This window comes from Cupriavidus sp. HMR-1, from assembly GCF_000319775.1.
Taxonomy (GTDB): domain Bacteria; phylum Pseudomonadota; class Gammaproteobacteria; order Burkholderiales; family Burkholderiaceae; genus Cupriavidus; species Cupriavidus metallidurans.
In genome coordinates, this window is record NZ_ANKP01000024.1 from 1 (window position 1) to 57,671 (window position 57,671).

50 protein-coding genes and 1 tRNA gene (1 of these 51 running past the window's edge) are annotated in these 57,671 nt (G+C 64.7%); 34 read left to right on the forward strand and 17 right to left on the reverse strand.

What is annotated here, in order from left to right; all coding sequences use genetic code 11:
• Positions 1-1,043: glycerol kinase GlpK (glpK, locus tag D769_RS01905; protein WP_008641547.1), on the reverse strand; the 1,043-nt coding region annotated here is incomplete at its 3' end.
• Positions 1,044-1,067: 24 nt separating this feature from the next.
• Between glpK and D769_RS01910 the strand changes: the two genes are divergently transcribed.
• On the forward strand, positions 1,068-1,919 hold the full coding sequence (locus D769_RS01910) for an NUDIX hydrolase family protein (protein WP_008641548.1): 852 nt from the start codon (positions 1,068-1,070) through the stop codon (positions 1,917-1,919).
• Positions 1,920-1,966: 47 nt separating this feature from the next.
• Positions 1,967-2,833, forward strand: a complete 867-nt coding sequence (purU, locus tag D769_RS01915; RefSeq protein ID WP_008641549.1) for a formyltetrahydrofolate deformylase — start codon at positions 1,967-1,969, stop codon at positions 2,831-2,833.
• A gap of 169 nt (positions 2,834-3,002) precedes the next feature.
• Here the strand turns inward: purU and D769_RS01920 are convergent, their stop codons facing one another.
• Positions 3,003-3,773: a DeoR family transcriptional regulator gene (locus tag D769_RS01920; RefSeq protein ID WP_008641550.1), complete on the reverse strand. Its 771-nt coding sequence runs from the start codon at positions 3,771-3,773 to the stop codon at positions 3,003-3,005.
• 162 nt (positions 3,774-3,935) lie between these two features.
• Here D769_RS01920 and D769_RS01925 point away from each other — a divergent pair, with 162 nt between their 5' ends.
• The 7 genes from D769_RS01925 (at position 3,936) to D769_RS01955 (ending at position 11,439) form a co-directional block, all read left to right on the forward strand.
• Positions 3,936-5,060 (forward strand): ABC transporter ATP-binding protein, encoded by a 1,125-nt coding sequence (locus D769_RS01925; RefSeq protein WP_008641551.1) that lies wholly within the window; start codon positions 3,936-3,938, stop codon positions 5,058-5,060.
• A 1-nt stretch (position 5,061) separates the two neighbouring features.
• Positions 5,062-6,162 (forward strand): ABC transporter ATP-binding protein, encoded by a 1,101-nt coding sequence (locus tag D769_RS01930; RefSeq protein ID WP_008641552.1) that lies wholly within the window; start codon positions 5,062-5,064, stop codon positions 6,160-6,162.
• Positions 6,159-7,043 carry a sugar ABC transporter permease gene (locus D769_RS01935; protein ID WP_008641553.1) on the forward strand — a complete coding sequence of 295 codons (885 nt, stop codon included), beginning with the start codon at positions 6,159-6,161 and terminating at the stop codon, positions 7,041-7,043. Before D769_RS01930 ends, D769_RS01935 begins: the two co-directional genes overlap by 4 nt.
• The gene (locus D769_RS01940; RefSeq protein WP_008641554.1) at positions 7,036-7,866 is read left to right on the forward strand and encodes a carbohydrate ABC transporter permease; all 831 of its coding nucleotides are present in this window, start codon (positions 7,036-7,038) and stop codon (positions 7,864-7,866) included. Before D769_RS01935 ends, D769_RS01940 begins: the two co-directional genes overlap by 8 nt.
• Before the next feature lie 11 nt (positions 7,867-7,877).
• Complete coding sequence (locus tag D769_RS01945; protein ID WP_008641555.1) at positions 7,878-8,186, forward strand: DUF2160 domain-containing protein; 309 nt, start codon at positions 7,878-7,880, stop codon at positions 8,184-8,186.
• A 123-nt stretch (positions 8,187-8,309) separates the two neighbouring features.
• Positions 8,310-10,040: an ABC transporter substrate-binding protein gene (locus tag D769_RS01950; protein ID WP_008641556.1), complete on the forward strand. Its 1,731-nt coding sequence runs from the start codon at positions 8,310-8,312 to the stop codon at positions 10,038-10,040.
• A gap of 181 nt (positions 10,041-10,221) precedes the next feature.
• Entirely contained in the window at positions 10,222-11,439 is a 1,218-nt protein-coding gene (locus D769_RS01955; protein ID WP_008641563.1) for an ATP-binding protein, read from the forward strand.
• A gap of 27 nt (positions 11,440-11,466) precedes the next feature.
• Here the strand turns inward: D769_RS01955 and D769_RS01960 are convergent, their stop codons facing one another.
• Together D769_RS01960 and D769_RS01965 are read right to left on the reverse strand one after the other, a co-directional pair.
• Complete coding sequence (locus D769_RS01960; protein WP_152414911.1) at positions 11,467-13,455, reverse strand: diguanylate cyclase; 1,989 nt, start codon at positions 13,453-13,455, stop codon at positions 11,467-11,469.
• Between the two features lie 231 nt (positions 13,456-13,686).
• Positions 13,687-14,547, reverse strand: a complete 861-nt coding sequence (locus D769_RS01965; RefSeq protein ID WP_008641566.1) for a LysR family transcriptional regulator — start codon at positions 14,545-14,547, stop codon at positions 13,687-13,689.
• A gap of 85 nt (positions 14,548-14,632) precedes the next feature.
• On the opposite strand from D769_RS01965, the gene D769_RS01970 reads away from it, so the two are divergent.
• Complete coding sequence (locus D769_RS01970; protein WP_008641567.1) at positions 14,633-15,241, forward strand: cysteine hydrolase family protein; 609 nt, start codon at positions 14,633-14,635, stop codon at positions 15,239-15,241.
• A gap of 189 nt (positions 15,242-15,430) precedes the next feature.
• Complete coding sequence (gene waaC / locus D769_RS01975) at positions 15,431-16,453, forward strand: lipopolysaccharide heptosyltransferase I (protein WP_035882357.1); 1,023 nt, start codon at positions 15,431-15,433, stop codon at positions 16,451-16,453.
• Here waaC and D769_RS01980 read toward each other — a convergent pair.
• The 6 genes from D769_RS01980 to D769_RS02005 form a co-directional block, all read right to left on the reverse strand.
• Positions 16,408-17,097: a hypothetical protein gene (locus D769_RS01980; RefSeq protein WP_008641579.1), complete on the reverse strand. Its 690-nt coding sequence runs from the start codon at positions 17,095-17,097 to the stop codon at positions 16,408-16,410. The two genes, waaC and D769_RS01980, sit on opposite strands and share 46 nt — an antisense overlap.
• 142 nt (positions 17,098-17,239) lie before the next feature.
• Positions 17,240-18,433, reverse strand: coding sequence for a cytochrome c (locus D769_RS01985; RefSeq protein WP_008641581.1), 1,194 nt, complete (start codon positions 18,431-18,433; stop codon positions 17,240-17,242).
• Between the two features lie 15 nt (positions 18,434-18,448).
• Complete coding sequence (locus tag D769_RS01990) at positions 18,449-19,237, reverse strand: ABC transporter ATP-binding protein (protein ID WP_008641582.1); 789 nt, start codon at positions 19,235-19,237, stop codon at positions 18,449-18,451.
• The gene (locus tag D769_RS01995) at positions 19,231-20,274 is read right to left on the reverse strand and encodes an ABC transporter permease subunit (protein WP_008641584.1); all 1,044 of its coding nucleotides are present in this window, start codon (positions 20,272-20,274) and stop codon (positions 19,231-19,233) included. Before D769_RS01995 ends, D769_RS01990 begins: the two co-directional genes overlap by 7 nt.
• A gap of 4 nt (positions 20,275-20,278) precedes the next feature.
• The gene (locus tag D769_RS02000) at positions 20,279-21,304 is read right to left on the reverse strand and encodes an ABC transporter substrate-binding protein (protein ID WP_008641586.1); all 1,026 of its coding nucleotides are present in this window, start codon (positions 21,302-21,304) and stop codon (positions 20,279-20,281) included.
• A gap of 35 nt (positions 21,305-21,339) precedes the next feature.
• Positions 21,340-22,431 carry an LLM class flavin-dependent oxidoreductase gene (locus D769_RS02005; RefSeq protein ID WP_008641588.1) on the reverse strand — a complete coding sequence of 364 codons (1,092 nt, stop codon included), beginning with the start codon at positions 22,429-22,431 and terminating at the stop codon, positions 21,340-21,342.
• Between the two features lie 194 nt (positions 22,432-22,625).
• On the opposite strand from D769_RS02005, the gene D769_RS02010 reads away from it, so the two are divergent.
• The 5 genes from D769_RS02010 (at position 22,626) to bluB (ending at position 27,718) form a co-directional block, all read left to right on the forward strand.
• Positions 22,626-23,834: an acyl-CoA dehydrogenase family protein gene (locus D769_RS02010; RefSeq protein WP_035882287.1), complete on the forward strand. Its 1,209-nt coding sequence runs from the start codon at positions 22,626-22,628 to the stop codon at positions 23,832-23,834.
• 102 nt (positions 23,835-23,936) lie between these two features.
• Positions 23,937-24,557 (forward strand): cysteine dioxygenase type I, encoded by a 621-nt coding sequence (locus D769_RS02015; RefSeq protein WP_008641596.1) that lies wholly within the window; start codon positions 23,937-23,939, stop codon positions 24,555-24,557.
• Positions 24,554-26,152, forward strand: coding sequence for a rhodanese-related sulfurtransferase (locus D769_RS02020; RefSeq protein WP_008641607.1), 1,599 nt, complete (start codon positions 24,554-24,556; stop codon positions 26,150-26,152). The genes D769_RS02015 and D769_RS02020 overlap by 4 nt, the downstream gene beginning before the upstream one ends.
• Positions 26,153-26,316: 164 nt before the next feature.
• Positions 26,317-26,913, forward strand: coding sequence for a ParB-like protein (locus D769_RS02025; RefSeq protein ID WP_008641610.1), 597 nt, complete (start codon positions 26,317-26,319; stop codon positions 26,911-26,913).
• Positions 26,914-27,016: 103 nt separating this feature from the next.
• A complete protein-coding gene (bluB, locus tag D769_RS02030) occupies positions 27,017-27,718 on the forward strand; it encodes a 5,6-dimethylbenzimidazole synthase (protein WP_008641612.1) in 702 nt (233 codons plus the stop codon).
• Positions 27,719-27,841: 123 nt separating this feature from the next.
• Here the strand turns inward: bluB and D769_RS02035 are convergent, their stop codons facing one another.
• The 6 genes from D769_RS02035 to D769_RS02060 form a co-directional block, all read right to left on the reverse strand.
• Positions 27,842-28,729: a universal stress protein gene (locus tag D769_RS02035; protein ID WP_008641614.1), complete on the reverse strand. Its 888-nt coding sequence runs from the start codon at positions 28,727-28,729 to the stop codon at positions 27,842-27,844.
• Positions 28,730-28,759: 30 nt separating this feature from the next.
• A complete protein-coding gene (locus tag D769_RS02040) occupies positions 28,760-31,498 on the reverse strand; it encodes a cation-transporting P-type ATPase (protein WP_008641616.1) in 2,739 nt (912 codons plus the stop codon).
• A gap of 616 nt (positions 31,499-32,114) precedes the next feature.
• Positions 32,115-32,189 (reverse strand) — tRNA-Val (locus tag D769_RS02045).
• Positions 32,190-32,313: 124 nt separating this feature from the next.
• Complete coding sequence (gene dnaQ, locus D769_RS02050; protein ID WP_008641619.1) at positions 32,314-33,039, reverse strand: DNA polymerase III subunit epsilon; 726 nt, start codon at positions 33,037-33,039, stop codon at positions 32,314-32,316.
• Between the two features lie 22 nt (positions 33,040-33,061).
• Entirely contained in the window at positions 33,062-33,499 is a 438-nt protein-coding gene (gene rnhA / locus D769_RS02055; RefSeq protein ID WP_008641621.1) for a ribonuclease HI, read from the reverse strand.
• 18 nt (positions 33,500-33,517) lie between these two features.
• Entirely contained in the window at positions 33,518-34,312 is a 795-nt protein-coding gene (locus tag D769_RS02060) for a methyltransferase domain-containing protein (RefSeq protein WP_011516914.1), read from the reverse strand.
• A gap of 12 nt (positions 34,313-34,324) precedes the next feature.
• On the opposite strand from D769_RS02060, the gene gloB reads away from it, so the two are divergent.
• From gloB to D769_RS02140, 16 genes are all read left to right on the forward strand, one after another.
• Complete coding sequence (gene gloB / locus D769_RS02065; protein WP_008641624.1) at positions 34,325-35,125, forward strand: hydroxyacylglutathione hydrolase; 801 nt, start codon at positions 34,325-34,327, stop codon at positions 35,123-35,125.
• A gap of 137 nt (positions 35,126-35,262) precedes the next feature.
• Positions 35,263-36,972 carry a transglycosylase SLT domain-containing protein gene (locus D769_RS02070; RefSeq protein WP_008641625.1) on the forward strand — a complete coding sequence of 570 codons (1,710 nt, stop codon included), beginning with the start codon at positions 35,263-35,265 and terminating at the stop codon, positions 36,970-36,972.
• Between the two features lie 172 nt (positions 36,973-37,144).
• A complete protein-coding gene (locus tag D769_RS02075; RefSeq protein ID WP_206536991.1) occupies positions 37,145-38,104 on the forward strand; it encodes a glycerophosphodiester phosphodiesterase family protein in 960 nt (319 codons plus the stop codon).
• An 83-nt stretch (positions 38,105-38,187) separates the two neighbouring features.
• Positions 38,188-40,077 carry a propionate--CoA ligase gene (locus tag D769_RS02080; protein WP_008641627.1) on the forward strand — a complete coding sequence of 630 codons (1,890 nt, stop codon included), beginning with the start codon at positions 38,188-38,190 and terminating at the stop codon, positions 40,075-40,077.
• A gap of 148 nt (positions 40,078-40,225) precedes the next feature.
• A complete protein-coding gene (locus D769_RS02085; protein WP_008641635.1) occupies positions 40,226-42,601 on the forward strand; it encodes a bifunctional salicylyl-CoA 5-hydroxylase/oxidoreductase in 2,376 nt (791 codons plus the stop codon).
• 2 nt (positions 42,602-42,603) lie between these two features.
• On the forward strand, positions 42,604-43,398 hold the full coding sequence (locus D769_RS02090; protein ID WP_008641636.1) for an SDR family NAD(P)-dependent oxidoreductase: 795 nt from the start codon (positions 42,604-42,606) through the stop codon (positions 43,396-43,398).
• A gap of 30 nt (positions 43,399-43,428) precedes the next feature.
• Positions 43,429-44,280, forward strand: a complete 852-nt coding sequence (locus tag D769_RS02095; RefSeq protein ID WP_008641637.1) for an enoyl-CoA hydratase family protein — start codon at positions 43,429-43,431, stop codon at positions 44,278-44,280.
• A gap of 9 nt (positions 44,281-44,289) precedes the next feature.
• A complete protein-coding gene (locus D769_RS02100) occupies positions 44,290-45,456 on the forward strand; it encodes an acyl-CoA dehydrogenase family protein (RefSeq protein ID WP_008641638.1) in 1,167 nt (388 codons plus the stop codon).
• Positions 45,457-45,477: 21 nt separating this feature from the next.
• A complete protein-coding gene (locus D769_RS02105; RefSeq protein WP_008641639.1) occupies positions 45,478-47,139 on the forward strand; it encodes an AMP-binding protein in 1,662 nt (553 codons plus the stop codon).
• Positions 47,140-47,141: 2 nt separating this feature from the next.
• A complete protein-coding gene (locus D769_RS02110; protein WP_008641640.1) occupies positions 47,142-47,561 on the forward strand; it encodes an acyl-CoA thioesterase in 420 nt (139 codons plus the stop codon).
• A gap of 38 nt (positions 47,562-47,599) precedes the next feature.
• Positions 47,600-48,010 carry a RidA family protein gene (locus D769_RS02115; RefSeq protein WP_193750024.1) on the forward strand — a complete coding sequence of 137 codons (411 nt, stop codon included), beginning with the start codon at positions 47,600-47,602 and terminating at the stop codon, positions 48,008-48,010.
• A 320-nt stretch (positions 48,011-48,330) separates the two neighbouring features.
• Positions 48,331-49,479 (forward strand): glutamine-hydrolyzing carbamoyl-phosphate synthase small subunit, encoded by a 1,149-nt coding sequence (gene carA / locus D769_RS02120; protein WP_008641642.1) that lies wholly within the window; start codon positions 48,331-48,333, stop codon positions 49,477-49,479.
• Positions 49,480-49,513: 34 nt separating this feature from the next.
• The gene (leuE, locus tag D769_RS02125; RefSeq protein ID WP_008641643.1) at positions 49,514-50,185 is read left to right on the forward strand and encodes a leucine efflux protein LeuE; all 672 of its coding nucleotides are present in this window, start codon (positions 49,514-49,516) and stop codon (positions 50,183-50,185) included.
• A 70-nt stretch (positions 50,186-50,255) separates the two neighbouring features.
• Positions 50,256-53,504 carry a carbamoyl-phosphate synthase large subunit gene (carB, locus tag D769_RS02130; protein ID WP_008641645.1) on the forward strand — a complete coding sequence of 1,083 codons (3,249 nt, stop codon included), beginning with the start codon at positions 50,256-50,258 and terminating at the stop codon, positions 53,502-53,504.
• Between the two features lie 237 nt (positions 53,505-53,741).
• Complete coding sequence (greA, locus tag D769_RS02135; RefSeq protein ID WP_008641647.1) at positions 53,742-54,218, forward strand: transcription elongation factor GreA; 477 nt, start codon at positions 53,742-53,744, stop codon at positions 54,216-54,218.
• 15 nt (positions 54,219-54,233) lie between these two features.
• Positions 54,234-54,725, forward strand: coding sequence for a DUF4149 domain-containing protein (locus tag D769_RS02140; protein ID WP_008641649.1), 492 nt, complete (start codon positions 54,234-54,236; stop codon positions 54,723-54,725).
• 65 nt (positions 54,726-54,790) lie between these two features.
• Here D769_RS02140 and D769_RS02145 read toward each other — a convergent pair whose 3' ends face one another.
• Positions 54,791-55,300, reverse strand: a complete 510-nt coding sequence (locus D769_RS02145) for a YhbY family RNA-binding protein (RefSeq protein ID WP_008641651.1) — start codon at positions 55,298-55,300, stop codon at positions 54,791-54,793.
• A gap of 156 nt (positions 55,301-55,456) precedes the next feature.
• Between D769_RS02145 and D769_RS02150 the strand changes: the two genes are divergently transcribed.
• Positions 55,457-56,122 (forward strand): RlmE family RNA methyltransferase, encoded by a 666-nt coding sequence (locus tag D769_RS02150; RefSeq protein WP_008641653.1) that lies wholly within the window; start codon positions 55,457-55,459, stop codon positions 56,120-56,122.
• Between the two features lie 201 nt (positions 56,123-56,323).
• Positions 56,324-57,671: the 5' portion of an ATP-dependent zinc metalloprotease FtsH gene (ftsH, locus tag D769_RS02155; RefSeq protein ID WP_008641654.1), read on the forward strand. 554 nt of this gene lie beyond the right edge of the window; only the first 1,348 of its 1,902 coding nucleotides appear in the window; its start codon is at positions 56,324-56,326; the stop codon falls past the right edge of the window.

Consider the following 57,671-nt stretch of genomic DNA (forward strand, 5'->3'; position numbering starts at 1 on the left):
CCGGTGGCGGTGCACTGGCGGGCCAGCGGCTCCACCTCGGGGGCGCTGTGGATCAGTTTGAGACCGTCGCGCAGCCACTGGATCGTCGCGCCGCCCATGAATACGCCGCCTTCCAGGCAGTACTGGGTATTGCCGCCGATCTGCCAGCCGATGGTCGTGATCAGCCGGTTGCGCGATGTCACGGGCTTTTCGCCGGTGTTCATCAGGATGAAGCATCCGGTGCCATAGGTGTTCTTGGCCATGCCCGGCCGCAGGCACGCCTGGCCAAACGTGGCGGCCTGCTGGTCGCCGGCGATGCCGGCAATCGGAATCTCCACGCCGAACAGCCGTGCCGACGCGCGCGCGACCTCGCCGCTTGACGGCGCCACTTCCGGCAGCAGGTTGCGTGGAATATCCAGCAGGCCCAGGAGCTCATCGTCCCAGCGGAAATCGTGGATGTTGAACAACATCGTGCGCGAAGCATTGGAAACGTCGGTGACGTGCCGCGCGCCATCGGTCAACTGCCAGATCAGCCAGCTATCGACGGTGCCGAAGGCCAGCTCGCCGCGCTCGGCGCGTGCGCGGGCGCCCTCGTAGTTGTCGAGCATCCAGCGCAGTTTGGTGCCGGAGAAATAGGCGTCGACGATCAGTCCGGTCTTGCGCTGGAATGTCTCCGCGTGGCCCGCTGCCTGCAGGTCCTCGCACATCGGCGCGGTGCGGCGGTCTTGCCAGACCAGCGCGCGCCCCACCGGCTCGCCGGTCTTGCGATCCCACAGCACCGTGGTTTCGCGCTGGTTCGTGATGCCGATGGCGGCAATCTGCGTGCCGCTGACGCCCGCGTCGCCCAGTACCTCGTGCGCCACGGCCAGTTGCGACTGCCAGATCTCGTAGGGGTCGTGCTCGACGTGGCCGGGATGCGGATAATATTGCCGAAACTCACGCTGGGCGATGCGTACGACATTGCCCAGGTGATCGAACAGGATGGCGCGCGAACTACTGGTGCCCTGATCCAGGGCCAGCACGTACTGCGGCTGATGAGAGGTCGTGGATGTCATGCGTTCCATCCGGATGTGTTGAATTGAATAGCCATGGCCGAAACAGCTTCCCGCCCCGCCGATCCAGCCGATATCGTTAGCGTAGTCACTGCCGGCGTTGCCGCGCGCAGTCCCTTTGATCCCGCTGCCCACCTACGCCTGATGGTCGATGGGCGGCACGTGGGCTGGCTGCCGCGCAAGCACGCAGGCATCCTCGCCGGGTTTGATGGTGTGCTGGGCCAGCCTGACGGGCAGGGCGCCATCACGCTGCTGCCCGGATGTACCACGGTGCCCGCGCGCAATGCGGCGCTGTCGATGCTGGCCACCCAACTGGCCGATGCCGGCCATGTGCGCGGCTGGCGCAATGAGCTGTTCGCGGTGACGCCGGCGCTGGAAGCCGAGCCGCTGGCCGTGATCGAGCGTGCGGCAGCCCGCTTCCTGGGGCTGCTGACGTTCGCGTCGCACATGAACGGGATCGTGGCCGGCCAGCGGGCGCTATGGATATCGCGCCGCAGCCCGCGCAAGGCGGTGGACCCGGGCATGTGGGACAACCTCGTAGCCGGTGGCATGCCGGCCGGCAGTGATCCGCTGGAAACACTGGTGCGCGAATGCGACGAGGAATCGGGGATTCCGCCCACTCTGGCTACCCAGGCCGAGGCCCACGGGGTGATCGATGTGCTACGTGAAATCCCCGAAGGCGTGCAGTGGGAGCGTGTGTATGTATATGACCTCGTGCTGCCCGCCGACTTCGTTCCCCATAACCGCGACGGCGAAGTGGCCGAGCACCGCCATATCGATCCGGAGGCATTGCTTGCTATCATGGCGGATTGCGCCATGACCGTCGATGCCACGCTGGTGACGCTGGATGCCCTCTGCCGACGCGGCTGGGCCGGTGTCCAGCCCTGAATCGAGGCTTTCACGGTTCCGGCCCGCTCAATTCCGAATCGCATACGATGAGTTCCACCGGATTTATCCTCACGCTTTCCTGCCCGGACCAGCCGGGCATCGTTCACGCCGTATCCGGCCTGCTGTTCCAGCACGGCTGCAATATCGTTGACTCCGACCAGTACGGTGACGCCTTCGCCGGCCGATTCTTCATGCGCGTGCATTTCAGCGCCGCGCCGGGCGGCCCGGATCTGGCCGAGCTTCGTGCCGCGTTTGCCCCCGTGGGCGACCAGTTCGGCATGCAGTGGGAGGTCCACGACGCGACCGTGAAGCCGCGCGTGATGATCATGGTGTCGAAGATTGGCCACTGCCTGAACGACCTGCTGTTCCGCGCCAAGGTTGGCGGTCTGCCGGTGGAGATCGCGGCGATCGTCTCGAACCATCGTGACTTCTATCAGCTCGCCGCGTCCTACGACGTGCCGTTCTTCCATCTGCCGCTGATGAACGCATCGGCGGAGCAGAAGGCCGCGCAGGAAGCCCGCGTGTTCGAAGTCGTGCGCGAGCAGAATATCGACCTGGTCGTGCTGGCCCGCTACATGCAGGTGCTGTCCGATGACCTGTGCCGCAAGCTCCAGGGCCGCGCGATCAACATCCACCATTCGTTCCTGCCGAGCTTCAAGGGCGCCAAGCCTTACTACCAGGCGCATGACCGCGGCGTGAAGCTGATTGGCGCGACGGCCCACTACGTGACCGCCGACCTCGACGAAGGCCCGATCATCGAACAGGAGATCGAGCGCGTGGACCACAGCATGGATCCGGAGCAACTGACCGCCGTGGGTCGCGACGTCGAATGCGTGGCGCTGGCCCGCGCCGTCAAGTGGCATGCGGAACATCGGATTCTGCTGAACGGCCACAAGACGGTGGTGTTCAAGTAAGGACCGAAAACCGCAATGGTTTTCTCCCCTCTCCCGAACGGGGGAGAGGGGCGGTGAAGAGGGCATGCGGTTCAATTTGCGACCCGTCCTGGCTGCTACTACCCCAACGCCTTCTCCCAGAACCCCTTTCCCACAAGCGTGAGAAGGGAGCGCGAGACGTGAGCCCACCTCACTCCTGATCCGCGACCACACATTCCACCCCGCTTTCCTGCAGCATCGTGTCGAAAGGCGCGGGTAACGGCTCGTCCGTGAATAGCCGGTCGATGCTCGCGAGCGGCGCCAGTTCCACCATGGCTCGCCGGTTGAACTTGCTGGCGTCGGCCGCCAGCCAGATTTCGCGCGAGTGTTCCATGATCGTGCGAGACACCTTGACCTCGCGAAAATCATAGTCGCGCAGCGAGCCGTCGGCCTCGATGCCCGAGATGCCGATCAGGCCGATATCCACCTTGAATTGCCGGATAAATTCCACCGTGGCCTCGCCAACGATGCCGCGGTCGCGCGAACGCAGCACGCCACCGGCGACGATGACCTCGCAGTCGGGGTTGTCGGCCAGAATATTGGCCACATTCAGGTTGTTCGTAATCACCCGCAAGCCCCGGTGATGGATCAGCGCGCGCGCCACTTCCTCCACCGTGGTGCCGATGTTGAGAATCAGCGAGCAGCCTTCCGGTACGGCGGCCGCCACCGCGCGTGCGATGCGCGCCTTGCCCTCCGCGTTCAGCACCTGGCGTTGCCGGTAGGCAATGTTCTCGGTGGTCGATCCCTCTACCCGTACCCCGCCATGAAACCGGGCCAGCATGCCGTTCTCGGCCAGCAGGTTGACGTCCCGGCGCACCGTTTGCAGGGTCACGCCGAACTTGCGCGCGAGTTCGTCAATAGAGGCAAAGCCCTGCGTGCGGACTTCCTCGAGGAGTGCGGTCTGGCGTGGATTGAGCGTCATGTCCGGCATTCTAGTTCAAACAGAAACGAAAACAAATGATGCGGCGCAGTATTGTTTTGTGTTCGTTTTTGAGCTAAAACGAGCGGGTTGCTATGAAAAGTGCGCTTCAGCCGCAGGTTTTCGAAGTGGCTGAGCTGTCACAAGAAGAATATTGGAGACTGGATGCAGCTCAGCCTGGAAGGCATTGCGCAGCACGTGGGATCGCAAGCCTATCTTTACCCGATGTCGCTGGCCCCCGTGCCTGGCGCCGTCACGATCCTGCTGGGAACGACCCAGGCGGGCAAGACATCGCTGATGCGGGTCATGGCGGGGCTGGACAAGCCCACCGCGGGCCGCGTGCTGGTAGACGGCGCCGACGTGACCGGCGTGCCGGTGCGGGAACGCAACGTGTCGATGGTCTATCAGCAGTTCATCAACTACCCGTCGCTGCGCGTCTTCGACAACATTGCATCGCCGTTGCGGCTGCGCCGGGATCGCCAGGCCGACGTCGACGCGCGTGTTCGCTCGCTGGCGGGGCGCCTGCACATCGAGCATCTGCTCGACCGGTATCCCTCGGAGCTATCTGGTGGCCAGCAGCAGCGTGTGGCCCTGGCCCGCGCGCTGGCCAAGAATGCGCCGCTGATGCTGCTCGATGAGCCGCTGGTCAACCTCGACTACAAGCTGCGCGAGGAACTGCGCGAGGAACTGACGCAACTCTTCGCGCAGGGCGATGCCACCGTGATTTACGCCACTACCGAGCCGGCCGAAGCGCTGCTGCTCGGTGGCCATACCGCAGTGCTCGATGCTGGTGAGTTGCTCCAATATGGCCCGACGCCGGAGGTGTTCCACTATCCGGCGTCACTGCGCGTGGCGCGCGCCTTCAGCGATCCACCGATGAACCTTCTCGAAGGTGTGCTGGCGCATGGCCGCGTCGTGCTGGCCGGCAACATTTCAATCCCGATGCCAGACGTGGCTCATGCCGATGGGCCGGTAACGGTGGGCGTGCGTGCTGGCGCGCTCCGGCTTGATGCCGTGCCACAGGCCGTGGCTGTGCCGGGAAGGGTGGCGCTGGCCGAACTGTCGGGTTCGGATACGTTCGTGCATGTCGATACACCCGCCGGCAATCTGGTGGCCCAGCTTACTGGTGTGCGCGATCTCGAATTGGGCGCGCAGTTGTCGCTCCATATCGAGCCAGCGCAGATCTACCTGTTCAACGCGGACGGCGATCGCATACACGCGCCGCGCCGTCCAGGCATGTCGCCGGCATCGGCGGGCCCGGTCGCCGCGATCACCGAGTCGGGAGCCTGATATGGCACGTATCGATCTCGACCTCGCGCACGCCTATGTCGCCAATCCGCAGAAGGATGAGGACTACGCGCTGCTGCCACTACATTTCACGTTCGAGGATGGCGGTGCCTACGCGCTGCTGGGCCCGTCAGGCTGCGGCAAGACTACGTTGCTGAACTGTATCTCTGGTCTGCTGCGTCCCTCGCAAGGCACGATCAGCTTCGATGGCAAGGACGTGACTGGCGATTCGCCGCAGGCTCGCAATATCGCCCAGGTATTCCAGTTCCCGGTGATCTACGACACGATGACGGTCGGCGAGAACCTCGCGTTCCCACTGCGCAATCGCGGTGTACCGGCCGCGCAGGTCAAGGAGCGGGTGGGGCGCGTGGCCGAAATGCTCGACCTTTCGGCGTCGCTGGACCGCCGCGCCAGCGGGCTGGCTGCCGACGCGAAGCAGAAGATCTCGCTGGGTCGTGGTCTGGTGCGGCAGGACGTATCGGCGATCCTGTTCGACGAGCCGCTGACCGTGATTGACCCGCACCTGAAATGGCAACTCCGTCGCAAGCTCAAGGAGATCCACCACGAGTTTCGCCTGACGCTGATCTACGTGACCCATGACCAGACCGAGGCACTGACCTTTGCCGATCAGGTTGTGGTCATGTCGCGTGGAAAGGCTGTGCAGGTGGGCTCGGCCGATGCATTGTTCGAGCGGCCCGCGCACACCTTCGTGGGGCACTTCATCGGCTCGCCCGGCATGAATTTCCTGCAGGGCCAATGGCGCGATGGCGGCATCGAGATGGCGGGGCGGCGCTACGCGCCCGACCTGTCGCCAGATGTGGCAGCGAGGCTGCAGGCTGCCGGCACCTTCAAGGTCGGCGTGCGTCCGGAGTACCTGAAGCTGGCAGCCGGCAACGATCCGCAAGCGCTGCCCGTGCGCGTGGAGCGCGCGCAGGATATCGGCACGTACTGGCTGGTGTCCTCGACGGTAGACCACGGCGAAGCCGCGACCCTGCGCGCGCGGCTGGGAACCGAGGCCGCGCATCTGCGCGCTGGCGATACCGCGTGGTTGTCAGTGTTCAACCGGCATACCTGCTTCTACGTCAACGAGGAACTGGTCCAATGAAGCCCGTCAACCAGAAGGCCTGGCTGCTGGTGCTGCCAGTGGTGTTGTGCGTGGCGTTCTCGGCCATCCTGCCATTGATGACGATCGTCAATTACTCGGTGCAGGACATCATCTCGCCTGATCGGCGGGTGTTCGTCGGCACCGAATGGTTCCGCACCGTGCTGCGAGACGAGGAACTGCATGGCGCGCTGTTCCGTCAGCTTGGTTTCTCGCTGGCCGTGCTGTGCGTGGAGATTCCGCTCGGCATCCTGCTGGCGCTGTCAATGCCGGCCAAGGGCTGGAAGGCATCAGCGACGCTGGTCATCATCGCACTGTCGCTGCTGATTCCCTGGAACGTGGTCGGCACGATCTGGCAGATCTTCGGCCGTACCGATATCGGCCTGCTCGGGGCCGCGCTCGACGGGCTAGGCTTCGCCTACAACTACACCGGTAGCGCGTTCGACGCCTGGGTTACCGTGCTCGTCATGGACGTGTGGCACTGGACACCCCTGGTGGCATTGCTCTGCTACGCGGGGCTGCGGGCCATCCCGGATGCCTACTACCAGGCGGCGCAGATCGACGGCGCATCGCGCTTCGCGGTGTTTCGCTTCATCCAGTTGCCGAAGCTGCGCGGTGTGCTGATGATCGCGGTGCTGCTGCGTTTCATGGACAGCTTCATGATCTACACGGAGCCTTTCGTGCTGACCGGCGGTGGCCCGGGCAACGCCACCACGTTCCTGTCGCAATACCTGACGCAGAAGGCGGTGGGCCAGTTTGATCTGGGGCCGGCCGCGGCGTTCTCGATCATCTACTTCCTGATCATCCTGCTGACCTGCTTCATCCTCTACAACTGGATGCAACGCGCCGGCACGGCGGGCGCCGAGGAGATTCCAAATGGCTGAGCACGTGCTTCCGGGCCAGCGCGCCAGCTGGTGGCGGCCCGTATTCCTGACTACCTACCTGTTGTTCGCGATCGTGCCGATCTACTGGATGGTGAACATGTCGTTCAAGACCAACGAGGAGATCGTCTCGACACTCTCGCTCTGGCCGGCATCGTTCACGCTCGAGCACTACGTGACGATCTTCACCGACGCGTCGTGGTACTCGGGCTACATCAACTCGATGATCTACGTGGTCCTGAATACGGTGATATCGATCGGCGTGGCGCTCCCGGCCGCCTACGCGTTCTCGCGCTACCAGTTCATCGGCGACAAGCACGTGTTCTTCTGGCTGCTGACCAACCGCATGACGCCGCCCGCTGTGTTCCTGCTGCCGTTCTTCCAGCTCTACACGACGATCGGGCTGATGGATACACACCTTGGCGTGGCGCTGGCGCACCTTGTGTTCAACGTGCCGCTTGCGGTGTGGATCCTGGAGGGTTTCATGTCGGGCGTGCCACGCGAGATTGACGAAACAGCCTACGTTGACGGCTACTCGTTCCCGCGTTTCTTCCTGACGATCTTCCTGCCGCTGATCAAGGCCGGCGTGGGCGTGGCGGCGTTCTTCTGCTTCATGTTCAGCTGGGTGGAACTGCTGCTGGCGCGGACGCTGACGTCCGTCAACGCCAAGCCGATCGTTGCGACGATGACGCGCACGGTGTCGGCGTCCGGCATGGACTGGGGCGTGCTGGCCGCGGCCGGCGTGCTGACCATCGTGCCGGGCGCCATCGTGATCTGGTTTGTGCGGCACTACATCGCGAAAGGCTTCGCGATGGGCCGCGTTTAAGGGAGGCACCGATGCTGAGCTGGATGGTATGGACCACGCCCGTGGCCGTGTTCTTTGCCGCGGTGGTGGTGATGCTGATCGGCATGACGATCTGGGAAACCCGTACGCCGACGGTGATGCGCAAGGGCTTCCTGCCGATCGCCACCACGCGTGGCGACCGCCTGTTCATCGGGCTGATGTGCGCGGCGTGGGTCAACCTTGCATGGGTAGGGCTGGGTGAAAAGATCCAGAGCTGGCTGCAACTGGCCGAAGAACCATCGATATGGATCAGCGCGGGCGTCTCTGCTCTGGTGCTGCTGCTGATCATGCGCCGGGGCTAGTGTTCCGGCGCAACGCGGATTTTGCTGATGTGGGCTGCGAGATCTTGTCCCTTCCCCAGGGCCGCAACCCAATTACAGAGAGCCGGGGAAGGGGTTCATGAGGAGACACAGATGAAAGAGCGCGTGAAGTTGGGGATGTCGGCCCTGGCCTTTGCGGCCGCGCTGGCTTGCGGTCATGCGGCCTGGGCCGACGAGGCCTCCGCGAAGAAGTGGGTAGACAACGAGTTCCAGCCGTCGTCGCTGTCCAAGGACAAGCAGATGGCGGAAATGAAGTGGTTCATGGACGCCGCCGCCAAGCTCAAGGCGAAGGGTGTCACCCAGATCAACGTGGTGTCCGAAACCATTACCACGCACGAGTACGAATCCAAGACGCTGGCCAAGGCCTTCGAGGAAATCACCGGCATCAAGGTCAACCACGACATCATCCAGGAAGGCGATGTCGTGGAAAAGCTGCAGACGTCGATGCAGTCCGGCAAGTCGATCTACGATGGCTGGATCTCTGACTCGGATCTGATCGGCACGCACTATCGCTATGGCGCGATCCTGCCGCTGTCCGACTACATGACCGGCGTGGGCAAGGAGTACACGAACCCCGGCATCGACATCAAGGACTTCATCGGGACGAAGTTCACCACGGCGCCGGACGGCAAGCTCTACCAGCTGCCGGACCAGCAGTTCGCCAACCTGTACTGGTTCCGCGCCGACTGGTTCGCGCGCAAGGACCTGCAGGAGAAGTTCAAGGCCAAGTATGGCTATGACCTGGGCGTGCCGACCAACTGGTCCGCCTACGAGGACATCGCCAACTTCTTCACCAACGACGTGAAGGAACTGGACGGCAAGAAGGTGTTCGGCCACATGGACTATGGGAAGAAGGATCCGTCGCTCGGCTGGCGCTTCACCGATGCGTGGCTGTCGATGGCCGGATCGGCCGACAAGGGGCTGCCCAACGGTATGCCGGTGGACGAGTGGGGCATTCGCGTGGCCGAGGACAAGTGCACGCCGGTTGGCGCGTCGGTCTCGCGTGGCGGCGCCACGAACAGCCCGGCCGCGGTGTACGCGCTGACCAAGTACATCGACTGGATGAAGAAGTACGCGCCGCCGCAGGCCATGGGCATGACCTTCTCCGAGGCGGGCCCGGTGCCTGCCCAGGGCCAGGTGGCGCAGCAGATCTTCTGGTACACGGCGTTCACGGCCGACATGACCAAGAAGGGCCTGCCGGTGGTCAATGCCGATGGCTCGCCGAAGTGGCGCATGGCGCCGTCGCCGTACGGCCCGTACTGGAAGCAGGGGATGCAGAACGGCTATCAGGACGTCGGCTCGTGGACCTTCTTCAAGAACACCGATCCGAACCGTCTGGCTGCCGCCTGGCTCTACGCGCAGTTCGTGACGTCCAAGACGGTGTCGCTGAAGAAATCGCTGACCGGCCTGACCTTCATCCGCGACAGCGATATTCACCACGAGTACCTGACCAAGAACGCGGACAAGTATGGTGGCCTGATCGAGTTCTACCGCAGCCCGGCCCGCGTGGCCTGGACGCCGACTGGCAACAACGTGCCTGACTATCCGAAGCTGGCGCAACTGTGGTGGAAGAACGTGGCCACTGCGGTGACGGGCGAAAAGACGCCTCAGGTGGCGATGGATACCCTGGCCGAGGAGATGGACAACGTGATGGGCCGCCTGCAGCGTGCCGGCATGGCGAATTGCGCGCCGAAGCTCAATCCGAAGAGCGATCCGTCGAAGTGGCTGTCGTCGGAGCATGCGCCGTGGAAGAAGCTGGACAATGAAAAACCAAAGGGCGAAACCATCGCCTATGACAAGCTGCTGCAGGCGTGGAAGGAAGGGCGCGTGCGCTGATTGTTGCTGAACGGGGTGTTCGGCTTGTAGGGAGGAACGGCGGCGCTGTTGCGTCGCCGTTTCGTTTTGTGCCGGATCTGTGCCAGTTTGGAACTTCCGCGTTGCACTCCGATATTCGACACCCTAAAGCCTCCCATGGCTATCTAGAATCGCTCGCAGTTGGATCCCATGGACAGAGGCAATGATGAACAACGTATCCGAAAGCATTTTCAGACGGCGGCAGCTCGCGGCCGAACTCGCCGACGAGCTGATGGGCGATTCACGGACGGGCATGGCGTGGTCGGGGTTGTTCCTGTCGGCGCCACGCCGCACGGGCAAGTCCACGTTTCTGCGGGAGGACCTTCAGCCGGCACTCGAGCGTCGTGGCGCACTGGTTCTGGTGGCGGATCTATGGAAAAACAACGATGTCGATCCTGGCGACGTGATCGTCGACGTCGTGCGCCGGGCACTGGCCGCGCATGAGGGAGTCGTTGCCAGAGCGGCGCGCGCCGTGGGGCTGGACCGGTTCGGATTCGGAGGCTTTTCTTTCTCCATAGACCGGGTGGGGCTCGGCAAGGGCATTGCCCTGTCCGATGCGCTGGCCGAACTGTCGGACAAGGTCCAGCGGCCCATTGCGCTGGTCATCGACGAAGCTCAGCAGTGCATGGCCACCCGGCGCGGCAACAACGCGATGTTCGCGCTCAAGGCGGCACGCGATGAACTGAACTTCGCCCATCACGGCCTGCGCATCATCGCCACGGGCTCCGATCACGTCAAGCTGCGCATGCTGCTTGGCTCGCGCGAGGCATTCTTCTGCGCGACGGAACGGATCTTTCCGGTGCTGGGGCGTGACTACATCGATTGGTTCCGGTCGCGGCACGGCTTTTCCGACGTACTGAACGCCGATGTCATGACGCATCTGTTCGCGCGTGCGGCGTATCGTCCCGAGCTATTCGAGTCCGCGGCGGTTGCGGCGGGCGGGGACGGCCTTGTCGGGGGCGATGCGGCAGCGGTGCTCGAACGGCGGATCGACGAACAGATGCGCGCTGTTCATGCGCCGGCCATGCGAACGCTGGAAGAACTGCCGCCGCTCGATGACGCGATCATCCGCGTCATGGCGACGAGCAAACAGATGTTCGCCGGATTCAGCGCGCCAACGATGCAAACCTATCGGCGAGTCATGAACGCCCTGTCAGGCGAGCCATCGTCGCGTCTCGACTATGCCGAGGTGGAGCGGGCGCTGGAAAGACTGGTGGTCCTGCGACTTGTCTGGCGCTCCGCATTGGGCCTGCATGTTCTCGAAGACCCAACGCTCGCCGAGGCGATGCGCCGGGCAGGGCTGCTTGACGTGGTCAGGCGCGTCTCTGGCAGAAAGCTGACCCTTGTTTCCGGAGCGGAGCACGACTTATCGGTTGCCTGAGGCGGGGCTGCGAATGGGGCGCGTCAGCTACGCGTGCGGAGCGATATCTGCGGCCTTGTTGGGGCCGGTCGCCGAGTAGCAGGCTTTGCCATGCCGCTTGGCGTCGTACAGGGCCATATCCGCCCGTATGAACAGTTCGCTGACGGATGCGCTCTGGCCTGATTGGTGGAGCGCGCTGCCGACGCTGCACGTCGAGACGAGTGTCTGGCCATCGATCGTGAACGGGCGTAGCGCCGCATGAACGACCGCATGTCCGATGCGTTCGACGATACTCGGCGTGGTGATGTGTTCGAGGATGATGGCGAACTCGTCGCCGCCAATTCGGGCCACAGCATCGCCGCTACGTACACAGGTGCGCAGTCGTTCGGCGAAAGCGACGAGCAGGCGGTCGCCGACCGGATGGCCGTAGCTGTCGTTGACCGCCTTGAAATCGTCGAGGTCCACCAGCAGCAACGCGGCGCCGTGATCTGCCGAGTCTGCTCGCGCCATGGCTTCCTGCAGTCGCCGGTCGAAGCCCTTGCGATTCAGCAGGCCGGTCAGGTGATCGGACAGCGTCTGGGCTTCAAGCGTGCGCAGCTTCAGGCGTTCGCCGGTCACATCGCGGGCGAACATGTGCAGGCCGGTGAGAACGTCCTGCGTATCGTTCCACGCTGGCTGGTAGGTGATCTCCCGAGCGGTGCCGTCGGACGTTTCTCGCGTGAAGGTCACGACTTCGCCAGTGCTTGCACGCTCGAGGTAGGGCTTGTTGGCGACGTAGTCTGGTGTGCCCCAGAGTTCTCGCACAGAAAGGCCCGTGATCTGGTCGGCCGGCAGACCATAGTGTCGCGCATAGGCCTGATTGACGAACGCGAACCGCTCGCTGGCATCGATGAAAGCGACGAACTCGGGAACATGATTGGCGATGGCCACGAAGCGCTTCTCGCTCGCTGCGGCGCTGTCGTTGGCGGCCTTGAGCGCCGCCTCGCGCTCGGAGAGTTGCTGCATGACCTCGCAGAAGGCGCCGGCAAGCTCGCCGATTTCGTCCTCGCGGTCGACGGGCAGGTCCGCCACAGCGGATGGGCGCGTGGCCAGTTGCCTGACGGCGCGATGCAGGTGTTCGAGCGGGGCCAACAGGAAACGGATCGTCATCCACATCAGCGCGGCCGCAAAGATCAGGGAAACGAAGCCGATGACGATGGCATGTTGGCGGGCTTCGAGCAGCGGCCCGTAGGCTTCCTTGGCGGGCAGGACCGATATCACCTCCCACCCGTTTGATGCCAGCAGGTGGCGTGCGACGACCGGTTGCTGCGGCTCCAGCGTTTCCCAGCGCGAGGCTGGCTGTTCAGCGCCGCAGGATTCTCCCGAGGCGCGTGCGGGCGTGAGCACCTTGGCGCTGTCGGGATGCATGGCATAGCGTGGATTCGGACCGGCCGAGACCAGGCAATAGAAACCGGTCAGGCCGATGCGGCTGCCTGCCAGCTCGCGCAGGAAGTTGTCCGCGGACAGGTTCAGGATGCCGCCGACGACGGCGCGCAGTTCACCCTTCGCACTCAGCAGGGGCACGGCGAGGATGACGCCGGGGGCGGCACTGTGTTTGCCCTGCAGCAGGTCCGAAACGACAAACGGGGAGCCGCGCAGGATTTCCTTGAAGTAGTCGCGGTCGCCGATCGTCATCTTGACGCCATCCGGAACCGCCGTGCTGAACGCGAGTGTGCCGTCGGGCCATGCCATGAAGACCGCGTTGAATTGCTCTGGTATGTCGATGGTGTCGGCGGCAAGCTGGCGCTGTCGGGCGGAGGGTGCGTCGAGCACAGGCGACAGGTTGTGGGCGAGCCGTCGCAGCACGACTGCGCGTGATTCGAGCTTCTCGTCCAATTGGTTGGCGACGAGCCTCACCAGTGTGTCCTGCTGGCTCTGAACGAGATCGTTCAGGCGCCCATAGGCGTACCACTGGGAAATCCCCGCGCGTGCCACAAATACCAGCGTAACCACAATTGCGGCGGCGATCGCCATCCGGTACTTCAATGAGTGCCGCATGATTCTTGTCTGTTCGCGCACTGACCCGTATTTGGCTGCCTGGATGCTGTCATTGATTGGCCCCACCTATCTATCATCGGCAACCGGTTCAAAGCGTAGCAGAACTGCTATCGGTTGCCTTGGGAGTACCGGCACAAACGCGTGTGTGATCGCACGCGAGGTGGAACATGGCGCACACCGTGGCGGTGGCGCGACATTCGGGAGCTTCCTGTGCGGCGAACGAGAGGATTGTCAGCGGCACTCGGCCAGCGCTTCGACCAGCCAATCGATGACCGGGCGGAAGCGTGACGCCCCGCGAAACTCGGCCGGGTAGGCCAGCCAGATTTCACGGGTGACCTCGGGTACGTCCTGCGCCAGGGTCAGGCCCGGGTCTCCGGCGGCGAGGTAGTGGGGGAGCAGGGCAACCCCCAGGCCGGTGCGCACTGCCTGGCTGACCGCCAGCAGGCTGTTGGACTGGAATGCGAAACGCCGATTCAGCGATTTCGGCCACTCCACTTCCGGCAGCGTGAAACCCTCGTCGAGCAGGCCACAGAGTGGCGTATCGCTGGCGAGCGCGGTGGCCACTGTCATACCGGCCGGCGCATAGAGTCCGAAATGCACGGTCCCCGCGCGTTGGGCGACCACCGTGTCTTCCTGCGGCCGTGCCAGACGCACCGCGATATGCGCGCGGCGCCTGGCCAGGCTGGCTACCCGGTTGTCCAGTTCGAGCCTGACTTCCGCCTCTGGATTGGCCGCGTAGAGCGCCGGCAGGCGCGGCGTCAGCAGGCACGTGCCCATCGCCGCGGTGGCTGCCACCCGCACCACCCCCGAGACCCCCGATGCCACGCCTTCGATTTCTCGCAGCAGGCGGTCGGCGGACTGCTCCATCTGGCGCGCCGCAATCAGTGCGTTGCGACCCGCCGCGGTCAGCACAAAGGTGCCGTCCGCCCGGGTGGCAACCGGCTTTCCCAGCGCTGTTTCCAGGCGCCGGATCCGCCGGATGGCTGTGGCATGGGTGATATCGAGTTCGCGTGCGCAGGCGGAATAGCTGCCGGCCCGCATCAGCGTTGACAGCGTCAGCAGATCATCCCATGAGATTGTGCTTTTTTGCACAGTGATTGTGAATGAGTGGCGAATTGGCGCACAACTTAGCCTGTCCTACGATGCCTGCATAGTCACCTGGCCATGGAGATGTGAGATGTCAGTCGCCCCCGTTCCAACAACGCTTCTCGACGCTGCAGGCGCGAGCCGCCTGCCATCCGCCTGGTCGGATGCCGTTCTTGTGCTGGTGGATCATCAGCGCGAGTATGTCGACGGCAAGCTGCCGCTGACCGGTATGCCCGAGGCGGTGGCAAGCTGCGCAGAGCTTCTGGCGTTGGCGCGCCGGCACGGCTCGCCGGTGATTCACGTCGTGCACCACGGGAAGGCGGGCGGGGCGTTCGATCCGGCTGGACCTCACGCGGCGATCATCGAAGGTCTGACTCCGGTCGATGGCGAGCAGTCCGTGGTCAAGCACCTGCCGAACAGCTTTGCCGGCACCGACCTGGCCGATCTCCTGGCAGCCACGGGCAGGAAGGAACTGATCGTGGCGGGCTTCCAGACCCATATGTGCATCAGCGCGACCGTCCGGTCCGCGCTCGACCACGGCTACCGCGTGACGCTGGTGGCCGCTGCCTGCGCCACGCGTGATTTGCCCGATCCACTGGGAGGTGCGCCGTTGTCCGCAGCCGAACTGCATCGCGTTACCCTGGCAGCCTTGAATGACCGGTTCGCCACCGTTGTGGCCGATGCATCGGTTTGGCACTAGCGGCAGGAATCGGCAGGAATCGGCAGGAATACACGCCGGTCAGGTGCCGGCGTCGGGTTGGAGGTGGTGGACAAGCGCGCTTGCCGGGATGCTGCGCGCGACTGGCTGAGGCATACTAGCGCCTTCCAAAACGCGGCCTGTCCGGCGGCGCCCCCATTTTTGCTGGCCATCGTGGCCGACCCACACCTCATGAAGCGCATCCTACTGATCAAGATCACGTCGCTCGGTGACATGGTGCATACGTTACCGCTGGTCCACGATCTGCGACGCGCCTATCCCGGCGCGAAAATCGACTGGGTAGCCGATGCCTCCTGCGCGGATATCCCGCGTTGGACGGTCGGCATTGATCGTGTGATTGCACCGCCGCTGCGCCAGTTCAAGAAAAACGGCAAGAAGTGGCGAGACCTGCGTGGCATTCTCGGCGCGGTGCGCGAGTTGCGCCGCGAGCCCTACGACGTGGCCATCGACGTGCATGGTGTCTACAAGAGCGCGATCGTTGCGCGCCTGTCCCGGACCCGCCGCCGCCTGGGGTATGCCGCCGAATTTCTCGGTGAGTCACGCGCCGAATTTGCCTATACCGAACTGTTCGGGCCGCACGGTGATGCGGACTGCCGGCACAAGATGCGCCTCGTGGTGGCCAATGCGCTCGGCTACGAGATCGAGCCGCAGGAAACCTGCGAGTTGAGCATCCCGAAGCCGGCCGCGCCGCTCGCCGCAGACGGCGTGCCGCGTGCGATGCTGTTTCACGCTACGTCCGCCGAGATCAAGAAGTGGCCGCAGGCAAACTGGATCGAGGTGGGCCACGCGCTCTCGCTCCGGGGCTACCGCGTGCAGTTGCCGTGGGGATCGCAGCAGGAGCACGAAGAGGCGAAGGCACTTGCGGCCGCCATTCCTGGCGCGGAAGTGCTGCCGCGCATGTCGATCACGGAGTGCGCGCAGCGTGTCGATGCGGCGGCGCTGGTCGTCGGCATGGACACGGGGTTCGTGCACCTGGCCGATGCGCTTGGCAAGCCCACGGTCATGATCTTCACGGCGACGTCCCGGCCGCATTTCGGCGTGAATCGGCCTGGCCAGTCGATCTCGGTCGGCGACAACGGCGTGCGCCCTCCGGTCGACGAGGTGCTGGCGGCGGTTGCCCAGGTCACTGGGCACGGTGCCGGCGCAAGTCAGGGATTGCCCCGCGATTGTGCTACGGGCGACGTGTCGGCGTAACGCCAGTAGTTGAATGCGACGATCGTGGCGCCGGCATGCGCCGTGACCAGATCCAGCATGAACGGCAGTTGGCGAATCCGTAGTCCGATCATGTAACGGGCCACGCCCTTCAGTCCTTCAGGCGGCGCAATGCGCTCCCCGTGGCGCATTGCCAGCCGCAAGATATGCACAGGGACGAATCGCTGCGGATCGCTCATGCGTGCGTGTGCGGCCTCCGTATAGAGCAGCGGCGTGTCCGCCAGTGCGGCGAAACGCGAACGCAACTGCGCGAGCATCGCGGGTGCCAGCGCCATGCCTGAGCCGTTCAATCCCAGTGCGGTCATGCCACGCACGTTGGCCTTCCACAAGCCGCCCACTACCATCAACGAGCCACGTTCCGCCGGCGGCGGCAGTGCCGTCATGGCTTCCCATACACCAAGCATGTCGCCATTCAGATCGAAGAGATGGCAGCGATCGGCGAATGCGCGCTGGTAGCCGACGATACAGTCGAGGTCGTCGTCAAACACCGGCAATACGTCGCGCGGCATTCGCGCCGGGCGGACTTCGAAGAGCCCGGACGAGACGGGATAGCGGCCCGTCCAGGGTTTGGCGGCCCCCACGGCGAAGTCGGGGCCGGCATCCGCGGGCAGAAGATCCAGTGACATCGGAAGCAGTCCGTAGCGATTGAGGAGTGCATACGCTACGGGGGGCAAAGGGGCGCAATGTGAGGATTTTTCGATGCGCGATGGCGGCCCTTTCTGAAGCTGCTCCGTGACTTGATCCGACGCAACCGGATGCCCGGGGGGACTAGTGGATAAAGCCTCCCTGGACGAATCGGACGGGTTCGGCATCCATGCGCAACAGCAGTGACGTGAGGCCATCCGTGCCGGGCGATGTCGGGCCACGGTCCTTGTTGACCTGACCGGTCGAACAGAGCAGATCGGCGGTACCCCACGCATCTCGGCCCGGCAGGGATCGCGCGCGCAGCCAGCCATCGCGATCGGCCAGGAACTCGGTGCCAGCCAGTCTGTTGGGGGCAATGCCGGCGATGCGGGCGTATGCGTCCCAGGCTAGCGGTGATGCGGCGACGCACCCCGCGCGGAACTGTGGGACATTGACGGGCGGCTTCCCATCGCGCGTCAGCAGCAATGTCAGAAAGCGTGGGTCTTCCAGTGGCAGCGCGCCGGCATAGCCCTCGCCCTCGAATGCCACCACTCGGACGCGCTGATGTCCGCGCCAGTCGGCCATCGGGCGCCCCGCATCCTGTCCGCAGCGTACCGTGACGTCGAACAGACGCAATGGGATCGGCCAGTTGCCGAACGTCCTGGCGGCAGTGCCGGCGGCCAGCACCTTGGTGTAGTCGATCACGGCCCAGGTGTCGGCATCGTCGAACGCTCGCGAGAATGCGGGCATCGTCTGCCGGCCCTCGCTATCGCGCATCCCATTGGCGATATGCCAGAACAGATCGCCGCCGGCGCGGCGTCCCAGTAACGGGCCGACGAACGTTGGTGGCCATCGCGATAGCCCGGCCGCGAGCGGTCCTTCACCCCGGCCATCCTCGCCGTGGCAAGCGGCGCAATGCTGCGCGTAGAGACGTGCGCCATGCGCGATGCTGTCGGCTGAGAAGCGGGTGGGGCTGCGGTGAAAACTGGTGGGTGCGGCAGGGGTGAACAACAATGCCGGCGATGGCCAGGGTGCGAGGATAAGCGTCAGCGCCGCGGCAGCGAGCCAGGTCAGCCGCTTGCCACGCCAGATGCCGGCGACGGCGACACAGGCCAGCGCCGCCGCGATTGCCGCAAGGCTCCATGCGACCTGACGTGCCAGACCCAGATCGATCAGCAGCGTTTCCCCCGCGATTCTCCGGGCCCACGGCCAGGCGGGCTGGCCATGCGCGTCACCGGAGAGGTGCAGCCCATGCCAGAGCCGCAATAGCGCAAGCTGCCCGTCCTGCAACAGCGTGAGCAGCGTGTTGAGCCACGCCTGTGCCGGTGGTCCATTCATGCGTTGCGCTGCCCGTTACCAGCTGGCATCCAGACCCAGATGCCGCAACGCTTCGTGCCGCAGCTCGGTCAGCCGAGGGTCGCCGCGATGCCGTGGATAGGGCAGGTCCACGTCGATCTGCGCGGTGATCTTGGCCGGGCGCTGGCTGAATACGATGACGCGTTGCGCCAGGAACAGCGCCTCCTCGACGTCGTGCGTGACCAGCAGAGCGGAGAACCCGGCGCGTTGCCACAGTTCGACTAGATCGCTCTGCATGGCCAGGCGCGTGAGCGAGTCCAGTTTGCCGAGCGGTTCGTCGAGCACGAGCAGCCGTGGATCGTTGACCAGCGCGCGGGCCAGCGCCACGCGTTGCGCCATGCCGCCGGAGAGTTGATGCGGGAAGGCATCCGCGAACGCTTCGAGGCCCACGCGTCGGAGCGCGGCGTCGACGCGATGGCCTTCACGTCGCAACAGGCCGCGAGCCTGCAGGCCGAGCGCGACGTTGTCACGCACGCGCCGCCACGGGTACAGCGTGGGATCCTGGAAGACCACGATGCGGGAGGGATCGGGGTGGTCGATGGGCGTGCCATCCTGCCGGATCTCCCCGGCGTTCGGTGTTTCGAGCCCGGCCACCAGCCGCAGCAGCGTGGACTTGCCGCAGCCGCTCGGGCCGAGCAGCGCGACGAACTCGCCGGGCGCGACGTCGAGGCTGACGTCGTCCAGCACCGGCAACCGCCGCGCGCCGTCGCCGAAGGCGTGGCTGACACTGCGAATGTCGATCCGGGCGCCAGCGGCCTCGGGGGCGTGTTCCATTACGGCTACCATTTGACGGTTCCTTTCTGCCAGGAGAGCGCGCGGTCGCGCACGGCGAACAGCAATGTGATGACCCCTGAGAACAGCAGTGCCATGACGATCAGCGCTGCATACATGTTCACGTACGATGCCCAGCCCTGAGCCCAGGTCAGGTACCAGCCCAGACCGGATTTCACGCCCATCATCTCTGCCGTGACGAGCACGGAGAACGATGCGCCAAGCCCCATGAACAGGCCGACGAATACCTGAGGCAGCGCGGCGGGGATCGCCACGCGCAGCACCAGGAACCAGCCCGATGCGCCCATCGTGCGCGCCACGTCGTAGTAGCTCTTGTTGACGCCGGCCACGCCCGACCACGTCAGCACCGCCACCGGAAACGCGGTCGCCAGCGCGATCAGGAACACCGCTGCGGAATAGCTCGACGGAAAGAAGTAGAACGTGAGCGGCAGCAGCGCCGTGGAGGGCAGGGGGCCAAGCACACGCAGCACGGGGTGAATCCAGTAGCCGATGCGGCGAGACCATCCGATCGACACACCAATCAGGAAGCCTGCCAGCGCGCCGTATCCCACGCCAAGGCCGAGCAGCTTCAACGTGTTGAATGCGCTGTCGCCCAGACGTTGCCAGTCGTCGAGGTAGACCTCGATCAGCGCCTGGGGCGGCGCGAAGAATGGCGTCGGCAGGATCGCGGTCTTGGCGGTCAGGATCTCCCAGGCGGTGAAGACCAGTGGCAGGGCGACGAGCCAGGGACCGGCTGCCCGCAGTGCGGCGACCGCGCGCTGAAGCGGCCCACTTCGGCTTGCGTACCCGCCCGTCAGGGCCAGCAACAACAGCGCGGCGGATACACCGAGCACGACGATGCCGAGTTCCTCCGTATAGGCCCAGTCGTTGAACCCGGCCATCTTGTTGGGCCAGCGCCAGGTCACGGCGCCGAACACGCCCCAGGCCAGCGCCGCCACGATGCCCGTGGGCCAGACCGTCACGCGTGGGGCGACGGTCCTGGGGGCGGGTTGCGCGAGCCGCGCGTTGAGGGTGCTTTGGTTGGTCGTCATGGTCTTACCCCAGCACGTTGGCGTAGACATGCTGCGCCAGGCGTTTGGCATCGGTGGACTTCTTGAGCACGCCAATGCGGCGGAAGTCGTCGGCGTAGAACGCGATCTCCTCCTGCAGATCCACGCCGGTAGGGTGGTGCGTGTAGGTGAGCGTGGCGTAGAGCTTGCGCAGATCGTCCGGGCTGATCTTGGGCGAGTACTTGGCGAACACCTTTGCCGCCTCGTTAGGGTTCTCGTTGACGTAGTCCGTCGCCTGCACGATCGAACGCGCCAGCGCGGCCGCCGTCGGGCGATCGTTGCGAACCAGCTCGCCCCGCGCCCCCACCACGCAGCAGACCTTCCGTGCGTATTCGCCCGTCAGGTTGGTGGCCAGTTCCACGTACGCGCCGTTGGTGCGCTTCTCCAGCAGGTAGAGGTTCGGGTCGCCATCGGCGATTGCCTGGATTTCGCCCTTGTCGACGGCCACGCCGAGCAGGTCGGCCGGGTACTGCCGCCAGGTGATGTCGCGGTCGGGGTCGATGCCGTTCTTGGCCAGCAGGATCGTGAAGAAATGCTTGCCCGGTGCGGCCAGGTCGCTGACGCCGACGGTCTTGCCCTTGAGTGCCTGAAGGTTCGTGACGCCAGCCGCCTTCGCGCCAACCAGCCGCACGCAGCCGCCGTGCGAGCTGCCGATGATCTTCACGTCGAAGCCGGCTTCGAGCGGCTTGAGCCAGCGATGGATCATGCCCACGGCGGCATCGGCCTTGCCGGTGGCGATCGACTCGAGCAACTGGTCCGTGGACCCGCTGTAGTTGATCAGATCCACCTGCAACCCGTTCTTTTCGAAGAAGCCTTTCTCCTGCGCCACGACGATAGGCGTCAGGCAGAAGGAATTCTGGTTCCACGCGAAGGTGAGCTTGCGCGGGGCCGACCAGGCCTGACGGCCCAGGATCAGCGCGGGCGCGGCGATGGCCGTGGTGCCGGCCAGGCGCAGCAGGCTGCGGCGACGATTGTCAGGGCGGGACGATTGTTGGGACGGCTTCTGGCTCATGGTTTTTCTCCCCGTTTTCAGTTGTTCAGGCCGGTTCAGGCTGCCTTGCGCTGGCGCTCGGCATCGCGTTGCGCGACGAGCGCGCGCACACGCGGAATCAGTTCGCGACCGTAGTCGACGGCGTCGTCAAGCGGATCGAAGCCGCGGAGCAGGAACGTGCTGACGCCGAGGTCGTAGTAGGCCAGCAACGCATCGGCCACCTGTTCCGGTGTGCCGACCAGACCGGTCGAATTCGAACGGCCGCCGGTTTCGCGCGCGATGGCGGTCCACAGACGTTGATCAACGCGGTCGCCCTTGTCGGCGGCGGCGAGCAGACGACGCGCGCCCTCGCTCTGTTGCGGGCCGCCACGGCTGTAGCCGGCCTGCACGCGCAACGCGCGGGTGCGTTCCAGGATGCTGTCGGCGCGGGCCCACGCTTTTTCCTCGGTGTCCGCCAGTACGGGCCGGAATGACACCGAGAAACGCACCTCGCGGGCATGCCTGGCGGCCTCGGCACGCACGCGCGTGGTCAGCTCGCGTACCTGGTCGAGGGATTCGCCCCACAGCGCGTAGACGTCGGCATGTTTGCCCGCCACGGCGAGTGCTGCTTCGGAAGCACCGCCGAAGTAGATCGGCACATGCGGCTGCTGGGCAGGTTTGACTTCGGAGAAGCCGCGCTGGAAGCGGTAGAACGTGCCCTCGTGATCGAAGGGCTGGTCCTCGGTCCAGATGCGACGCAGGATGCCAAGGTACTCGTCGGTACGGGCATAGCGCTGGTCGTGATCGAGATAGTCGCCGTCGCGCCGCTGTTCGTCGTCTGACCCGCCCGAGATGAAATGCACCCCGAGCCGGCCGCCGCTGAACTGGTCGAGCGTGGCGATCTGCCGGGCGGCCAGCGTCGGCGCTGTGAAGCCGGGGCGGTGCGCCAGCATGAAATGGATGCGCTCGGTCACGGTGGCCGCGTAGGAGATCGTCAGCGTGGCCGATGGCCCGGTGGAATGGTGAGGCACCAGGATGCGGTCGAACCCGGCCTGCTCATGGGCCTGCGCGAACGCGCGCACGTAGTCGCGATCGATCACGGGCCCGTCAGGCGGGTGAATCTCGGACTGCTTCTGGCTCTGGATCATGCCGATGATGTCGACGCTCATGGGTGGCGCTCCTGGTTCGTGAAACGGTTCGAGCCGTCACCGTAAGCCAGCGCGCGCCGCGCGAGAACGAATAAAAACGTGACTCCATATGCGCTGGGAACCGATGCTCGATATGCGAATTGCGTCGTTATCGCCGGCCCGCTTCGGGCGGTACGCTATGCAGCGATTCGTTCACGTCTTCCGAAGGATTCCCGATGTCTTCGTCCCCCTTGCGCCGGCTGCCGACCAGTGAGGCGCGGCTGGCCAAAGTTCTTGCAGAACTCACGCCGCGCCTTGCTGCCACTGCTGCCGATCACGACTCGCGCGGCACATTTCCCCACGACAACTTTGCGTTGCTGCACCAGTACGGCCTGATCTCACAGGCGGTACCTGTGGCTTCGGGAGGTGGTGGTGCCGGGCTGGCAGAGGCGCGCCGCATCATCGCCGCCGTGGCCGGCGGAGACGCCGCGACGGCGCTGGTGTTGACGATGACCTACCTGCAGCACCGCGCGATCGGCCGGGACGAGGCACGCTGGCCGGAGGCGGTGCGCGAGCAGGTGTTCCGCTCGGCGGTGGAGGAGGGGGCGCTGATCAACTCGTTGCGTGTGGAGCCGGAACTGGGCTCGCCGGCACGGGGTGGGCTGCCCGGCACCGTGGCCACGCGCGTGGGCGATCGCTGGCGGCTGCGGGGGCACAAGCTCTACAGCACTGGCATCCCCGCGCTGCGCTGGCTGGCGGTCTGGGCGCGCACGCACGAACCGGAGCCGCGGATCGGGGTGTTCCTTGTACCGAAGCCCGAAGCCGACACGCCGGGCATCCGTGTGATCGAAAGCTGGAACCACATGGGACTGCGGGCATCGGGCAGCCATGAGACCTTGCTGGAGGATGTGTGGATTCCGATCGAACATGCGGTGGATATCCGTCCGCCATCGGCTTGGGCCCCGGCGGGCGCGAGCCAGGCCGATATCGACGGCAATATCGACCAGCAGGCATGGATGGTGGTGCTGCTCGGCAGCCTCTATGACGCCGTGGCGCGTGCCGCGTACGACTGGATTCGGGATTTCGTGCGCGAACGCGCACCTGGCAGTCTTGGCAAGCCGCTGGCAACCCTGCCGCGTGTGCAGGAGACCATCGGCGAGATTGCCGCGCTGCTGCGCGCCAACGAAGTGCTGCTGGACGATGCGGCGGGGCGTACCGACGCCGGCACGCCGCCGTCGGCCGAAGATAGCGGGCTGCTCAAGTTCACGGTGACCGGGAATGCCATCCGCGCAGTGGAGCTGGCGCTGCAACTCTCCGGTAATCAGGGCTTGAGTCGCAATAACCCGCTGGAGCGGCATTATCGCGATGTGCTCTGCAGCCGCATCCACACGCCCCAGAACGATTCGATCCTGACTGCCGCCGGCCGCACGGCGCTGGCCGACTGATCCTCGCAACGGAACGTCGCCGTCGTGCTATGTTTGCGGCAAACGTTATCGGCCGCGACGCCTTGCCCAGGCACGACGGCCGAATGATCCAGGAGACATGGCATGTCCACATCGCCAACCCCTGCGCAGGCGCTCAAGCCCCTGCGCGATTTCATTACCGCTTTCACGGCGCTGCTCGACCAGCATCCCGACGAAGCCCGCATTCTCGACGAGGGCGGCAGCCTGCTGGCCAAACTCGTGGCCAGAGACGACTGGTTGCCCGATGCCTACGCGCAGCCGCATCCCGAGTACTACCAGCAGATGCTGCTGCACTGCGACTCCGCCGAGCGCTTTTCGATTGTCAGCTTCGTGTGGGGGCCGGGCCAGCGCACGCCCATCCACGATCACACCGTATGGGGGCTGATCGGCATGTTGCGCGGGTCCGAATACGCGCAGCCGTTCGAGATCGATGCCGATGGCACGCCGCAGCCACAAGGCGAGGCAACGCGGCTGAACCCCGGTGACGTGGAGGCGGTGTCGCCGACGGTTGGCGACATCCATCGCGTGCACAATGCGTACGATGACCGCGTATCGATCAGCATCCATGTGTACGGGGCCAATATCGGCGCGGTACGCCGGCATGTCTTTCCGGAGACCGGCGGCAGCAAGGCATTCATCTCCGGCTATTCCAATTCCACCTTGCCCAATCCATGGGATCGTTCGAAGGACCCCATCGCGTCATGACTGAAGTTCAATCGTTTCCGACGACAACTAGCCTGGCCGTGCGCCAGGCATTGCTGGACCGCACCGAGATCGCCTTGATCGACGTGCGGGAGGAAGACCCCTATGCGCAGCAGCATCCGTTGTGGGCGGCCAACTTTCCGCTGTCGAAGCTCGAACTCGAAGCCTGGGCGCGCATCCCGCGCCGCGACACGCGCATCGTCGTGTACGGCGAGCACGATGGCGAGGATCTGGCCCCGGGCGCGGCGGCCAGACTGCGGGAACTTGGCTACACCGACGTCTCGTTGCTGGATGGTGGTCTGACCGCATGGATCGCTGCAGGCGGTGAGGTCTTTCGCGACGTGAACGTGCCGAGCAAGTCGTTCGGTGAACTGGTGGAGGCGAAACGTCACACGCCGTCGCTGGCCGCACCCGAGGTGCAGGCGCTGATTGACGGCAAAGCCGACGTGGTGATCGTCGACGCGCGCCGCTTCGACGAATATCAGACCATGAGTATTCCCACGGCCACGAGCCTGCCCGGTGCCGAACTGGTGCTGCGGATTCGCGAGTTGGCCCCTAACCCGGCGACGCAAGTGATCGTCAATTGCGCGGGCCGCACGCGCAGCATCATCGGCACACAATCGCTGGTCAACGCCGGAATTCCGAACCCGGTGGCGGCGCTGCGCAATGGCACGATCGGCTGGAAGCTGGCCGGCCAGGAACTGGACCACGGCGCGAGCCGTGTGGGGCCGGTACAGGTGGATGCCGCCAACCACGACAAGGCGCGCGAAGGCGCCCGTGCCATTGCCGCGCGGGCTGGGGTCCGTCGTATCGGATTTGGCGAATTGGCGTCCCTGCATGTGCCCGGCCGCACGGTCTACCAGTTCGACGTCCGCACGCCCGAGGAATACGCGGCCGGCCATCTGCCGGGATTCCGCAGCGCGCCCGGTGGACAACTGGTGCAGGAGACCGACCATCAGGCGCCAGTACGTGGCGCGCGCATCGTGCTGGCCGATGACGATGGCGTACGCGCGAACATGAGCGCGTCGTGGCTGGCGCAGATGGGGTGGGAAGTCTATGTTGTCGATCCCGTTGGCGAACATGAGCGCAGCGAACGTGGATTGGCGGCCGCGAACGTTCCGCCATCGCCCGAGGTGGCGACCGTTTCGCCTGCCACGCTGGCCGCATGGCTGAAGGAAGGCGACGTCGCCGTGATCGACGTGACCGCCAGCGTCAACTACGTCAAGCGCCATATCCCCGGCGCATGGTTTGCCATCCGTGCCCAGTTGGCTCAGGCGATCAAGGCGATTCGGCCAGCGAAGCGCTATGTGCTCACCTGTGGATCGAGCCTGCTGGCGAGGTTCGCAGCGGTTGATCTGCGGGCGCTGACGTCGGCCGAGGTCTTCGTGCTCGAAGGCGGCACGGCGGCCTGGGTGGAGGCCGGTTTGCCGGTAGAGCAGGGGGAAACTCGTCTCGCCGTACCGCGCACGGATCGGTATCGCCGGCCCTATGAAGGCACCGACAATGCCGCGGCTGCCATGCAGGCGTATCTCGACTGGGAGTTTGGCCTGATCGCCCAACTCGACCGGGACCGCACGCACTTCTTCGAGGTGGTCTGACACGGGTAACGCCGCAGGCACCTGCCGAGCGGAGGGACGGCCCTGGTTTCCTATACTTGCGGGAACCAGGGCCGCTTTCTTTATGAGACGTGCGTTGCGAGGCGCGGCTTTCTCGCTTCGGATTGCGGCCCTGGATCGAACCATGTGCCAGGAGGGCGACCGCCGTGCCGAAGATCCGAGAATCACTGATCCACGATCTGCATCCCACCCAACTGACAGTGGGCATGATCGAAGTGCAGGACAAGAAGACGCACCTGGCCTCGCTGAAGCCCAAGGATCAGCAGGCGTTCATGGAGGCGCATCCGATTCCGGCCGTCGAAGGCCCCGGAGGCAAGCTCTACATCACCGATCACCATCACCTTGGCCGGGCTGCGCTGGAGGCGGGCCTTACGTCCGGCTTCTTTATGGTGGAGGCCGATCTCTCCACCAGCGCGCCAGGCGATTTCTGGGGGGAGATGGACAAGAACCAGTGGGTGCATCCGCTGGACGAGAACGGGGTGCGCCACTGCTACACCCTGATCCCGTCCCATCTGGAAAAACTGATCGACGATCCGTACCGGTCGCTGGCCGGCTACGTGCGCGATGCCGGTGGGTATCAGAAGACGCCTACGGCCTTCGCCGAGTTCGTCTGGGCCGATTTCTTTCGTCGCCACATCGCCGTCGAGGACCTGAAGGCCGACTTCCAGGCCGCCGTCAGATGCGCGAAGGCGCTGGCCGCCAGCAAATGGGCGTCGGGCCTGCCGGGGTTCCAGTCGAAGTAACCTGCGACTTGCGCTTGCCGCTGCTGTTTGGTATTTGTCGGGCGTCCAGGCGTTGCATTCCGTTTCGGGATGACGCGGACATCGACAACAAGGAAGAAAAAGCATGTCAGGCCCGCACGTAGAAGCTTCCGAGCGCGAAGCGCTCTACCGCATCATGGCGTTGCGGCGCGATTGCCGTCATTTCACGCCCGGGCCGTTGCTTGGCGATGAGCAGTTGGAACGGCTGCTGGATGCGGCGCACCAGGCGCCCTCAGTGGGCCTGATGCAGCCGTGGCGTTTCATGCGCCTGAGCACACCATCCTGGCGCGAACGCCTGATTCCATTCGTGGAGGCCGAGCGACAGGCCACGGCGCAGGCCCTGGGGGAACGGGCCGCGGAATTCCTGCGGATCAAGGTGGAGGGTATTCGCGATTGCGCTGAACTGCTGGCTGTGGTGCTGGCGCCGGATGACGGTACTGTATTCGGACGGCGCAGCATGCCGCGTGAGATGGCGTGGGCGTCCGCCGCGTGCGCCGTGCAGAATCTCTGGCTGGCGGCTCGTGCCGAAAACCTCGGGCTAGGCTGGGTCTCGATGTTCGACCCCGAAGCGCTGGCACGCGAACTTCAGCTTCCCGAAGGCGCCACGCCGTTCGGGCTGCTGTGCCTGGGGCCCGTGCCGGCATTCTATGAAAAGCCGATGCTCGAGCAGATTGGCTGGCGGCAGCGCCGCCCGCTGCAGGAGATGTTGTGGGCGTCCCCGGACCTGCCGCCTGCCTCTGGTTCTGGTTCTGGTTCTGGTGGCGGGGAGCAGGTCGGAGGCGACTGACAGCGGGAGGCGACCGCTTGCGGCATGGCGTGGCTACCGCAAAGGCTCCCGACCGTGAGAACGTCGCGGACATCGATGTTGCTGACGCTACGTCTGGCCGGGTTGCCTTGTTCCCCGATACCTTCAACCCACCGAGCGCGGCCGGGGCACGACCATTGAGTCGCAGGGCAGGCAGTCGAGCAGTTTTGCGGCAGTGCTGCCCAGCAACGCGCCAGTCAGGGCATCGCGACCCTGCGCGCCCATCACCACCAGGTCGACATCGTGCTGGCGGACGTGCTGGGTCAGGTGCAATTCCAACCCACCACGCACGATCAGCGGTGTGACGCGCGTTCCTGCGGGCAAGGCGGTGGCGGCGATAAACGCGTCGTACTGCGCTCGCTCCTGCGCTTGCGCGGAGGCAGGCTGCGGTTGCGTGTCGGTCAGCCCCGCGAAAGGCGGCAGGTAGGCATGAAAAACCGTCAGTTCGCATCCCGGAAAAAGCTGCGCCGCCGTCAGCAGCGCATTGCGCGAGGCTTCGGAGAAGTCGGTGGCCACAACAATCCGGCGGTAGGGCGCGTGCGGGCGATTCCGCACTATCAGCAACGGCTGCGCGAGCGTGCGCGCCAGGCGCTCGACGCTAGAGCCGAGCAGGAACCGGCCAAGCAGCTCATACCGCGCAACGCCGGTGACCACCAGGCCGACGCCGGAAACGGTTGCCATGTTGCGGATCGTCTCCGAGATATCCCGGGACTTCATGATTCGCACCTCGGCACGTACGGGGAGTCCGGCCAGGTCACGATCGATCTGTCGGCGGGCGATATGCAGGGCATCGCCGTCACCGCCGGTATCGGCAGCCCAGGCCAGTGCCTGGTCCGGGTGCGCGGCGGGGTCGAGCACATGGGCCACGATCAGTTCGGCCTTCCATGCCTGGGCCAGTCCCGCTGCACGGTCCAGGGCGCGATCGCAGCGTGGGCTCAGGTCGGTGGCCAGCATCAGGCTTGCGGGCGGGGAGGTGGCGGGGAGAGTCGTCATGGGCATCTCGCTAATCGTTCAATGGCAGGTTCAATCGGCAGCCAGACGCTTACCAGCCGGTTTGCGTCGGATCAGGATCTTTTCGAGTTCGGCGACGCAGAACACCAGCAGGCCGGCGCCGATCACCTTGCACCACTCCAGCGCGGACAGGTCGGTGGAATCAAACACTGCCTGCATCAGTGGCAGGTGCGTGTAGGCTAGCTGCAGCGGCACGCAGGCGGCAATGGCCAGCAGCACATACGGGTTGCCGAACAGCCCCTCGCGGTTGAGCACGGTCTTCAGGATATGCCGACTGTTGAGCAAGTAGAACATCTCGGCGGCCACCACTGCGTTGACAGCCATCGTGCGCGCGGTTTCCAGGCTGGTGCCGTCGGATAGCTCCCACAGGAACAGACTGAGCGCCCCCGCCATCATCAGGATGGATACCATCGTTACGCGCCAGACAAAGAAGCCCGACAGCAGCGTTTCTCCAACCGGGCGCGGTGGCTTCGCCATGATGCCGGCCTCGGCGGGCTCGAAGGCGAGCGCCAGTCCCAGCGTGCTGGACGTGACCATGTTGATCCAGAGTACCTGGGCAGGGGTGACGGGCAATGGCAGGTCGAACAGGATCGCGGCGATCACGATCAGCGCCTCGCCGCCGTTCGTCGGCAACATGAAGAGGATGAACTTCTTCAGGTTGTCGTAGACCGCGCGACCCTCGCGCACCGCGTGGGCGATCGACGCGAAGTTGTCGTCGGCGAGCACTACGTCGGAAGCCTCCTTGGCCGCCTCGGTGCCCTTGAGCCCCATCGCGACGCCAACGTCGGCCCGCTTGAGCGCGGGCGCGTCGTTGACGCCGTCTCCGGTCATCGACACGACCTGGCCACCGTCCTGAAGCGCGCTGACCAGGCGCAGCTTGTGCTCTGGGCTGGCGCGCGCGAATACGTCCACTTCCATCGCCACCCGGCGCAGTGCGGCATCGTCCATCAATGCCACCTCGCTGCCGGTCAAGGAGGGCTTGCCGACGCCGATCGCCAGTTGCGCGCCGATCGCGCGTGCCGTTTCGACGTGGTCGCCGGTAATCATCTTGACCCGGATGCCAGCGTGGTGGCACTCGTTGACGGCACGGATGGCTTCCTCGCGCGGGGGATCGATGATGCCGACCAGCGCCAGCATCGTGTAGCCGGTTTCCATATCGGAGAACGCGAGCTTGTCGCCCACGGGCGCCGCGCGCTTGCAGGCCAGGGCGAGCAGGCGAAGGCCCTGCGCTGCGGTGTCGGTCGCCATGCGGCGCCAGTAGTCCACGTCCAGCCGGTGCTCCCCATCGAGATTCCACTGCCGCGCGCACATGTCGAGGATGCGCTCGGGCGCACCCTTTACCAGGATCCACGGCGCATGATTGGCATCGTGGTGGTAGGTGGCCATGAAGCGGTGCTCGGATTCGAAGGGGATGGAATCGAGCCGATGCCAGCCGGATTCAGGATTCTGGTGTTCCACGCCCGCCTTGGCGCCAGCCACCAGCAATGCACCTTCCGTCGGGTCGCCCTCGACGTGCCACATGCCTTCGTCATTGCGCATGTTGGCGTCGTTGCAGAGTACGCCGGTGCGCAGGGCCATGGCCAACGGCGCGCAACTCATGGGGTCGACGATGTGCCCGTCGATGCTGAAGTCTCCCACCGGCGCATAACCGACGCCCCCGACATCGAATACATGGCCCGCGCAGACCATGCGCTGCACGGTCATCTCATTGCGCGTCAGCGTGCCGGTCTTGTCGGAGCAGATCACCGTCACCGATCCCAGCGTCTCCACCGCCGGCAGACGCCGCACGATGGCATGGCGCCGGGCCATGCGCTGCACGCCGAGCGCAAGCGTGACGGTCATGATCGCCGGTAGCCCTTCGGGGATGGCGGAGGCCGCCAGTGCCACGGCCATCATGAACATGTCGGCTGCGGAGTGGCCACGCCAGAGAATGCCGGCCACGAACACCACGGCGGAGAGCAACAGGATGGCTACCGCCAGACCGCGTCCAAAACGATCGATCTGCCGCACCAGCGGCGTCGACAGGCTTTCGATGCTGCTGAGCATCTCGTTGATCCTGCCCAGTTCCGTGGCGCTGCCCGTCGCGACCACGATGCCGGTCGCCTGTCCGTAGACCACCAGCGTGCCGGAGTACGCCATGTCGAAGCGATCGCCCAGCGGCGCGTCTTCCGCCACGGGCGCGACATTCTTTTCCACGGGCAACGATTCGCCGGTGAGCGCGGCCTCCTCGACCCGTAACTCCTTGACCGAGGTCAGGCGCAGATCGGCGGGCACCCGGTCCCCCGAAGCCAGCGCGACCACATCGCCCGGCACGAGATCCGCAGCGGCGATCTCGTGCCGCTGGCCGTCGCGAATCACGAACGCAAGCGGGGCGAGCATGGCGCGGATGGCATCAATGGCGGCTTCGGCCTTGCCTTCCTGGATGAACCCGATGACGGCATTGATCACGACTGCCACGAGCAGCACGGCCGCATCGACCCAGTGTCCGAGAATCGCCGAGACGATCGACGAGCCGAGAATGATGTAGAGGAGGATGTTGTGGAACTGCAGCAGCAGCCGCATCAGCGGGCCGCGGCGCTTGGGTGGCGCGAGACGGTTGGGACCGTACTCGTCCAGTCGACGGGAGGCTTCGGCTGCGCTCAGACCGGCTGCGCTGGTCTGCAGGGCCTGCCCGACCTGTGTGTCGGTGAGCGTGTGCCAGATGGGTGGCGATTGGTTTTCGGTGTCGTGGCTGGCAGGAGGACCAGTCATGTGGAGTCGGGGCCTTTTTCTGCAACCGGGCGGGCCGGTTTCGCGTTTCGATCGGAGGCGCGCATCGCCTGGTCAAGCCGCAGGCATCTTCTGGGGAGCCTGCGACACGGCGACGGCCTGACGGAGAAAGGGCGTATCAGATACTAGCTTGCTTCGATCACGCCCCGATGACAACACCTTGGAAGGCACTGCACATCTCTATTTCAACATCGCTTGGCGCTTGAGGGGGATGATCTCCATCAAAGTGATTAAGACACTCCTTGGCAAGTTGGGGCAGAGCAGTGCCACCGTTCAGCGGGGCATTCGGAGCTGTCAGTCCGCCAGGGGCGCGCGACACCTGCAGGCTTGGCGCGAGTCGGTGAGCCTCATCCGGGATGATCAAGCGGCAGCGTCGCAAGGTATGTACTTGCCGAAACGACAAGAATCACCAGCCATGATCGGCTGGTCGAGAGGGCGGGTAGGGCGTCGACGTTGTCGATAGGCGTTCGATGGGCCCAGTGTCGTGATCCGTGAAGGACGGCGAATACCGTCGGTCATCGACAGACAACAAAAAACCCGGAAAGCTCGTCAGCGATCCGGGTTCACGGCAACGTTAGGCGTTGCAAGCCACAAATTTTGGTGGGTGGTACAGGGATTGAACCTGTGACCCCTGCCGTGTGAAGGCAGTGCTCTACCGCTGAGCTAACCACCCATGCTGCTTCGTCATCGTTGCTGCTGATGTCGTGCAGTGGAGAAACGAGATTATGCCGATGGGCCGGTATCTTGTAAAGCCCTTTTTCGAATTTTCTTCGAAATCCCTCGGGAGGCGCCGGGCCCTACTGAGTGGCGGCTTCGGCAGGGGAGGCATCCTGCCAGACCGTCTTGCCGCCACTTGCCTTGTCGAGTTCCTTGAGCACACCCATGTGCGCCGAGATTTCTTCCTCGGAGGCCAATAGCACGGGCAGCGTCATGGCGGACAGGTCGGCGGTGCTACGCGTCTCGCCATCCGTGGCGGCGCCGTCGAGCATGTCGATGACCAGTGAGTTCTGGCCGCGCGTCATCGCCAGGTAGACCTCGGCGAGCAGTTCGGCATCGAGCAGTGCGCCGTGCAGCGTGCGATGGGAGTTGCTGACGCCCAGTCGGTCGCACAGCGCATCCAGCGAGTTGCGCTTGCCCGGGAACATCTGGCGGGCTTCACGCAACGTATCGATCACGCTGCTGGCGTGCTGGCGGAACGGCGGCAGGTCCAGGCGCTGGAATTCCATATCCAGGAAGCCAAGGTCGAAGGGCGCGTTGTGGATGATCAGTTCGGCGTCCTGCACGAAGTCACGGACCTCGTTGACGATCTCGGCGAACTTGGGTTTGTCGGCCAGGAAATCGAGCGTGATCCCGTGCACGGCGATGGCATCCTCGTGGATGTCGCGCTCTGGATTAACGTAGAAGTGGAGGTGGCGGCCTGTCAGGCGGCGATTCACCAGTTCCACACAGCCGATTTCGATCAGGCGGTCGCCTGTTGCGTGATTGAGGCCGGTGGTTTCGGTATCGAGGACGATTTGTCGCATGGGCAGGATTGTAAACGACGGCTCAGGTATTGATCGATGCCACCCCCCGATTGGCCAGCGCATCCGCGCGCTCGTTGCCGGGGTGCCCGTTGTGACCACGCACCCAGTGCCACGTGATCTGATGAGGTTTCTGGGCTTCATCCAGTACCTGCCAGAGGTCGGCGTTCTTGACCGGCTTCTTGTCCGCTGTCTTCCAGCCGCGCGCCTTCCAGCCGTGAATCCACTCGCTGATGCCTTTCTGCACGTACTGCGAGTCCGTATAGATATTGACGATGCATGGGCGCTTGAGCGCGCGCAGCGCCTCGATGACCGCCATCAGCTCCATGCGGTTGTTGGTGGTGGGGCTTTCGCCGCCGAACAGTTCTTTCTCGTGGCCGCCGGCGACGAGCACGGCGCCCCAGCCGCCGGGGCCGGGATTGCCCTTGCAGGCTCCGTCGGAGTAAATCGTGACTTCTTGCATGGATATAAGGTGATGGTCCTAGCTGTCCTGGCCGGGGGTCTTGCCGTGCGTGCCCGTGGGCGTGGCAACCGGAGCCGCTACTGGCTTCAGCGCCGACTTGGGTGTTTTCCAGGCCGGGCCCACCAGGCGGATATTCTTGACGCGCTTGACCGCCGAGATCATATAGACCGCGCCGAAGATCGGCCACCAGCGGTCGCCGGCCTTCTCCATGAATGCCGCGCGCTGCAGCCAGCGTTCCGTGCGATAGGGCGGGCAGTAGCAGCCGAAGCGGCCCCGGATGATCTCGAACCCGAGCAGCTTGAGCCAGTCCTTGATTCGCACGAACCCGATGGTTTGGGCGTCACTTGGCAGGAAGGGCATGGCGCCAAGGCGGTTCAGGCCCTGCCGCGCCCCCCACAGGCTCATCGGGTTGAAGCATGTCACCACCACGCGCCCTTCGGGCATCAGCACGCGCGAGACTTCGCGCAGCACTTCGTGCGGGTCTTCCGAGAATTCGAGGACGTGCGGTAGCGTGACGAGGTCGATGCTCTGCGTATCAAAAGGCAGTTCGTCGAACCGGCATAGCAGTTGCCGAGCATCGGGATGGGTCTCCCTTGGCCCGTGCGGGCCCGCGCGGCCGTCCAGCGCCAACGCCGAGAACGGCATCCGGTTCTCGCGCAACGTGTCGATGGCGGGCAGGCCGAACTGCACCGCGTGATAGCCAAAAATGTCCGCTACCGTCCGGTCATACTGCTGGCCTTCCCACTCGAGCACGTACTGCCCGGGTGGCGAGGCTAGCCATTCTTCCCAATCTATAATCGGTCGGTTGGACATAGAGGAGCACGCATGTTGAAAGTGGAGCCGATTCCCGCCTTTCAGGACAACTATATCTGGGCAATCCATGACGGGCATAGCGCGGCCGTGGTGGACCCAGGCGAGGCCGCACCGGTCGAGCAGTTTCTGGCGCAACGCGGGCTGGCACTGGGCGCTATTGTAATCACCCATCACCATGGGGATCACCAGGGTGGTGTATCAGACCTCCTCGCGCGTCATCCGAGTGGGCCGAACGGCGAGCCACTGCCGGTGATCGGCCCGCAGGGCGAGCGAATCGCCCACCGGACGCAGGCCGTGCGCGAAGGCGACACGGTCACGCTGCGTCATCCGGCAGTGACGTTCCGGGTACTGGATGTACCCGGCCACACCGCGGGCCATGTGGCCTATGTCGGCGACCTGCCCGGCGCCGGCCCCGTGGTGTTTTGTGGCGACACGCTGTTCGCCAGTGGCTGCGGGCGCTTGTTCGAAGGCACGCCGGCCCAGATGCTGGCATCCCTGGACAAGCTCGCGGCACTGCCCGGCGACACGCGCGTCTACTGCGCCCATGAGTACACGCGCAGCAACGTCCGCTTTGCCCGGGCCGTCGAGCCGGCCAACCCGGATCTGGCGGCGTGGGCGGCGCGGGTGGATATCCTGCGCGAGGCCGGCACGCCTACGGTGCCAACGACCGTGGCGCACGAGCGCGCGGTCAATCCGTTCTTGCGGTCCCGCGAGTCCGCCGTCCGCCAGGCTGTGCGGGCGCAGGGCGGCGACGTGAGCGATGACGCGGCGGCTTTTGGTGCGCTGCGCGGCTGGAAGGACGGCTTTCGTTAACGCGGATGGGACAATCCGGTTGCGGGCTGGGCGAGGACAATTGACTCAAATTGCATCATGGGGAAAATCTCATTGACGCGAGGGGGGCTTTTCCATAGCATCAGGCCAACTTTTTGGCGTCACTTTCAGAGAACTTAATGCGATTTGGTCGATTTCTGGCGGTAGTTGCGTGTGCCACGCTGCTTGCAGCCTGCGCCAGCACACCCACACCGCCCGCCGGCGAATTGTCCGGCACGCCGACCGCCCTGGAATCCGGTCCGAAGAAGGACCCGCTCAATACCCTCAACAGCACCGGCCGCGCCGGCACGTTATCCCGTTCTACCGTCGTGAATGTCGACCAGTCCAGCGTGGACTGGCTGCGCGGGCCGTCCAGCGATATCTGGGACCGCATCCGCAAGGGTTTCGCGATGCCTGACCTGGAAGGCACGCTGGTCGATGATCGCACGCAGTGGTACGCGGCCCGCCCTGACTATATGGAACGGATGGTGGGCCGGTCGAGCCGCTACCTCTACCACATCGTCGAGGAACTCGAGCGGCGCAAGATGCCGACCGAGCTGGCCCTGCTGCCGTTCGTGGAGAGCGCATTCAATCCCCAGGCGGAATCCACGGCCAAGGCCGCCGGCATGTGGCAGTTCATCCCGAGCACGGGCAAGACGTACAACCTCAAGCAGAACATGTTCCGCGACGAGCGGCGCGACGTGCTGGCATCGACCGACGCGGCGCTCGACTATCTGCAACGGCTCTACGACATGTTCGGCGACTGGCAACTGGCGCTGGCCGCCTACAACTGGGGCGAAGGCGCCGTGTCGCGGGCCATCGCGCGCAATCAGGCCCGGGGGCTGCCCACGGACTACGCCAGCCTGACCATGCCGACCGAGACGCGCTATTACGTGCCGAAGCTCCAGGCGGTCAAGAACATCATCGCCAACCCGGCCGCGTATGGCGTCAGGCTGCCCGAGATTCCCGATCATCCGTACTTCGTGACGGTCACGACCTCGCGGGATATCGACGTGGCGCTGGCGGCCAAGCTGGCCAATATGCCGCTGGACGAGTTCAAGGCGCTCAATCCGTCGTTCAACCGGCCGGTGATCCTGGGTGCGGCCAATCCGCAGATCCTGCTGCCGTTCGAGAACGCCGAGCGCTTCCAGTACAACCTCAATACCTATCGTGGCGGGTTGTCGAGCTGGACGACGGTGACCGTGGATAGCCGGGAACGTGTGGAGTCGCTGGCTGCGCGGCTTAATGTGGATGTGGACACGCTGCGCGAGATCAACCGGATTCCCAAGGGGATGCGCCTGAAGGCCGGTTCGACCGTCATGATTCCGCGTACCGAGCGCCACGACCAGGACATCAGCGCATCGCTGGTCGATACGGCCATGCTGGCCGTGGAGCCGGATGTGCCTGACGCCAAGCGCGTTGTGGTGCGGGCGGGGCGCAAGGATACGGTGTCCACGGTGGCGCGTCGCTATGGCGTGTCGGTCAAGCAGGTGCAGTCGTGGAACAAGCTCTCCGGCAGCAAGCTTGTTGCCGGACAGAGTCTGGTGCTGATGCTGCGTCCGAACTCCGCCGCCATGCGGGCGGAGCGCGCCGGGGACGAAGACGAAGCGCCAGCCAAGGCCGCGCCACGTGGCAAGTCGGGTGGCAAGACACAGGCCGTGGCAAAGTCGGAGAAATCCGATAAGGTCGAGAAGTCGTCGCGATCAGCCAAGGCCGAACCCCGCAAGCGGGTGGTGGTGGAGACCTCGCCGCACGGTTCCACGAGCAAGTCGTCGGCCAAGTCCGCCACGCGTGAAAGCAAGCCGTCGCCGACGCCAGCGACCAAATCCAAGTCGAGCCGCGCGCAGTAGCACCTGCGCGCGCGGCGACCTCCTGACGCCGCGAAATTCTGGCAACCCGGTTCCACGCTAGACGCTGGGCCGGGGACGCGCCGTGCCTCCGTCATGCAAATTGATGGGCATCAAGAACGTAGTCGGCGAAGGGTGGCAAAAGGGCAGTCTGATCCACCAATGGAACTGCCCGATGTCCTTCCCCAAAACCGTCTGTTGCCTGCCGATTCTCTTGGCGTGTCTTGGCGCGTCATGCGAACGCGCGCAGGAGGATGACGAACCCGATTACCCTCTGCCCAAGCTCGTGGCGCATCGCGGTGGCACGGCGGATCGCCCGGAAAACACGCTTGTGGCGATCGAGTCGGCATTGCGCCAACGTGCCGACGTGATCTGGCTGTCGGTGCAAACGAGCCTCGATGGCGTGCCGGTGCTGTACCGCCCGAGCGACCTGTCAGCGCTGACCAATGGATCGGGCAAGGTGGCCGATTTCAGCGCCGCCACGCTGGCGACGCTCAATGCCGGCTGGTCCTTCGCCGAAATGGGTTCGGATGGCGTGAAGCGCTACCCCTATCGCGACAGTCCGGTCGGCATTCCCACGCTGCAGCAGGCATTGCGTGCCATCCCGGCCAACGTGCCGATCATCCTCGACATGAAGTCGATGCCGGCGGCGACGCAGACGGCCGCGGTGGCTGCAGTGCTGGATGCAGAGAACGCCTGGAGCCGCGTGCTGATCTACTCGACCGAGGCCGATTACCAGAATACGTTCGCAGCCTGGCCACGCGCGCGGCTGGCCGAGGCGCGTGACGTGACCCGGCGTCGACTGGTCTCCGCAACGCTTGGCCAGCACTGCGATGCGCCATCCGTTTCAGGTGTGTGGGCGGGATTCGAGATGCGACGCAACGTGGACGTGGTTGAGACCTTCACGCTCGGGGAGGGGCATTCGCCGGTCCAGGCGGTGCTCTGGACCAAAGCCTCTGTCCATTGCTACCGGTCGAAAGTGGCGGCCAACCTCGTGGCATTCGGCGTGAATGATCAGGCTGACTATTGCGAGGCAAAGCGTTTGGGGCTGGACGCTGTCATGGTAGATTCTCCAGAAAAGATGGCCGGCATCCGAACGCAGGTGGAAAAGAACCCCGCGTCGTGCAACCAGTAGAGGTAGTCGGCAGGTTTGCGCCTGTCGAACTGTTCAAGCCATCAACACCGCACTGATCACCCATATAGCGGAGGAGACATACCATGACGGCAAGCCGCGCACTGCACGCGCGCTCCCTTTCCGATCCGGCAGGATTCTGGGCCGAACAGGCCGCACGCATCGATTGGGAGACCCCCTTCGAACGCGTGCTCGACGACAGTCGCCCACCTTTTGCCCGCTGGTTCGTCGGCGGGCGCACCAACATCTGCCATAACGCCATCGACCGGCACCTGGCCGCGCGTCCCGACCAACGGGCGCTGGTCTATGTCTCGACTGAGACCGATACCGAACGTACCTACACCTACCGCGAGTTGCATGACGAAGTCACGCGCATGGCGGCGACGCTGCAGGGGCTGGGCGTGCAGCGCGGCGACCGGGTGCTGATCTACATGCCGATGATTCCGGAGGCAATGTTTGCGATGCTGGCCTGCACGCGCATCGGTGCCGTGCATTCGGTGGTGTTCGGCGGGTTTGCCTCGGTCAGCCTGGCGGCCCGTATCGATGACGCCAAGCCGCGCGTGATCGTGAGCGCCGATGCCGGCTCCCGTGCGGGCAAGGTGGTGCCGTACAAGCCGCTGCTTGATGAAGCGATCCGGCTGGCTGGTCATCATCCCGAAAAGGTGCTGCTGGTGGACCGCAAGCTGGCTGAGATGCCGCTGGTCAGCGGCCGCGACGAGGACTACGCGGCCTGGCGTGACAAGGTGGCCGGTCAGGCCGTGCCATGCGTCTGGATGGAATCGAGCGAGCCGTCCTACGTGCTCTACACGTCGGGCACCACGGGCAAGCCCAAGGGCGTGCAGCGAGACACCGGTGGCTACGCGGTGGCGTTGGCCACGTCGATGGAAAATATTTTCTGTGGCAAGCCGGGCGACACGATGTTCACCGCGTCCGATATCGGTTGGGTGGTGGGCCATAGCTACATCGTCTACGGGCCGCTGCTGGCGGGCATGACCACGGTCATGTACGAAGGCACGCCGATTCGTCCTGATGGCGCGATCCTGTGGAAGATCGTCGAGCAGTACAGCGTCAACATCATGTTCAGCGCGCCTACGGCGATCCGTGTACTCAAGAAGCAGGACCCGGCGCTGCTCAAGCGTCACGACCTGTCCAGCCTGCGGCTGTTGTTCCTGGCGGGTGAGCCGCTGGACGAACCTACCGCGCGCTGGATTCAGGACGGCATCGGCAAGCCCGTGGTCGACAACTACTGGCAGACCGAATCGGGCTGGCCGATCATCGCGATCCAGCGCGGCGTGGAAGCGCTGCCACCCAAACTGGGATCTCCCGGGGTGCCGGCCTACGGTTACGACCTGCGCATCGTCGATGAGGTCACCGGCGAGGAGTGTCCGCCAAACACCAAGGGCGTGGTGGCGATCGACTATCCGCTGCCACCGGGCTGCATGTCGACGGTCTGGGGCGACGACGACCGCTTCATTCGCACGTACTGGTCGGCGGTGCCGAATCGTCAGTGCTATTCCACGTTCGATTGGGGTATCCGCGACGAGGATGGCTACGTCTTCATCCTAGGTCGCACCGACGATGTGATCAACGTAGCAGGCCACCGACTGGGCACCCGAGAGATCGAGGAAAGCCTGTCGTCACACCCGGGCGTGGCCGAGGTGGCCGTGGTCGGCGTGCAGGATGCGCTGAAGGGCCAGGTCGCCATGGGCTTCTGCATTGCGCGTGATGCCGGGCGCACGGCAACCGAAGCGGACCGCATGGTATTCGAGGGGGAGTTGATGAAGACGGTCGAGCAGCAGCTCGGCGCGGTGGCGCGACCGGCGCGCGTGTTCTTCGTCAATGCGCTGCCCAAGACACGCTCGGGCAAATTGCTGCGCCGCGCCATTCAGGCGGTGGCGGAAGGCCGTGATCCGGGTGACCTGACCACGATCGAGGACCCGACGGCGCTGGAGCAGGTGAAGGAGTCGCTGGCCTGACGCAGGCATAGAAGGGCAGGGAGCCCGGCACTTGCGGGCTCCCTGAAAAACCCCTTGCCAGATCCCGGCATGCCGCCTAATATTTTAAGCATAAAATATTTAACCCTGATGTAGAGCCGTCGACTGACGGCTTGCAGGAGGCGATCAGATGCGCGTGCTATGTATTGGTGGCGGCCCGGCGGGCTTGTACTTCGGCTTGCTGATGAAGCTGCAGAATCCGTCCCACGAGGTGATCGTGGTCGAACGCAATCGGCCATACGACACCTTCGGCTGGGGGGTGGTGTTCTCTGATGCGACGCTCGAGAACCTGAAACAGGCCGATCCGGTCAGCGCGGCCGAGATCAACGCGGCATTCAATCACTGGGACGACATCGACATTCATATCGGTGGGCGCACCATCCGATCCGGTGGGCACGGATTCATCGGCATCGGCCGCAAGCGCCTGCTCAATATCCTGCAGGCACGCTGTGAGGCGCTCGGCGTGAAGCTGGTGTTCGAGACCGATGTCAGCGATGACCAGGCGCTGGCGCGGCAGTACAACGCGGATCTCGTGATTGCTTCGGACGGCCTTAACAGCCGCATCCGCACACGTTATGCCGAGAGCTTCCAGCCCGATATCGACACGCGCCAGTGCCGCTTTGTCTGGCTCGGCACGCACAAGCTGTTCGACGCCTTCACGTTCGCATTCGAGAAGACCGAGCATGGCTGGTTCCAGGCGCACGCCTATCGCTTCGACGACAACACGTCGACGTTCATCGTTGAGGCGCCTGAGCCGGTCTGGAAGGCCGCTGGCATTGAACAGATGAGCCAGGAGGAGGGCGTGGCCTACTGCGAGAAGCTGTTCGCCAAGTACCTCGACGGCAACAAGCTCATCAGCAACGCCGCGCATCTGCGTGGCTCGGCGATCTGGATTCGCTTTCCTCGGGTGATCTGCCATCACTGGGTGCACTGGAACACCCTGGACGACGGCCGCCGCGTGCCGGTGGTGTTGATGGGGGATGCGGCGCATACCGCGCACTTCTCGATCGGATCGGGGACCAAGCTGGCGCTGGAAGACGCGATCGATCTGGCGGAGGCGATCGGCGAGCATCGCGCCGCCGGTGTCGACGGCTTGCCGGAAGCGCTGGCCCGCTACGAGGCCACACGCAGCGTCGAAGTGCTCAAGATCCAGAACGCGGCGCGCAATTCGACCGAATGGTTCGAGAACGTCGAGCGCTATGCCGGCATGGCGCCCGAGCAGTTCGCCTATTCGTTGCTGACGCGCTCGCAGCGGATCTCGCACGAGAATCTGCGCGTGCGCGATGCGCAATACGTCGACAACTTCGAGCAATGGCTGGCCGCGCAGGCCGGCGTGCCACAGGAGACGCTGAAGCTGCGCGCGGCTGCCGGCGATGCTGCCTTGCCGCCGATGTTCACACCATTCACAGTGCGCGGCGTCACCCTGAAGAACCGCGTGGTGGTGAGCCCGATGGCGATGTACTCGTCGGTCGATGGCGTGCCGGGCGATTTCCACCTGGTGCATCTCGGTTCCCGCGCCCTCGGTGGCGCCGGCATGGTTGTGGCCGAGATGACCTGTGTGTCGCCAGACGCGCGCATCACGCCGGCTTGCCCGGGGTTGTGGAATGACGCGCAGCGCGATGCGTGGAAGCGCATCGTTGACTTCGTGCACGCCAACGGCGATACGAAGATCGCCATGCAGCTTGGCCATGCCGGGCGCAAGGGCTCGACCCAGCTTGGCTGGGAGAAGATGGACTACCCGCTGGCGGACGGAAACTGGCCGTTGATCTCCGCGTCGGCGCTGCCGTACATGCCCGGCGTGTCGCAGGTGCCACGCGAAATGACGCAGGAAGACATGGACCGCGTGCGTGATGACTTCGTGGCCAACGCGAAGCGCGCGGCGGAAGCTGGCTTCGACTGGCTTGAGCTGCACTGCGCCCACGGCTATCTGCTTTCGAGTTTCATCTCGCCGTTGACCAACACGCGCACCGACGCGTACGGCGGGTTGCTCGCCAACCGTCTGCGTTATCCGCTGGAAGTGTTTGCGGCCGTGCGCGCCGTGTGGCCGCAGGACAAGCCCATGTCGGTGCGGATCTCGGCGCACGATTGGGTCGAGGGCGGCATCACCGCCGATGATGCGGTGGAGATCGCACGCGCCTTCAAGGCGGCCGGCGCGGACATGATCGACTGTTCATCAGGCCAGGTCAGCCCGGATCAGGCGCCGGTCTACGGCCGGATGTACCAGACGCCGTTCTCCGACCGCATCCGCAATGAGGCGGGCATCCCGACCATCGCTGTGGGCGCGATCTTCGAGGCCGATCATGTCGACAGCATCGTCGCGGCTGGTCGGGCCGATCTTTGCGCGATTGCGCGTCCGCATCTGGCCGATCCGGCGTGGACGCTGCACGAGGCGGCCAGGCTGGGCTATCGCGATGTCACGTGGCCGAAGCAGTACGTGTCTGGCAAACGGCAATTGGAAACCAACCTCGCCCGCGCCGCATCGTACGCGCAGCAGCCGGGAAAATGATCATGGGCAATGCATTGCAAGGGCGTCACGCTCTGGTGACTGGCGGTGGGCGTGGCATCGGTGCCGCCATCGCGCGCCGGCTGCTGGCCGATGGCGCCAGCGTCACGCTGCTGGGTCGCGAGCAGGCAGCGCTTGATGCGACCGTTCACGCGCTGCAATCGTGCGTGACCGAAGGCGCGGCGCTGGGCGCGGTCAGCGCGGACATCACGGATGCCGATTGGGTGAGCGGAGCCTTTGCCGGTGCCACTGAAGCACGCGGGCCGATCACGCTGCTGGTCAACAACGCCGGTCAGGCGCACAGCGCGCCGTTCGGCAAGACCGATCTGGCGCTCTGGCAGCGGATGCTCGAGGTCAACCTGACCGGCACCTTTATCTGCACGCAGGCGGCGCTGCCGGCAATGCTCGAGGCGGGCTGGGGGCGCATCGTGAATGTCGCCAGCACGGCTGGCCTGATCGGGTACGGCTACGTCAGCGCCTATTGCGCGGCGAAGCACGGCGTGATCGGCCTGACCCGCTCGCTGGCGCTGGAACTGGCGACCAAGGGCGTGACGGTCAACGCGGTGTGCCCGGGCTATACCGAAACCGACATCGTGCGCGACGCGGTGGCCAATATCGTCGGTAAGACGGGGCGCTCGGAAGAACAGGCGCGCGCGGAACTGGCCGCGCGTAACCCGCAGCGGCGGCTGGTACGGCCCGATGAAGTGGCTGACGCGGTGGCCTGGCTGTGCCAGCCCTCGGCGTCCGCGATCACGGGGCAATCCGTGCCGGTGGCCGGCGGCGAGGTGATGGCGGGCTGAACGATCAAACAGAGTGGAGTGAGACAACACATGAGCGATATTGCACTGGACATGCGCCACCACAAGCGCGCCTTTGCGGACTATCAACCGAAGCATTTCCTGTGGTCCGTCTCGGCGGACGGCAAGGTCGGCACGATCACGCTGAACCGGCCAGAGCGCAAGAATCCGCTGACGTTCGATTCCTACGCCGAGCTGCGCGACCTGTTCCGTAGTCTGTGCTACGCCACCGACATCAAGACCGTGGTGGTGACCGGCGCGGGCGGGAATTTCTGCTCTGGCGGCGATGTACACGAGATCATTGGCCCGCTGACGCGCATGACCATGCCGGAGCTGCTCGACTTCACGCGCATGACCGGCGACCTGATCAAGGCCATGCGCGCCTGCCCGCAGCCGATCATCAGCGCGATCGACGGCATCTGCGCTGGCGCCGGCGCGATGATCGCGCTGGCCTCCGACATGCGTCTGGGTACCGCGCTGGCGAAGACCGCGTTCCTGTTCGTGCGCGTTGGTCTGGCTGGCGCCGATATGGGCGCCTGTTCGCTGCTGCCTCGCGTGATCGGACAGGGACGAGCGAGCGAACTGCTTTACACCGGCCGCTCGATGAGCGCCGAGGAAGGGCTGCAATGGGGCTTCTTCAATGCGCTGCACGCTTCCGACGCGCTGCTGGCCGAGGCGCAGTCGCTGGCCACGCAGATCGCCGCGGGTCCGACGTTCGCGCATGGCGTTACCAAGAAGCTGCTCCATCAGGAGTGGAATATGGGGCTCGACGAAGCGATCGAGGCCGAGGCGGAGGCCCAGGCGATCTGCATGCAGACGCGAGACTTCCGGCGGGCCTATGACGCGTTCGTCGCGAAGCAGAAGCCGGTGTTCGAAGGCGATTGAGGGGCTGGCATGAGCGACAAGACCTACCTTGAACTACCGTTCTTCGACGATGCGCACCGTTCGCTCGAGCGCGATCTGGATGCCTGGTGCGGTGAGAACCTGCGCGACGTCGATCACCACGATGCCGACGCGGCGTGCCGCACACTGGTGCGCCAGCTTGGGCAGGCGGGGTGGCTCCGCTACTGCGTGCCGGCGGCGTTCGGCGGCGCGTTGCCCGCGCTCGATTCGCGCGCGCTTTGCCTGCTGCGCGAGACACTGGCGCGCCACGACGGCCTGGCTGATTTTGCCTTCGCGATGCAGGGCCTTGGCTCGGGCGCGATCACGCTGGCCGGCAGCGACGCGGTACGCGAGCGCTATCTGCTGCGCGTGGCGAAGGGCGAGGCCATTGCGGCATTCGCGCTGTCCGAGCCCGAGGCAGGTTCCGACGTGGCGGCGATGCAATGCAGCGCGAAGCTGTCCGATGACGGCACGCACTACGTGCTGAACGGCGCCAAGACGTGGATATCGAACGGCGGCATCGCCGACTTCTATTGCGTGTTCGCACGTACCGGGGAGGCAGCCGGCGCGCGTGGCATCACCGCGTTCGTGGTGGACGCCAATACACCGGGCCTGTCCATCGCGGAGCGCATCGACGTGATCGCGCCCCATCCTCTGGCAACGCTGCGTTTCGATGACTGCCGCGTACCCGTTGGCAACCGTCTGGGCGAGCCGGGGCAGGGCTTCAAGGTGGCGATGATGACACTCGACATCTTCCGGGCCTCGGTGGCCGCCGCTGCGCTTGGCTTCGGCCGCGCGGCGCTGGACGATGCGCTGGCACGCGCCACGTCGCGCCCGATGTTCGGCGGCGTGCTGGCGGATCTGCAACTCACGCAGGCGGCGATCGGTGACATGGCTACGGCCATCGATGCCGCCGCGCTGCTGACCTATCGTGCCGCCTGGCTGCGCGACGTGAGGCAGCAACGCACGACGCGCGAGGCGGCGATGGCCAAGATGGTCGCCACCGAGAACGCGCAGCAAGTCATCGACCGGGCCGTGCAGATGTTCGGCGGCCTGGGCGTCAAGGTTGGCACGCGAGTGGAAAGTCTCTATCGCGAGATTCGCTCGCTGCGGATCTACGAAGGCGCCACCGAAGTGCAGAAGCTGATCATTGCGCGCGAGACGCTGGCAGCCCGATAGAACACGAGACAGGAGACAAGTATGGCCGCCCCCCAACCAGCCACCGCTCATGTTGATACCTTCGCACGGGACAGGTTGCCGCCGCCGCAGACGTGGCCGGTGTTCCACTTCAATGACGACACGCGCTACCCCGATCGCCTCAACGCGGCAGTGGAGCTTGTGGACCGACATGTGGCGGCCGGCAACGGTGGCCGCGTGGCGGTGCGCCATGAGCGCGCGGGCCGTATCGAGACCGTGACCTATGCCGAGCTGGCGGCGCTTGTGGATCGCATCGCGCATGTGCTGGTCGAGGACATGGGGCTGGTGCCGGGCAATCGCGTGCTGCTGCGCGGCCCGAACAACCTGATGATGGCGGCGAGCTGGCTTGCCACGCTCAAGGCAGGACTGATCGCCGTGCCGACGATGCCGCTGCTGCGCGCCAAGGAGCTCAAGCAGATCATCGACAAGGCGCAGGTGACGGCTGCACTCTGCGATGCACGTCTGCGCGACGAGCTGGACGCGAACCGGCGTGCCGATGGCGAGTACTTTTGTCCGACGCTCGAACGCGTGCGCTACTTCCACGGCGAGGGTGCCGATGCGCTCGAAACCGCGATGGCGGGCAAGCCCGACACGTTCACCGCGTGCGACACGGCCGCCGATGACATCTGCCTGATCGCGTTCACGAGTGGCACCACGGGGCAGCCCAAGGGCACCATGCATTTCCACCGCGATGTGCTGGCGATGTGCGACCTGTTCCCGCGCCACGTGCTCAAGCCCACGCCGGACGACGTCTTCTGTGGCACGCCGCCAATCGCATTCACATTCGGGCTGGGCGGCATGCTCTGCTTCCCGCTGCGCATTGGCGCCAGTACCGCGTTGTCGGAAAAACTTACGCCGGAACTGCTGCTCAAGCTGATCCAGGACCATCGCGCGACGATCGTCTTCACCGCGCCGACGTTCTATCGGCAGATGGCGGCGCAGGCAAAGAACTTCGATCTGTCGAGCCTGAAGAAGAGCGTGTCCGCCGGCGAGGCGCTGCCCGATGCCACGCGGCAGGCCTGGAAGGCAGCCACTGGCATCGAGATGACCGACGGCCTCGGCGGCACGGAGATGATGCATATCTTCGTTTCCAGTGCTGGCGCCGACGTGCGCCCGGGCGCGGTGGGTCGCGTGGTGCCGGGGTACGAAGCCCGCATCGTCGACGAGAACATGCAGCCGGTGCCGCCGGGCACGGTAGGCAAGCTCGCGGTGCGCGGGCCCACGGGCTGCCGCTATCTGGACGATCCGCGCCAGGAGGCATATGTGCGCGACGGGTGGAATCTGCCCGGCGACACATTCATGGCCGACGCCGATGGCTACTACTTCTATCAGGCGCGTTCGGACGACATGATCATCTCGGCCGGGTACAACATCGCTGGGCCCGAGGTCGAGGGATCGCTGATGCGGCATGAGTGGGTGGCCGAATGCGGGGTGGTCGGCGCGCCGGACGCGGAGCGTGGCCAGGTCGTGACGGCGTATGTGGTACTGCGTCCCGGTGTGGAGCCCTCCGACGCCACGCGGGCGGCGCTGCAAGACTATGTCAAGCGCGAGATCGCCCCATACAAGTATCCGCGTCGCATCGAGTTCGTGGCGGCGCTGCCGCGTACCGAGACGGGCAAGCTGCAGCGCTTCCGCCTGCGGCAGATGGCGGCAGAGGGCGCGTAGCCATGAACGACGTGTTCACCAATCAGGTGCGTGTGCGTTTCAAGCATTGCGATACCGCCGGCATCGTTTTCTACCCGCGCTATTTCGAGATGCTGAACGACTTTATCGAGGACTGGTTCGCCGAAGCGCTCGACTGGCCGTTCGATGCGATGCATCTGACCGGTCATGCGGGGGTGCCGACGGCCGAACTGCAATGCCGCTTCGAGGCGCCAAGCCGGCTTGGCGAACTGCTCACACGAGAACTGCGCGTGTCCCATATCGGCCGAAGCAGTTTCTCGGTCGAGGTCCGCCTGGCCGGGCCGGACGGCGGCACGCGTATGCACATCTCTCAGCGGCTCGTCTGCGTCGACACACGGACGATGACCGCGCAGGCCCTGCCTGACCCCGTACGACATGCAATGGGACGCTTCCTGGCGGCCTGACGGATAACTCTGAACTCTGGATTGGAATCGACATCATGCTGAAGACATTGCAGCCGCCCGACTGGGCACCTCCGAAGGGATACGCCAACGGCATGCTCGCCGAGATGCAGGTGGGCAGCCGCCTGATCTTCGTCGGCGGGCAGATCGGCTGGAACGGCCAGTGCGAGTTCGAAACCGACGATTTCGGGCTGCAGGTGGCGCAGGCATTGCGCAATATCGTCGCCGTGCTGGAGCAGGGCGGGGCGCGGCCCGAGCACATCGCGCGCATGACCTGGTATGTGAAGGACAAGGCCGAGTACGTGGGTGCCTACAAGGCGATCGGGCAGCACTATCGTGACATCATCGGCCGCCACTTTCCGGCGATGACCGCGGTGGAGGTGGCGGACCTCGTCGAGCCACGCGCGAAGGTGGAAATCGAGGTCACCGCCGTGGTACCCGCCGCGGCATGACCGGCGTGCCGGGCGGTCGTGAATGACGGGCCGCCTGGCAGGCATGGCAAACGCAAGTCCTTGAAAACTTGAGAAATTGGGTGCGGCGGGATATAATTCGAAAGTTTCGCTTTCAGAACCCTTCACCCTAGCGCCTACCGTATTCCACCTTCCGCCGCCCCCATATTCGCGAGGGCTTTTCGTGCACCACGCAGACATTGTGCGAAGTGACGAAAGAGCCTCCGCCGGGAGTCTCGCCATGCACATGGCTGAGGACTCGCCCACGGGGCACGAGGCGTTGAGCAGGTCGGTCACGGGGTGAATCCAGCAGGAGCCTACCCGTGTTACCGTCTTTTCCGTCCGCCATCCTCGCGCTTGCAGACGGCACGGTCTTTCGTGGCTATTCCATCGGCGCTTCCGGCCATACGATCGGCGAAGTGGTGTTCAACACCGCCATCACCGGTTATCAGGAAATCCTCACCGACCCGAGCTATTCCCGGCAGATCGTCACGCTGACGTATCCGCATATCGGCAATTACGGCGTCAACCCTGAGGATGTAGAAGCCACGAAAGTCCATGCCGCCGGCCTGATCATCAAAGATCTGCCGATTCTGGCCTCGAACTTCCGCAAGGAACATACCCTCGCCCACTACCTGAAGCAGGAAAAGGTCGTGGCGATCGCGGGCATCGACACCCGCAAGCTGACCCGTATCCTGCGCGAGAAGGGCGCCCAGAACGGATGCATCCTGGCTGGTGAGGACAATGTCCAGAAGGCTATCGACCTGGCACGCTCGTTCCCGGGCCTGGCAGGCATGGACCTGGCCAAGGTCGTCTCCGTCAAGGAGCCGTATGAGTGGACCCAGACCGAGTGGAAGCTCGGCGAAGGCTACGGCAAGCAGGACAAGCCGCAGTTCCACGTGGTCGCCTTCGACTTCGGCGTCAAGTTCAACATCCTGCGCATGCTGGCCGAACGCGGCTGCAAGGTGACCGTGCTGCCGGCGCAAGCCAGCGCGGCCGACGCCCTGGCGCTGAATCCGGACGGTATCTTCCTGTCGAACGGCCCTGGCGACCCGGAGCCGTGCGACTACGCGATCGCCGCCACGCGCGAGTTCATCGCTCGCGGTATCCCGACCTTCGGCATCTGCCTGGGCCACCAGATCATGGCCTTGGCCGTGGGTGCCAAGACGCTCAAGATGAGCACGGGCCACCATGGCGCCAACCATCCGGTCAAGGACCAGGATGATGGCCGTGTGGTGATTACGTCGCAGAACCACGGCTTCGCGGTCGATGCATCGACGCTGCCGGCCAACGCCCGCGTCACGCACACGTCTCTGTTCGACGGCACGCTGCAAGGCTTCGCGCTGACCGACAAGCCGGCTTTCTGCTTCCAGGGTCACCCGGAAGCGTCGCCCGGTCCGCACGACATCGCGTACCTGTTCGACCGCTTCACCAAGCTGATGCAGGACGCCCGCGCCAAGGCCGCTGCCTGAGATCGAGAAACGAGAGCCTGAACGGGAAACGCCCATGAACGCCTTCATGCATGCCAACCTCGGCATCACTGATTTCTGGACCTTTGTGCTCGGCACGATCTTCATCGTGCTGCTGCCGGGGCCGAATTCGATGTATGTGCTGTCGGTGGCCGCGCAGCGCGGTGTGCGCGCCGGCTACAAGGGGGCATGCGGCGTTTTCCTCGGCGATGCGATCCTGATGGTGCTGTCGGCCGCTGGCGTGGCATCGCTGCTGAAGGCCAGCCCGGGGCTGTTCCACGCGGTCAAGTACGTGGGTGCGGCCTACCTGGCCTGGATCGGCTTCCAGATGCTGCGTGGCGCGGTGCGTAACTGGTCGGCGCAAGCCGATGTCGCCACGAAGGCGGTGGCGTCGCTGGATCGCGCGTCGAACCCGTTCAGCAAGGCGCTGTTCATCAGCCTGCTGAACCCGAAGGCCATCCTGTTCTTCATCTCGTTCTTCATCCAGTTCGTGGACCCGCAGTTCGCCGTTCCGGCGCTGTCGTTCGTGGCGCTGGGCCTGGTCTGCCAGATCTGCAGCTTCGCCTACCTGACCACGATCATCTTCGTGGGCGCAAGGCTGGCCGATGCGTTCCGCCGCCGCCGACGCCTGTCCGCAGGTATGTCGAGCGGGGTCGGGGCGATGTTCATCGGCTTCGGCGCCAAGCTGGCCACGGCCACACTGGGCTGACGGCCTACAACCTGATTACCGGCCCGGCCCGCGCCCAACCGCGCGAGCCGGCCAACAAAGAGAGCGTGCAATGCCAAAGCGCACAGATATCAAGAGCATCCTAATCATCGGCGCGGGCCCGATCATCATCGGTCAGGCGTGCGAATTCGACTACTCCGGCGCGCAGGCCTGCAAGGCGCTGCGTGAAGAGGGCTTCAAGGTCATCCTGGTCAACTCGAACCCGGCGACCATCATGACGGACCCGAACACGGCCGACGTGACGTACATCGAACCCATCACCTGGGAAGTGGTCGAGCGCATCATCGAGAAGGAGCGCCCGGACGCGATCCTGCCGACCATGGGTGGCCAGACCGCACTGAACTGCGCGCTGGACCTGCACCGCCACGGCGTGCTGGACAAGTACAAGGTCGAGCTGATCGGCGCGTCGCCGGAAGCCATCGACAAGGCCGAGGACCGCCAGAAGTTCAAGGACGCGATGACCAAGATCGGTCTCGGCTCGGCCAAGTCCGGCATCGCCCACTCGATGGACGAGGCCGTGGCCGTGCAATCGCGCATCGCCCAGGAAACCGGCACCGCCGGCTACCCGATCGTGATCCGCCCGTCGTTCACGCTGGGCGGCACCGGCGGCGGTATCGCCTACAACCGCGAAGAATTCGAGGAAATCTGCAAGCGTGGCCTGGACCTGTCGCCGACGCGCGAGCTGCTGATCGAGGAATCGCTGCTGGGCTGGAAGGAATACGAGATGGAAGTTGTTCGCGACAAGGCGGACAACTGCATCATCATCTGCTCGATCGAAAACCTGGACCCGATGGGCATCCACACCGGTGACTCGATCACGGTGGCCCCGGCCCAGACGCTGACCGACAAGGAATACCAGATCCTGCGTAACGCCTCGCTGGCCGTGCTGCGCGAGATCGGCGTGGACACCGGCGGCTCGAACGTGCAGTTCTCGATCAATCCGACGGATGGCCGGATGATCGTGATCGAGATGAATCCGCGCGTGTCGCGTTCGTCGGCCCTGGCCTCGAAGGCCACCGGTTTCCCGATTGCGAAGGTTGCCGCCAAGCTGGCCGTCGGCTACACGCTCGACGAACTCAAGAACGAAATCACCGGCGGCCAGACCCCGGCCTCGTTCGAACCGTCGATCGACTACGTGGTCACCAAGGTGCCGCGTTTCGCGTTCGAAAAATTCCCGGCCGCAGACAGCCACCTGACCACCCAGATGAAGTCGGTGGGCGAGGTGATGGCCATGGGCCGTACGTTCCAGGAATCGTTCCAGAAGGCACTGCGTGGTCTGGAAGTGGGCGTGGACGGCCTGGACGAAAAGTCGACCGATCGCGACGAAGTGATCGAGGAAATCGGCGAAGCCGGCCCGGACCGTATCTGGTACGTGGGCGACGCATTCCGCCTCGGCATGTCGCTGGAGGAAGTGCAGAGCGAGACCGATATCGATCCGTGGTTCCTGGCCCAGATCGAAGACATCGTGAAGACCGAAGGCCTGGTGCGTAATCGCACGCTGGAAAGCCTGTCGACCGCCGAACTGCGTCACCTGAAGCAGAAGGGCTTCTCGGATCGCCGCCTGGCCAAGCTGCTGAAGACCGACGCGAAGGCCGTGCGTCTGGCGCGCGTGGCGCAGAACGTGCGCCCGGTCTACAAGCGCGTGGACACCTGCGCGGCCGAGTTCGCCACGAACACCGCGTACATGTACGGCACCTACGAGGCCGAGCATGGCGAGTGCGAAGCCGACCCGACCAGCAACAAGAAGATCATGGTGCTGGGCGGTGGCCCGAACCGGATCGGCCAGGGTATCGAGTTCGACTACTGCTGCGTGCACGCCGCGCTGGCGCTGCGCGAAGACGGGTACGAGACCATCATGGTCAACTGCAACCCCGAAACCGTGTCGACCGACTATGACACCTCGGACCGCCTGTACTTCGAGCCGCTGACGCTGGAAGACGTGCTGGAAATCGTCGACAAGGAAAAGCCGGTCGGCGTGATCGTTCAGTACGGCGGCCAGACCCCGCTGAAGCTGGCGCTGGATCTGGAAGCCAACGGCGTACCCATCATCGGTACGAGCCCGGACATGATCGACGCCGCGGAAGACCGCGAGCGCTTCCAGAAGCTGCTGCAGAACCTGGGCCTGCGCCAACCGCCGAACCGTACCGCGCGCGCTGAAGACGAGGCACTGCGCCTGGCCGAGGAAATCGGTTATCCGCTGGTGGTGCGTCCGTCGTACGTGCTGGGTGGCCGCGCGATGGAAATCGTGCACGAGCCGCGCGACCTCGAGCGCTACATGCGCGAGGCCGTGAAGGTGTCGAACGACTCGCCGGTGCTGCTGGACCGATTCCTGAACGACGCCATCGAGTGCGACGTCGACGCCCTGTGCGACGGCAATCGCGTGTTCATCGGCGGCGTGATGGAGCACATCGAACAGGCAGGCGTCCACTCGGGCGACTCGGCCTGCTCGCTGCCGCCGTACTCGCTGTCGCAGGCAACCGTCGACGAACTGAAGCGCCAGACCGCCGCGATGGCCAAGGCGCTGAACGTGGTGGGTCTGATGAACGTGCAGTTCGCGATCCAGCAGCGGAATGGCGAGGACATCGTCTACGTGCTGGAAGTGAACCCGCGCGCGTCGCGTACCGTGCCGTACGTGTCGAAGGCCACCGGCCTGTCGCTGGCCAAGATCGCCGCGCGTTGCATGGCCGGCCAGTCGCTTGATTCGCAAGGTATCGGCGAAGAGGTGGTGCCGCCGTACTACAGCGTCAAGGAAGCTGTGTTCCCGTTCAACAAGTTCCCGGGCGTGGATCCGGTCCTCGGACCTGAAATGCGTTCGACCGGCGAAGTGATGGGCGTGGGCAAGGTGTTCGGCGAAGCGCTGTTCAAGAGCCAGCTGGCCGCCGGTTCGCGCCTGCCCGAGAAGGGCACCGTGCTGATCACCGTCAAGGACAGCGACAAGCCGCGCGCCGTGACCGTGGCCCGCATGCTGCACGACCTCGGTTACCCGATCGTCGCCACACGTGGCACGGCATCGGCCATCGAGGCCGCCGGCATCCCGGTCCGGGTTGTCAACAAGGTGAAGGACGGCCGTCCGCACATCGTGGACATGATCAAGAACGGTGAACTGGCGCTGGTCTTCACGACGGTCGACGAAACGCGCACGGCCATCGCCGATTCGCGTTCGATCCGTATCGCCGCGCTGGCCGCCCGCGTTCCGTACTACACCACCATCGCCGGCGCCAACGCCGCGGTGGAAGGCCTCAAGCACATGCAGAACCTGGAGGTCTACGACCTGCAGGGCCTGCACAAGCAGCTGGCCTGACATGCCTGATGCTGCGGTGCGGGGAATGTGACCCCGTACCGCAGTAGTCCGTCCGTCGGGTTGATACCGGCGGCGGTTCTGGCCTACACTACGTCGAATTCGCCGATTGCACCGGCCTTGCTGGCCGCTGTGTGATCCCATCTGAAAGCCGCGGTTGAGCGGAAGTGCTGCCTGGCAGGTGACTGCCGGCGCATGGTTCCAGCTCCGCTGCGGCTCATTTTTTTGTTGAACAAGACAATGAGCACCATTCCGATTACCAAGCGTGGCGCCGAACTCCTGAAGGAAGAGCTGCAGCGCCTCAAGGCCGTCGAGCGTCCTGCGGTGATCAACGCCATCTCCGAGGCGCGTGCCCAGGGCGACCTGTCGGAAAATGCCGAATACGACGCCGCCAAGGAAAAGCAGGCGTTCATCGAAGGCCGCATCCAGGAAGTGGAAGCGAAGCTTTCGGCCGCCCAGGTGATCGATCCGACCCAGCTGGACACGGACGGCCGCATCGTTTTTGGCGCCACCGTGGATCTGGAAGACCTGGAATCTGGCAGCCCTGTGAGCTATCAGATCGTCGGTGACGACGAGGCGGATCTCGATACCGGCAAGATCTCCGTGAGCTCGCCGATCGCACGCGCACTGATCGGCAAGTTCGAAGGCGACGTAGCAGTCGTGCTGGCCCCGGGCGGCGAGCGCGAGTACGAAGTCATCACGGTTCGCTACATCTGACGGCGCGGGACAGGCGTGTTCTCCTCGTCTTACTCGAATCTGCCGCCGTTGCCGCATCGTCTGTTTCTGCTGCTGACCGTGATCTGGGCCGGCAGCCTGTGGACGATCGGCTATCTGGTGGCGCCGACGCTGTTCTCGGTGCTGCCGAGCCGCGAAACGGCCGGGATGATCGCCGGGCATCTGTTCCGCTACGAGGCGATCCTCGGCATGACCGTGGGCGTGCTTCAGCTCGTGCTCTGCAATGTGCTGATCCGCCGTGGCGCCGAGCGTTATCGCTCGTTGCGCTGGATCGTCCTGGCCATGCTGGTATGCGTGCTGGCCGGCTATTTCGGTGTGCAGCCGTTCATGGAAGGACTCAAGGTCAAGGCTCAGGCGCTGAATCTGGGCGTGTCCGAATCACCGTACAAGGCCGAATTCGGCATGTTGCACGGGGTGTCCAACGTGATCTATCTGGTTCAGAGTGTGCTGGCACTGGTGCTGGTGTGGCGGGCTAGCGCGCCACGCTGAGCAAAGGTGTGAAAAAAGGCGGCCTCGGCCGCCTTTTTGGTGGAACTGGCCGATTCGGCCACTGGTCAACCCAGTGCTTTCTTTTTCTGGCTGGCCGGGCGGGCGCGGGAACGCTTGACGTTACCACCCTGGGTCACACGTTCGTTGCCCAGTACGGTGACTGCCGTGCTCTTGGGGCGGCGTTGACCGGAGGTGCTCGGCTTGCGGACCATGACGGTGCGTGGGGCTGCGCCTGTGCCAGTAGCACGGCGACGCGCGGCGGCTCCCAGTTCCTCCGGCAGGTTTTCCTTCAGGAGGGCGGGGCCCGGACGCCAGATCACGAGCAACTTGCCGATGTGCTGGATCGGCGCGGCGCTGAGTTCGTCACAAATGGCGTCGTAAATGGCAATGCGTGCGTCGCGTTCGTCACCGAGGACGCGAATCTTGATCAGATCGTGAGCCGCCAGGCTCCGGTCGATCTCGGCCAGGACCGCACGGGTCAGGCCTTCCGCACCGATCATGACCACGGGATTGAGGCTGTGGGCGCGCGAGCGCAGGTCGGAGCGTTGGGCGGAAATCAGTTGTAGGGCTGGCATGAGAGGGCAAATAGCGATTTGGCGCGTATTATCCGCCAAAATATCGCCGGCAGGCGGTAAAGATCTCCAAATCGGGAGAAAAAGCTCCGCACGGTCGTTCGACTTGCGGTGCCAATCCCGCCAAACCGGTAAGTAGCAAGTAGGCAAGTCTCATCAATGGCCAAGAACAAATTCAATCAGTCGTGGCTGCACGACCACATCAACGATCCGTACGTGAAGATGGCCCAGCGCGAGGGCTATCGCGCCCGCGCGGCCTACAAGCTCAAGGAGATCGACGATCAGGACAAGTTGATCCAGCCAGGCCAGGTCATCGTGGATCTGGGCGCCGCGCCGGGCAGCTGGAGCCAGTACGCCCGGAACAAACTGGCCGCTTCACCCCGCGCGAAAGACGGCCGGATCGACGGCGCCGTGGTGGCGATCGACATCCTGCCGATGGAGCCGGTGGCCGACGTGACCTTTATCCAGGGCGATTTCCGGGAGGAAGAGGTATTCCGTCAGCTCGAGCAGGTGGTGCTCGATGCGTCTGGTGGCTCCCGCATCGACCTTGTTATCTCCGATATGGCCCCCAACTTGTCTGGCGTGGCCTCGGCCGATGCCGCGCGGATCGAGTATCTGTGCGATCTGGCGCTGGACTTTGCCCAGGCCCACCTGAAGCCGGAAGGTTCCTTGCTGGTCAAGTGCTTTCACGGCTCGGGCTACAGCCAGATCGTGGAAAAGTTCAAGCGGCAGTTCAAGGTCGTCGCGAGCCGCAAGCCCAAGGCGTCGCGTGACAAGTCTTCGGAAACATTTATTCTTGGGCGCTACCTGAAGTCGATGGACTGACGCGGGCCCAAAACATGCCGCAGGCGCTCCCAGTGCTCCCAAAAGGGGGCAGGGTACGCCCGGGCGGTGCGCGACTTGCCCTGAATGGGCCGTATCAGGCACTATCAGGTCCATAGATTCAGATTTCCCTGCGGGGGCGGGGGCTGCATTACAATGCAATGCAGCTACCCGTTGGCAAGGCAATTGGAAAGGAGTTCGGCCTTGAATAACAACCTGTTTCAAAAGGCGGCAATCTGGCTCGTAATCGCGCTGGTATTGTTCACCGTCTTCAAGCAGTTCGACAAACCGCGTGCCCAGGACAGTGTCACCTATTCGCAGTTCATGGATGACGCCAAGAACGGCAAGGTGTCGCGTGTCGACGTGCAGGGCCGCAACCTCGTGGTTTCGCCCAAGGAAGGCTCCAAGTACACGATCATTTCGCCGGGCGATATCTGGATGGTCGGCGACCTGATGAAGTACGGCGTCCAGGTGACCGGCAAGGCTGACGACGAGCCCAACGTGCTGGTCCAGGCGCTGTACTACCTCGGACCGACGCTCCTGATCATCGTCTTCTGGTTCTACATGATGCGGCAGATGCAGGGCGGGGGGAAAGGCGGAGCCTTCTCCTTCGGTAAATCCCGCGCGCGCCTGATCGACGAGAACCAGAACGCCGTTACCTTCGCTGACGTCGCGGGTTGCGACGAGTCGAAGGAGGAAGTGGTCGAACTGGTCGACTTCCTGAAGGACCCGCAGAAATTCCAGAAGCTGGGCGGACGTATTCCGCGCGGCGTGCTGCTGGTCGGGCCTCCGGGTACCGGCAAGACGCTGTTGGCGCGTGCCATCGCCGGTGAGGCCAAGGTGCCGTTCTTCAGCATCTCGGGTTCGGATTTTGTGGAAATGTTCGTCGGCGTGGGTGCGGCTCGTGTGCGCGACATGTTCGAAAACGCCAAGAAGCAGGCCCCCTGCATCGTGTTCATCGACGAAATCGACGCGGTCGGCCGCCATCGTGGCGCCGGCATGGGCGGCGGTAACGACGAGCGCGAGCAGACCCTGAACCAGATGCTGGTCGAGATGGATGGCTTCGAGGCCAACTCTGGCGTGATCGTGATCGCCGCGACCAACCGTGCCGACGTGCTGGACAAGGCGCTGCTGCGTCCGGGCCGTTTCGACCGTCAGGTCTATGTGGGCCTGCCGGACATCCGCGGCCGCGAGCAGATCCTGAAGGTCCATATGCGCAAGGTGCCGATCGGCAACGACGTGGACGCATCGATCATCGCTCGTGGTACGCCTGGCTTCTCGGGTGCGGACTTGGCCAACCTGGTCAACGAGGCTGCGCTGTTTGCCGCCCGCCGCAGCAAGCGCGTGGTGGACATGCAGGACTTCGAGGACGCCAAGGACAAGATTTACATGGGTCCGGAGCGCAAGTCGACGGTCATGCGCGAGGAAGAGCGCAAGGCCACGGCTTACCACGAGTCTGGCCATGCCGTGGTTGCCAAGCTGCTGCCGAAGGCCGATCCGGTCCACAAGGTCACGATCATGCCGCGCGGTTGGGCGCTGGGCGTGACCTGGC

What these genes read in the sequence shown, in the direction of transcription:
- D769_RS01910 (WP_008641548.1), top strand. Translation starts at nt 1,068, where the DNA reads ATGGCCGAAACAGCTTCCCGCCCCGCCGATCCAGCCGATATCGTTAGC.
- purU (WP_008641549.1), top strand. Translation starts at nt 1,967, where the DNA reads ATGAGTTCCACCGGATTTATCCTCACGCTTTCCTGCCCGGACCAGCCG.
- D769_RS01920 (WP_008641550.1), bottom strand. Translation starts at nt 3,773, where the DNA reads ATGACGCTCAATCCACGCCAGACCGCACTCCTCGAGGAAGTCCGCACG.
- D769_RS01925 (WP_008641551.1), top strand. Translation starts at nt 3,936, where the DNA reads ATGCAGCTCAGCCTGGAAGGCATTGCGCAGCACGTGGGATCGCAAGCC.
- D769_RS01930 (WP_008641552.1), top strand. Translation starts at nt 5,062, where the DNA reads ATGGCACGTATCGATCTCGACCTCGCGCACGCCTATGTCGCCAATCCG.
- D769_RS01935 (WP_008641553.1), top strand. Translation starts at nt 6,159, where the DNA reads ATGAAGCCCGTCAACCAGAAGGCCTGGCTGCTGGTGCTGCCAGTGGTG.
- D769_RS01940 (WP_008641554.1), top strand. Translation starts at nt 7,036, where the DNA reads ATGGCTGAGCACGTGCTTCCGGGCCAGCGCGCCAGCTGGTGGCGGCCC.
- D769_RS01945 (WP_008641555.1), top strand. Translation starts at nt 7,878, where the DNA reads ATGCTGAGCTGGATGGTATGGACCACGCCCGTGGCCGTGTTCTTTGCC.
- D769_RS01955 (WP_008641563.1), top strand. Translation starts at nt 10,222, where the DNA reads ATGATGAACAACGTATCCGAAAGCATTTTCAGACGGCGGCAGCTCGCG.
- D769_RS01960 (WP_152414911.1), bottom strand. Translation starts at nt 13,455, where the DNA reads ATGCGGCACTCATTGAAGTACCGGATGGCGATCGCCGCCGCAATTGTG.
- D769_RS01970 (WP_008641567.1), top strand. Translation starts at nt 14,633, where the DNA reads ATGTCAGTCGCCCCCGTTCCAACAACGCTTCTCGACGCTGCAGGCGCG.
- waaC (WP_035882357.1), top strand. Translation starts at nt 15,431, where the DNA reads ATGAAGCGCATCCTACTGATCAAGATCACGTCGCTCGGTGACATGGTG.
- D769_RS01980 (WP_008641579.1), bottom strand. Translation starts at nt 17,097, where the DNA reads ATGTCACTGGATCTTCTGCCCGCGGATGCCGGCCCCGACTTCGCCGTG.
- D769_RS01985 (WP_008641581.1), bottom strand. Translation starts at nt 18,433, where the DNA reads ATGAATGGACCACCGGCACAGGCGTGGCTCAACACGCTGCTCACGCTG.
- D769_RS01990 (WP_008641582.1), bottom strand. Translation starts at nt 19,237, where the DNA reads ATGGTAGCCGTAATGGAACACGCCCCCGAGGCCGCTGGCGCCCGGATC.
- D769_RS01995 (WP_008641584.1), bottom strand. Translation starts at nt 20,274, where the DNA reads ATGACGACCAACCAAAGCACCCTCAACGCGCGGCTCGCGCAACCCGCC.
- D769_RS02000 (WP_008641586.1), bottom strand. Translation starts at nt 21,304, where the DNA reads ATGAGCCAGAAGCCGTCCCAACAATCGTCCCGCCCTGACAATCGTCGC.
- D769_RS02005 (WP_008641588.1), bottom strand. Translation starts at nt 22,431, where the DNA reads ATGAGCGTCGACATCATCGGCATGATCCAGAGCCAGAAGCAGTCCGAG.
- D769_RS02010 (WP_035882287.1), top strand. Translation starts at nt 22,626, where the DNA reads ATGTCTTCGTCCCCCTTGCGCCGGCTGCCGACCAGTGAGGCGCGGCTG.
- D769_RS02015 (WP_008641596.1), top strand. Translation starts at nt 23,937, where the DNA reads ATGTCCACATCGCCAACCCCTGCGCAGGCGCTCAAGCCCCTGCGCGAT.
- D769_RS02020 (WP_008641607.1), top strand. Translation starts at nt 24,554, where the DNA reads ATGACTGAAGTTCAATCGTTTCCGACGACAACTAGCCTGGCCGTGCGC.
- bluB (WP_008641612.1), top strand. Translation starts at nt 27,017, where the DNA reads ATGTCAGGCCCGCACGTAGAAGCTTCCGAGCGCGAAGCGCTCTACCGC.
- D769_RS02035 (WP_008641614.1), bottom strand. Translation starts at nt 28,729, where the DNA reads ATGACGACTCTCCCCGCCACCTCCCCGCCCGCAAGCCTGATGCTGGCC.
- D769_RS02040 (WP_008641616.1), bottom strand. Translation starts at nt 31,498, where the DNA reads ATGACTGGTCCTCCTGCCAGCCACGACACCGAAAACCAATCGCCACCC.
- dnaQ (WP_008641619.1), bottom strand. Translation starts at nt 33,039, where the DNA reads ATGCGACAAATCGTCCTCGATACCGAAACCACCGGCCTCAATCACGCA.
- rnhA (WP_008641621.1), bottom strand. Translation starts at nt 33,499, where the DNA reads ATGCAAGAAGTCACGATTTACTCCGACGGAGCCTGCAAGGGCAATCCC.
- D769_RS02060 (WP_011516914.1), bottom strand. Translation starts at nt 34,312, where the DNA reads ATGTCCAACCGACCGATTATAGATTGGGAAGAATGGCTAGCCTCGCCA.
- gloB (WP_008641624.1), top strand. Translation starts at nt 34,325, where the DNA reads ATGTTGAAAGTGGAGCCGATTCCCGCCTTTCAGGACAACTATATCTGG.
- D769_RS02070 (WP_008641625.1), top strand. Translation starts at nt 35,263, where the DNA reads ATGCGATTTGGTCGATTTCTGGCGGTAGTTGCGTGTGCCACGCTGCTT.
- D769_RS02075 (WP_206536991.1), top strand. Translation starts at nt 37,145, where the DNA reads ATGTCCTTCCCCAAAACCGTCTGTTGCCTGCCGATTCTCTTGGCGTGT.
- D769_RS02080 (WP_008641627.1), top strand. Translation starts at nt 38,188, where the DNA reads ATGACGGCAAGCCGCGCACTGCACGCGCGCTCCCTTTCCGATCCGGCA.
- D769_RS02085 (WP_008641635.1), top strand. Translation starts at nt 40,226, where the DNA reads ATGCGCGTGCTATGTATTGGTGGCGGCCCGGCGGGCTTGTACTTCGGC.
- D769_RS02090 (WP_008641636.1), top strand. Translation starts at nt 42,604, where the DNA reads ATGGGCAATGCATTGCAAGGGCGTCACGCTCTGGTGACTGGCGGTGGG.
- D769_RS02095 (WP_008641637.1), top strand. Translation starts at nt 43,429, where the DNA reads ATGAGCGATATTGCACTGGACATGCGCCACCACAAGCGCGCCTTTGCG.
- D769_RS02100 (WP_008641638.1), top strand. Translation starts at nt 44,290, where the DNA reads ATGAGCGACAAGACCTACCTTGAACTACCGTTCTTCGACGATGCGCAC.
- D769_RS02105 (WP_008641639.1), top strand. Translation starts at nt 45,478, where the DNA reads ATGGCCGCCCCCCAACCAGCCACCGCTCATGTTGATACCTTCGCACGG.
- D769_RS02110 (WP_008641640.1), top strand. Translation starts at nt 47,142, where the DNA reads ATGAACGACGTGTTCACCAATCAGGTGCGTGTGCGTTTCAAGCATTGC.
- leuE (WP_008641643.1), top strand. Translation starts at nt 49,514, where the DNA reads ATGAACGCCTTCATGCATGCCAACCTCGGCATCACTGATTTCTGGACC.
- carB (WP_008641645.1), top strand. Translation starts at nt 50,256, where the DNA reads ATGCCAAAGCGCACAGATATCAAGAGCATCCTAATCATCGGCGCGGGC.
- greA (WP_008641647.1), top strand. Translation starts at nt 53,742, where the DNA reads ATGAGCACCATTCCGATTACCAAGCGTGGCGCCGAACTCCTGAAGGAA.
- D769_RS02145 (WP_008641651.1), bottom strand. Translation starts at nt 55,300, where the DNA reads ATGCCAGCCCTACAACTGATTTCCGCCCAACGCTCCGACCTGCGCTCG.
- D769_RS02150 (WP_008641653.1), top strand. Translation starts at nt 55,457, where the DNA reads ATGGCCAAGAACAAATTCAATCAGTCGTGGCTGCACGACCACATCAAC.